The following is a 48,650-nucleotide window of genomic DNA, read 5'->3' as shown; positions in this document are numbered from 1 at the left end:
ATCGAAGCCGCCCTGTCTTTAGGGTCTATTATTCTTAAGTATGTCCTGGGGCTTTTTTCAGAGTAGATTTTCATGCCGCTACCAAAGCCGCACCATCAGATGATGAAAAATACCTAACACGCGTAAGATTCCGCGAAACCTAACCTGAGCACTCTCAAAGTTCTGCTTCCACTCGCAACAAACTGGCTGAAGGAGCGCTTGTCTGCAAAGCGGCTGCGTCAGTGGAGCCGCGCTAAGGCGAGGGCCGACGGTTCGCGTCTCCGTAGCGCGCCGCAGGTTCACATGCAGAAAAGCCCGGAGGTTCGGACGCGCTCGCGAACCGTCCAGCGAGCCAGGGGCGGAACTCGCAGACGCATGCAGATCGAAGACACCGTCTTCGCACGGGTTAACACAGCTAAAAAGCGCTCCGCCCCAGAGCCAGACAGAAGAACCGTCTTTCTGTCTACAGCTTCAACAACCATTTAATGAAACCTCACTTCATTTTCATAATCATCTAAAAGCTCATCACTGGGATCAATGCTTCTCTGGGATAATTCACTGACTCCTCGTGTCTCTACTTGGTTTTTACTGGCATTTGGAAAAACTGCCTTATCTGTTAGAAAAACCATTGTTGCCGCAGAGGAAAAGCCATATACCAGGTTGTCGATTAATGTAGTCAGATGGGTTCTCGTAGAATAGGCCTTTGTTCTGAAAACTCCGTATCTTAACCCAAAGGAATAAAGAAGTTCCCAGGTAAATGTACCATAAACTGCTCCCTTAAAAAGATAATTATCCTTTCCGGTTTTCTTCAGAACAGCAAATAGCGGAATGCCAACAATTGAGCCTGTAATCAGGTGGAGGATCTGTCCTAAAATTCGATTTTCCTTTAATAACAGTCTAAAGGGACTCATCAGAACGGATCCCGCATATTGAGCATATGTCTTTTCACTGACACCTGATTTCTTAAAGATTATGTTGCTTAGATCCATAGCAATAGTTCCCACCAGACCACTTAAGAAACCAATCGGGATAGAATCTCTCATATTTCTGCTGACATTCATATACCTTGCAACCCTATTAAGATTATCAAGTACTTTCATTTTACTAGCTCCTTTCAATACTTTCCGCTTAGTTTTTGCTGAATAGCTGAAAACTATTTGAAAGGAATTAGTTAATATATGCCAATTAACTTGATGTAATTAACACAGCTAAATTGAGATTTGAGTCACACTTTTCCTATCCAATTTCTGCTATTATCTCCTTAAAAGAGGAGTGGATGAAAATATCCAAAGATTTGAAGATTTTACTGGCGACTATTGAGGATCTGCGCAAAGAACTCTGCTACACTGTAAGGCAAGGTAAAAGCATCTCCGATCCCTCCGTCATTAAGTTAAGTCAGGATCTCGATGAAGAACTAAATAAATACTATAGAATCATTATGGGAGAGGCAAAAACCGGATAATCTCAAACAACAAATCGGCCGTTTTTTACGGCCGATTTGCATTATTTTTCGCTCTTTTCATAAAGTTGAAAGGTTAGGGAGTTTTCAGCAACGATACTGCGAATTAGAATAGGAACCTTTCTACTGTTTCTAAATTTGAAATCGAGGATTGGATAACTAACCGTTGCATCTTGACCGGAAGGAACATAATCCACGGGCAGAGAATGAGGGTGCCTTTCAATAATTTGCAAATTGGCTAGAGTAACAGCATTATAAAGTGTCGAGGAAACTTGACATACTCCGCCGCCAAGCCCTGGGACGAAAGCATCTCCCACGATAACCATAGCCTCTTTATAACCGGCTTGAACAGTTCGCTCACCAACACTTTCGTTAAAAGAAAAACCTTCTCCCGGCGCTAATAGTTTCCCATCGAGAGCCTTGGCAGCGAGGCGAAGGTTCTCTGTTCGATTTAGATGAGCAGCATTAAAATATGTAGTGTATTGGGCAATTGGGATTGGCACCGGTTCTTTGACCGTAAGATTAAGTTTAATATTTTTATTATAGCCATCAACAGTTCCCTCATAGATTAGCAATCCTATTTTGTCAGTATCCACGAACTTAGGATTCCACTGAACAGGCACCTCAATAATTTCACTGTTATATTGCCTTGCTTGAAGCGTAGTTGGCAAAGAATACTCTTCCTTTTGAGTAACAGCAGCAGAGATATCATCTATAGAATAGATACTCGTCTCTCTGGCTGCACCCCAAATCAAGTCTCTTGAACTTTTTAATATCTCATCCTTTACAACTCCGCTGCCACCAAAAGAGACCAACCTGGGGTTTTGGATATTTGCATAAAGTTTCGCAAAGTAACTCGCAGTTGATTTAGGCAATGTGGGGACTGAAGGGTCGATAAATATAATTGGATTTCCCGACTTGGCTGCCACGATACTCCCAGCTAGAGCATCGGCAAACCCGTACCCAGTTGCTAGGTAGATGGTTGATGGATTTGGTGCGAAGGTTTCTGCAATGGCCACATTTGTATCAAACCTGGTTTCTCCCATCAATCGTTGGATACTCGCTTGGGGCAGGAGACTTGCTATTTCCGATGTAACATTATCAGAGATCACCCCTACTCCCCCAGCTATGTATACTTGCAAAGGCTTTTTTTCTTGCAGGAAGGTCTTTATTCCTTGAGGCAGTTCACCATGGGGGGATAAAAGAATCGGCCATCCTTTATTTGCCGCAAAGCTAGATATACTTAAGGCATCGGCATACTGTTCGCCGGAGGTTAAAACTACTGTGGAAATTACCTTATTAAGGGAACAGGCAATCTGATAAGATGTATCATATCTATCCAGCCCAGCAATTCTGATCACGTTCGTAAATCCAAGTTCGCTAAGTTTAGCTTCGAATTCTTCCCCTATAATTCCAGTACCACCAATTATATAAACCGTGCCACTTTTATCAAGATGTTCTGTGCAGAACTCAAAGGCATCTTTTGAGTTTTCCACTGCAGAATCAACTAAGAGTATAGGAGCCTCCTTCTCGTGAGCTAAGACACTTGCAGATAAAGCATCTGCAAAATCATTGCCCGTTGCGAGTATTACATTCTTAGCTTTACCATTGCAATAATATTCAGAGATTATTTTAGCAGTCTCAAATTTTGTTAGCCCAGACAGCCTGTCCACTTCGGGTCTTTCTGATTCTTCAGCGCCTGAATCCTGCTCAATTGCAACTGCATATCCCGGTCTGCCAAACATAATACAGCTACATAAAATAAGGATTAAGGCAACTATCTTTTTGCTCATTCTATTCTACACTCCTTCTATTCTGATCTTGATAATTATCTCATGCTTAAGAAGTGAAGCATGTCGAAAGGAGCAGCGTACTATTAACTTTTAATTAATAACAGTGTCCAATCGGAAAGAATTTCCAAATATGCCGTCAAAACAATGGCTGGATGCCAGCAGCATGAAAAAGTACTAATAGATTTGCTGTAAGTTTAGGGGAATCATGAATCAGAGCAATACACGATGACGCTTATGCTGCTACAATTAGGTCGTAAAACAGAAGTGACGTGGGAGCAGTTCTCGCTAAACAACAGGGCTTTAGTGAGGTATATAGACTACCAGGTGGCATCACAACCTGGCAAGAAGCTAAATATGACGTTGCCAAGTAGATAAACAAATACCTCCCGTGGCTAAGGCTTCGGGAGGTATTTGTTTCTAGTATAAAAATTAAGTTGTTTTTTCGTTTAACGGCTGCAAGTTCTCCCACTCTTTAACGAGTATGGCAGTAGCACCCTCGGTCACTCGAATACAACCCTTTTTGCTGATTCGATCAAAAAACGATTGCTTTTTTCGCAATACCGCACAACAAGAAGACTTGTACTCTTGTTTAAAACTTGAGTGTAACCGCTTAGCCAGGTCTTCATCCTCGGGTAAGCCATATCTTTCTCGAATAACTCCGGAGGCCAGAACTATTCCCACAAGTGCCCCACAAGTACAGCCATTGCCCATTCCTTCTTTAAATAGTTTAGCTGCAAAAAACAGGTCCGAGCTTAGCTTAAGATTCCATACTTCATTAGCGGCGGTTAATACGGATTCACAACAGTTTAGACCCCGCTGCATGGCTTCTCTAGCTATATCCGGCCCGCTTAATCCTTGTACCCCAATTGTCGGAACGTTTATTTCTTTCATGTCCCTTCCCCCATCACTAAGTACTCTCTCTCCGGAGAAAATCCCCAAACATTTGTAGAATAATTGTTTTGTAGCGGGAGGTTCTATCCTGAAATTTTACGTTTAAGGACTATAGCACTTAAAATACTCCCTAATGTTAAGAGGCTAAAGATAAGATTAGCAACTTGCAAAGATATATCAGGCATTAAGAGCCCTTCCCGGATGGTGTACCCCGTTAGGATTTTGAGCGACGAAATTTGGGCATCGCCAATACCTAACAGCGAGATAAGCATAGCCAGCAGGGAGATACTCTCAACAGCTAAAGGGCGTTTAATCGTTCTAAGCAAGCCAATGCCTAAGCCGATCCCTACTCCCACCAGAATTGCCAGGCCAGTGTTAACCCTAAGCTCCAGCCAAGTCCATTGGGCGAGGAGAAGGGCAGCCACAAAGCCAAAATTAAATCCTAACAGTCCTGAGCCCAGGACATTTAACCATTTCCTTTGTTTAGTATTCATAGTGTATATCTCACCTATTTAAGCTTAAAGGTCACAACTACAGGGGTACCATCCGCTGGCAGAACCTCTTGGTTTCCTTTAAATTCAGCTATTTTGTTGTCAAAATCTTTCGTTGGATGAGCAGCATTACTGGTAATACCCACGGGACAACTATCTAAGCAGAGAATACAGCCCGTGTTTTTAGCTTTAGCATTTTCTTGGTTGCCACCAAAACGGAAATCAAAGCCTTTTTTCGTTGAATCAAGAATGCCATCTCCAAAAGGAATTTCTTTTCCGGCTCCTGCCCAGGTGATAGAGACATCCAGGGGATCACCTTCGACGGCCACTCCAACGGAATCAAGCTTTAAGTTGTTCCCCGGTTTGGCACCGATATCGACTAAACCGTTATAGAAGTCGTTTTGATTTCCCCAAGCTTTTAGCACAGATTTTGAACCGTTTGAACCATCTTTAAATACGACACCGTGACGGGTTGGTTCAACAAAGTACTTGCCATTCACTTCTGTGTAGACCTTGACTGTTTTAGCCTCTTTATCAATAACAATCGGATTCGTTTGGCTCACTATTAAGTTGGAACCAGCGGAATCCGCCGGGGGGGTAGCAGAATTTTTGGCTGATTCATTTGAACCACAGCCACTAAGGGAGGCGATAATACCTACTGAAAGAACCGCTGATAATAAAACCTTACTCATTTTTAGTGTTTTGTTTGACATGAATTTCATCTTGCAAATCTCTCCTCATTAATTAGATTAGTTTAAATTGTTGTTGATTCTGAATTAAAGATTTGCTTCTTTTCTCTGGCGGTAAACCAGAGCCAACCGCCCCAAAGGCTGCAAGCGCTGACTAAGAAAGCAAACAAAACCGAAGTGCTAAAAGCTCCCGCCTTGGGCACTCCAAAAGGAGTTAACAGCATAACATAGGCACCCTCTCTCAGACCATAGCCATTAATACCTAAAGGCAGCATAGATGCTACTGAGGTTGCCGGTATGACATAAACTGACTGTAAGACATCCACCATGCTCAGGGAAAGGCTCTGAAACAAGGCGTAATTTGTACCAACAATGCAGACTTGAAAAACAAAAGACCAGGCTAAGGCATTGACCAGGGAGAGAGGATTTTTTTTGACTCTCACACCATGCTTGGTCATTCCGATAAGAAATACAGAAATCTTATTTTGGCTGGCCATAATAAACTTCGGGGCCCTCCCGCCAATTACTAAAGCTAATAATCCGGCAGTCAGGACAATAAGAAAACAAAATAAGCAAATCAATTTCTGATTGGGATTGTCAACAAACATACACCCCAGTAATCCTAAAAGAGCCAGCCCTGTCGTGGCTAAAATCCGTTCGATGACAACAGAAGATGTGGCACCGGGAGAATCTCCGCTTAGTTTTGCTGCCCAAAGTATCCGCAGCCCGTCGCCGCCAATACTGGAAGGCAAAAAGTTGTTAAAAAATATTCCCACCCAATAGGCCCGCCACAACTCTCGATAACTGAGTTTAAGCCCTAGGGCTGCAGTAATGACATGCCACTTAACTGTACTGACAACCATAGCCAAAAGTATCCACCCTACTGCGACAGCCAGCCAGCTAAGTTTCACCCCGGCAAGCATTCCGACAATCTGAGCCCAATCAAAGGCTTTAATAAACCAACCGATGAGAGCCAAGGAGAACAGCACTTTGAGCAACAGCTTCAAGTTTTTATTAAGCATGTTTATCTCCTGTGAGCTTTTGATCAAACCGTTTCTTAATGGCTAGACTGACAATTAAGAGTATCATGAAACCACAAAGAGCCCAGAGTGAGTATTTGGCCGTGGGAGACATATTCTCTCCCAGCCAAGAGTAAACGATGGTCGCCGGCAATTGACCCAAGCCTGTAGCCCAGAAAAACTCCCAAAACCCCATGGTCGTCAAACCCGCAGCATAAGAGATAATATCAAAGGGAACAATCGGTAATAAGCGGGCAATCATCACGGAATGTTTACCATACTTTTCAAAAAACCTATCCGTTGTCTCCAAACTCTTTTTGCCAACCATTCTCTCGATGACAGGTCGACCAAAAGCTTTGGCAATGACGTAACAAAGGGAGGCCCCGATCATCGCTCCCGTCCAAGAGTAAAGGGCACCCATAACCCAACCGAAAATCCAAGCATTAGCGAAAGTGATTACAAATGCCGGCAAGGGAGCCGCAAGGGCTTGAAACACCATGAGAGCCATGGAAACAATCGGCGCCCAAATACCAAAACCCCTTAAATAGTCTCTCATACCATTAATGTCGGCACGGGAAAGAAGACTTACTGACTTATTCAGTTGTTCTGACAGGGAAGGGATTAATAAATACAATCCAATGAAGATTAAGGATAAGACCGCAATCAGGAGAGCTGTAATTTTTTTCTTATTTATTGACAATTCTTCACCTCCTTAAATCCCCGAATAACCACAACAGTGATTATTATATAACTTAACTATGATCTATTCAAATAATTTTTTTATTATGATTGTGAAAATATGTTATCCCATTCAGTTATAATATTCTCTTTGCCTCCCACAGTCTTTGCAAGGCAGTGAAAGTTACCGCAAGAATGAATAGGCTTGTAAAGATGTTGATCCAGCCGGGAAATAAGGTCATCAGAGAAAGAAAGATAAACCCCTCTGTCCGCTCTGCCAGTCCTGCCTGATAGTAAAAAGATTTAATTCCTTTTTTCTCCACCAAGGCACCAACGGTTAAAAATACCGTCATGGAAAAAATGATTCCCGCGGTTAACAGCAGCAGCAAAAACCGAACTCCGGGATAACACCAAGCCAGTCCTAAGATTACCGAAAGCTCGACAAGTCTATCAAAGGTAATATCCATCAAGGTTCCCCAAGGACTGGCTGCGTTATGTTTCCGGGCAATCGAACCATCAACGGCATCTAAAAAGCCGGAAAACCAGAGTAAGGAAACTGCTAAAACCGGTTGCTCAAACAGTATTGTAACTCCTGAAAAAACCCCCATCACAAAAGCTGCTATAGTCACCTGATTGGCTGTAATCGTTAAACGATCAAGAAAATCTGCAGTCAAGTCAATAATCGGCTGTATATATCTTCTGGCATGTGTATCAAGCATAATGATCTCCTTTTAGGTCAGTATTCCGGGATAAAAACTAATGCCTGTGGGTCGTAGGTTAACTCAAGAACTTCTCCTAAACCTGGCTTTGAACTCTGATCTGCAGGGAAGCTAAGGATTACTGATTGTGAATCCATCTGAACTGTCACATGATAAGACCCTTGAGAAAAAACAGATTTTTCGACGCTGCCCCTCAGAATTAAATCCCTATTTATCTGACTGAATTTAGTACTTGCCGGGACAGGGCATAGTTTCAAATTCTCGGAACGAAGCACGATCCAACCCGGCTGTTGGTTGAATTCCTCTTTTCCCGGAACTGCTAACTTAAATGAACCTGATTGGAATACCCCTTGGGATAGTTGCCCATAGATGACATTTTTAGCCCCTAAAAACATAGCGATCTCTGGGCTATTGGGGTTTTCATAGAGTATCTGAGGTTGATCAATTTGCATTATTCGCCCCTGCTTCATAATACCGATCTTATCAGCCAGAACGAAAGCTTCGTTGACATCATGGGTTACCAACAAGGTGGTTAGCTTATAATCTTGTTGTAATCCTTTGAGCAAATCCCGCATCTCCTCCCGCAGTTCCGGATCAAGGGAACTAAAGGGTTCATCCAGTAAAAGCACCTGGGGGCAGGTCACCAGTGCTCTGGCCAAAGATACACGCTGTTGCTGCCCTCCGCTTAGCTCGGCAGGAAAGCGATCTCCAAAACCGGAAAGTCCGACTGCTTTAAGCATCGACTTAGCCTTTTCCAGACGAACCCCTTTAGAGATGCCTTGCATTTTTAAGCCAAAAGCAACGTTAGCTTCAACCGTCATATGGGGGAAAAGCAATGCTTGTTGAAAAACCATGCCCAAGCCCCTTTTTTCTGTCGGGATCTTACTGATAGTTTGATCACCAAGCCAGACTTCCCCCCTATCCGGTTCCAGCAAGCCGGCCACCACCTTGAGCAGAGTTGTCTTCCCGCAGCCGGAAGGGCCCAGCAAGGCGAAAAGCTCTCCCTCTTGAATGGTCAATTGGGGTATATTCAACTCAAAAGAATCTGAGTCGGAATGGTAATAACCTTTTTCGATTCCCTTTAAATAAAGATGATTCATGTCTTGCTCCTTAAGCTATCTATAGAGCCTGCTCAGTGGATGGGGTTCTCTCCCTTTGCCAAGCATTTGCAGTTGTTCAGTTTTCTGTTTTATTGGGGACTCTTTCTGTAAATTCTATTTAGATATGAAAATCCAGTCTTTTTCCGTAATAATGTTTTAGCACCCAACTCATAGCATAAAGGGCCAGACCAGCCATCCCTGAAAAAAGGACGGCGTATGCACTTCCGATAGCCAAGTCCCCCCCATTAATAAAAGGAAACATGAGTAAGGGCAAGGTTACCACCTGGCCACCTCCAATCAAGAAGGTGATCAAATATTGGCTTAGTGAGATAAGAATACTTAAGCTTGCTCCGGCAACTATGCCGGGAACAAGATGAGGTAAGCTGATCTGCCAAAAACACTGCCACCAACCGGCTCCTAAGGTTCTGGCCTGATCTTCCAGGGAAGGGTTCAGGGTTTGAAAGCTTATAATTAAGGCTCTGACCATATAGGGTAGGGTCGGCGCTAAATGAGCTAAGATAACTCCTAAAACAGATTCGGTTAACCCCAGCCTGAGAAAGGTCATCTGAATCCCCATGGTCGAAGCAAAGGCGGGAACGATAATTGGCGCATAGACGATTCCCTCCACCAACAGCTTTCCTCTGAAGTTATAGCGGGCCAGGGCATAGGCACCCGGCATTCCCAAAACAAGGTTTATGATTGTTACAACCAAAGCAATTTCCAAGCTAAGTCCTACGGAGGCATAAGTTCCCGAAGTCGTTGACAGAACATAACTCCAAGCCCTATTGGTTAAAGCTTGGGGAAATAGATCCGGCCAGCGCCAGCCAAAGGAAAGACTATTGACCAGTAAGGCGATAATCGGAAGCGCCATGGTAAAAGTCAGGAGTAGTCCCATCGGAAAACCCAGGTAATGTCTAAGACCTTTCATAGTTAACTTCTCCATCAACTCTTCCCTCCCGGCATTCCCCACCGGCGGCTGAGTTTGTAAGCCATGATCCCTAATAACGCCGTGATAAGGGTCAAAACTACGTTGATCGCCATAGCTTCGGGCATTCGTTCCCACCCACCATTGGTATAGAGGGTATAGGATAATACCGGCAGCATCTGGGGGTAGGTAATCCCCAGCAAATAGGGCACTTCAAAGGCCGAAAAGGTAAAATCAAACACTATGAAACAACTTGAAGTCCAAGCCGGCAAAAGGAGGGGAACCACTACTTCTATAAAAAACTGCCAAGGTTTGGCACCATAGACTTTGGCTACTTCCAGCCAGTTAGAATAAATGTTCTTTAATACCGGATAGATCATCAAGGCAATAAAAGGGGCTTCCTTCCAGGTATAGGCTAAGATAATCCCCCACCCTCTTGGATCATTGGTTAACACAGGAAAAGCTTCAAACTGCTGAATTAAACCGAAGCCATAAAGTATGCGCGCCAGATAACCACTTTGCATGAACATAAGCACAATAATATAGGCTCCCACAAAATGCGGAATGACTAAAGGGAGATTCATCAAGCCCTGGAGCCAGAGGCCAATGCGGGATTTTCTCTGCTGATTTCTCAAAAAGAAAAGGGAGATTCCCATACCAAGAATCCCCGAGAAAAGCGTGGCTAAGAAGGAAATCCTTAAGGTGAGCCAAAGGGACAGCCAAAAATCCTTCGAGCTTAATAATTTATGATAGGCCCGAGTAGAAAAATCTAATTGACCCGCAGCCGGAAAATATCCCAAGCTGTGGGCCAACCCTTCTACAAGACCGCCAAAAAACAAGATCACAATCACGCTCACCGTAGGAAGAACCAGCCAATAGGGCTTACTATTTTGCCACATATTCCAGCCAACCATTGTCAAGAACATCTACATAGGCGCTGGGTAACTCAGGGAGGCGATGACTGGCCAATTCTCCTGCAGGTAAAGTAGCAATCCCTCGGTCTATCTCAGAAACTAGTTTTTGGTCTTCCGGAGATAGTTTCTGGAGGTCCAAGGACATATCCTCCCCCCAATTAAGCGGGTCGAATTTGGCAATTTGGGCTTCAGGAGAAAGCATAAAATTGATGGCCACCATGGCCCCCGCTTGATGGGTGGAGTTAAAAGGGATGGATAGATAATGGGTATTGGCCAGGGTACCTGCTTCAAGCACAAAGGTACGGGTGGACGCCGGGAAGGTTCCCTTCTTAATCTCATTAGATGCCCTGGCCGGATCATATCCCATGGTCATCCAGACCTCGCCATTGGCATAAAGCTGATCCAGTTTGGCTAAGCTTTCCGGATAAGTCTTTCCTTCTCTCCATAAAGAAGTCTCCATGGAGTTCAGGTAATTCCAGAGAGGGGAGAGTTTTGGAGTAAGGCTATCCGAGTCCAGGGGTTTCATATATTGTTGATAACCACCTGTCGTTTCATATAAGGCCTGCCTTATAAAAGCGCTCCCCGTAAAATCGGGAGGAGCAGGATAAGTAAACTTGCCTGGATTTTGCTTAACCCAATCAGCGAGCTGAGCCATGGAAGTTGGAGGAGTCTTTATTTTATTAGAATCATAAATAAAGACAAACTGGGCTTTACCCCAGGGTGCTTCTAAGCCTTCCGTAGGTAAGCCGAAATCATCTTTTATATCCGGGGCATTAGCATCAATATATTGATTGAAATTAGGCAGCTGCTTATCGAAAGAACCCCAGAGCAGATCCTGTTCCTTAGCATTCTTAAAATTCTCACCGTTGATCCAGATCAGATCCACACTGCCCTCTTTTTTGTTGACCTGCTTTTCGGCAAGCAGCTTATTGATAGTGTCGTTAATATCATTGACCGGTACACGCTGCAAGGTAACTTCGTAATCCTCTTTTAACCGGGGGGCAACCCATTCATCCATGTAACGGTTGATTGATTCACTTCCACCCCACATGTACATGTTAACGGTTTGCCCTTTAGCCTGGCTTGCCACCTCATCCCAATTGGCCTTTAAGAGATCTGTTGAAGTCGCTGTGGCAGCAGGATCACTTTTATTCTGAGCCTGAGAACAGCCGGCCAAGAATAAACAAATGGCTATGACTATGATTGTTATTACAGGAGTGGTTACTTTTCGCACGGTTTCAACCTGCCCTTCATTTATCTGTGTCCCTTACGAGAATTAGTTAGAAGCTCAATTCATCACTAATATGTTATCTTTAGTAATTAACACTAACTTATTATAATCGAAGGTTCTCTTAGGCTCAATATTTTTTTTGCTTAGTCTTCGTCAACAAGTTGGCTATGTACGGGTAGCCCCCATGCCGCTGCGACGGTGCCATTAGATGATGCAAACGGGTTGCTGGGGTCAGGCGACTTCGCCCACATCCGTGCAAGACAAGCTAATTCGTGCGAAGACAGTGTCTTCGTACCCAGCATTCCGAGGCTCGCCCACTTGCTGGCGCAGGGCTCCGCCAAACCTCTGGGTAATACCTGATGTGAACCCGTGGCTCCGCTTCCCCGCACCAGCTTTGTGGGCCTTACCGCCTCACTATGCAATGGGTTCACTCCTGTGGATCGAAGCCGCCTGTCTTTCTGATCTATCATTCTTAAGTATGTTTTGAGGTTTTTTCAGGGTAGATAAATGACAGGTTAAAATGATTATATCCAATTTTGTCGATACTCTCAGCTCCAGTGCAATAAAACTAGGCGTCCCGGTCTTTTGACAGGGACGCCCTTATGACACTCCGACTACTGCCAGTTCTTACCCTAAAGCCACATCCAAAATCATCATAATTAAGAAGCCAAATAAGACCCCAAATGTGCCAATATTGGAATGCTCCCCGAGATGAGCCTCCGGAATCAGTTCCTCAACCACCACATACATCATTGCTCCGGCGGCAAAAGCAAGCAGCCAGGGCATATAGGGAGAGATTAGGGCGGCAATTAATACTGTCAAAATGCCGAAGATCGGTTCAACGATTCCTGACATACTGCCAAAGAAAAACGCTTTTCCCAGACCCATGCCCTCTTGACGCAAGGGCAGGGAAATTGCAGCACCCTCAGGGAAGTTCTGGATGCCGATCCCAATAGCCAGGGCCATGGCTGAGGCGTAGGCCGCAGAGTCACCACCGTGTTGGGCAGCCAATGCAAAGGATAAGCCAACGGCCATTCCTTCGGGGATATTGTGCAAAGTAACTGCCAGCACGAGCAAGGAAGTACGTTTCATGGAAGAGGACATACCTTCCGTTTGGTTAATGCCCGGATGAAGATGGGGAATCAGTCTATCCAGGACATATAAGAAAACAATACCCAAAACAAATCCACCTGCTGCAGGGATCCAGCCGATCTGTCCCTGGGCTTCAGCTTCTTCAATGGAGGGTATCAGCAGACTCCACACTGAAGCTGCAATCATAACCCCGGCGGCAAAGCCAAGAAATACCTTTTGAACCTGACCTCCCATAGTTTTATGAAACAGAAATACCATGGCCGCGCCTAGGGTGGTCATCAGGAAAGTAAATCCTGTCCCTCCGGCGGCCCATAATAAAGCTTCTGTCATAGTTTCACCTCACTTCAGGCTGCGAACTCGTGGTACACTTATCTACCAAGTAAACAATGGATTGATAGCTAAGGCCGCTATGCAGTGATAAGCCAATCTCACAGGTTCGACTGTTGGAATATCCTGAATGGCAGCTCGCCGGCAGAGCATCTTTTAGAGGAGCTAAGGCCGAGGTATTTAATTCCGGAACAGTGAATCCACGGTCCCCGGCAAAACCACAACAGTGAACATCATTGGGCATAATGACATTTTCTGCGCAGGCCTGGGCTACATTGTAAAACTTGTCTTTCAAGTTCATTTTTACGGAGCTGCAAGTTACATGAATTGCAACTGTTTCCGGCAATTGTTGAAAGGTGAGGTGTTGCAGCAGAAAGTCGTGAATGAATTCTACCGGTTCATAAAGCTTTACGGAGTGCATAACCCGCTTCATTCTATATAGACAGGGACTGGTGTCACAAAGGACGGGATATTTGCCGCCTTCACTGACCGTAAACAAAACTTGCTCCAGCTCAGCACTCTTTTTATCCGCGGTTTCGAAAAAGCCCTTACTTTCCCAAGGCATACCGCAACAGAGGCCGTCAATTTTGGACGGTATGATCACTTCATACCCGGCTTTCTTTAACACAGACAGGGTCGCTTCACTTAAACTCCTTTGATCCAAATCGTTTTTCGCTGCCCCCATAGAGCGGCTGATACAGCTGGGGAAATAAACAACTTTCAAAGCAGATGTTGTCTTAGTGGCCCTCGAAGGTGCCGGAACTTTCCCCCCTTTGGGCATCCAGGGATTCCACAGAGGGATAGTATCTCCGGAGATTTTCCGGGCTCCCTGAGTCAAGTTCTTCATCACTTTGGTACCCAGAAGACCATGTACTCCATTCACTGCCCCCAAGCCCAAACGCATAACCCCGGTAACTCCGCCCATATGATTTGCTAAGCTGTCCGCAAACCAGCGTTTGGCAGGGGTAACGGATTGAGAACGCAGGAATTTAACATAATCTCCTGTGTTTATCCCTAAAGGACAGGTGGTTGCACATAACCCATCCACGGCACAGGTAACATTCCCCGGATATTGAAAATCTTTTTCCAACCGGGACAGCCGCTCCGGATCATCCCCGGTTCGTTTCAATTCTTGAATTTCCCGCTGAATGACAATCCTTTGCCGGGGGGTTAAGGTTAGATTTTTCGAGGTACAAATATTTTGACAGAAACCACAGTTGGTACAGGTATCCACTATTTGATGAGCTTGAGGCATGTTCTTTAAGTTTTCCAAGTAGGCTTGGGGATTGTCATTAATGATCACTCCCGGATTAAGCAAGCTTTCCGGATCAAAGATTGCCTTGAGACGTTTCATTAAGACATAGGCCTTTTTACCCCATTCAAATTCCACAAAAGGGGCCATATTGCGGCCTGTTCCATGCTCAGCTTTCAGAGAGCCGCCAAAACGTGCTACAACCAGCTCGCTTACATCCTGCATTAAACCCTCATAGCGGGGCAAATCCTCGGCTCGGCCAAAATCTTGGGTAAAAACAAAATGAAGATTGCCATCTAAAGCATGACCGTAGATAATTCCATCTCCATAGGAGTATTTGTCCATAATCTCTCTGAGGGCTAAAGTTGCTTCAGCCAAATTTTCTTTAGGAAAGGCCACATCTTCGATGATAACCCCCGTTCCCAAAGCTCTGATCGCTCCAACTGCCGGGAAAATCCCTTTGCGAATATTCCAGAGGTTCTCATACTCCGATTTTACCGCAGTAAAACTCAGGGGCAGCACCGTGGGTATTTCCCGGAGGAGTTCTTCAACTTGAGCAATTTTTTCCTGGAGAGTTTCGGCATTCACACCACGAACTTCTACCAGCAGGGCTGTGGCTGTTGCCGAAAGAGTTTTCAGGTAAGGGGGCATTCCGGGCTTCTCTTCCATGGTTTGTAAGGAAATTCTGTCCATCAATTCAGCAGCCGCTACAGTTTCCCGATCTAATTTTTGCACTGCCAAGCAAGCTTGTTCCATATCCGGATAGATGATCAGGGCTGAAGCCTTATGGCTATGTTCAATGACTGTATGATAAGTGATTTCAGAGATAAAGCCCAAGGTTCCCTCTGAACCGATCATCAGATGTTTAATTATCTCCAGGGGGTCTTCAAAATCCACAAAGGCATTGAGGCTATAGCCTGTGGTATTCTTGATTTTATATTTGCGCCGGATTGATTCTGTCAACTGAGGGTCAGAGATGATTTCAGCCCGGATCTTCAGGATTTCTTGGATAAGCTCTCCGTGAGAAGCGGCAAAATCAGAACATGAGGAGGAATCCCCGGTATCCAACAAGGTTCCGTCACCCAAAATGATTTTCATGTCGGCAACGGTTTGATAGCTGTTGTCGGCGGTGCCACAACACATTCCGCTGGCATTGTTGGCTGCTATTCCCCCGATCATGGCGTGATCAATGGAGGCCGGATCCGGTCCGATCTTACGGGCATAGTCTTTTAAAAAGCGATTAGCCTCGGCACCGATAATTCCCGGTTCCAGGACGATCTTTTCTCCCCGCTCCAGGATAGAGTGGCCTCTCCAAGCTCCTTGCAAGACTACCAGAACCGAGTCGGTGACAGCCTGACCGGAAAGGCTGGTTCCGGCTGTTCGAAAAGTTAGAGGGACTTTAAATTGGCGGGAGATCTTGATAATCTTGGTAATCTCTTCGGGAGAGCGAACTTTAAGCACAATTTTAGGGATCAAACGATAAAAACTGGCATCAATACCATATGCCAAAGTATGTAACGGATCACAAAATCGCCGATTAGCCGGGATAAAGCGGGCTGCTTCTTCCCAGAAATCTTGATAGGATTTCGGTAATTTTTCCAGGTCTTTCTGAAGTTCTTGGCTCATCATTCTCTCCCCTTCCTCCGGAAAATAGGTTAGCGCCCCTTAATCAACAGGTTCAAAGTCCTCTTTCCCCACACCGCAGGTTGGACAAACCCAGTCTTCCGGAATATCTTCAAAAGAAGTACCCGGTGCAATCCCTGAATCCGGATCACCCAGAACAGGATCATAGACATAACCACAAATTGAACATTGATATTTTTTCATTATTTTTTCCTCCCACTCTTTTTAAAGAATATTAATTTAGATTCATTTTATAATTAATATAATTATAAATCAAGAGTATTTTTTCTTTTATTCAATTATTTTCAACTCTATTTTTGAATCTATCAAACGTAACCAACTTCCTCCTTCAACTCTCCCTCTAAAGGCAACCATGTTTTATGCGGACATAAAAACAACCTGATCACGACTCTGGATCGTGATCAGGTTTTGATAAGGTTCCTTAATCAAGTTTTGCCTTGAAATTAATTATGAATTAAAAACATGACACAAATCTAATTTATCGGAATCTCAAGCACTTTGTCATAGCTTGTTGTATAAGTCATTCTTTGGACATCAAGTTTTAACTCATCCCCAGTACCTAAGAAACGCATGGTTCTGGTATGAATGATGGTGCCATCCGGCAACTTGTCATAATCGTCCATGATGGCTTGTTCGAGAGAAACCTTCTGTCCGTCAATCCATAAATAAACTCGACTTAAGATAAGTCCTTCTTTACTGCTAAATGTAATTTGCGTCTCCCCTTGTACTTTTTCGATTTTATTGATCTCCACCTTTTGTCCTTGAATGTTTAAGCTCTGCTTCTCACCATCATTTATTAACTTGAACTGTTGGTTTATATCATGGTCTGCGCCAAAGCTCAACATTTCTAGTTGTAGCTGCTCTAAATCTGTGGGTAATGGATCATAATCACAATGAAAAGTCATCCCTTTCATATCCGTACTCATGCCGCTCCCTTGTCTTGCCACCTCTTTTCCATTGGCAATGAGCTTTAGTGTAAGGTCAGTTGCTCGTAGTCTCTCTCCATTTAGCTGATCTTTAGCCAATTCGAAAATATTTTGAATTGAACCCTCGATGACAGTTTTTGTGGGGGATGCCAGAATTGAATGGATCTTTATTTTGCTTTTATCAACTTCAATCGTTTCATTGAGAGCCTTTTTCAAAGTATGTCCCATAGCAGTATTCCTATTTAAAGTAAAACTTATCTCGGCAGGATCTTCTCTTCCCTTGAGAATCCGAGAGAACTTTAATGTTAAGTTTTTTTCAAAAAGTTTGGGTGGCTCAAAACTGGCAATATTTTTAATTTCTGTATTTTCTTCATTAATGATCCCTTGGGAATTCTGATGATTGTACTCTCCCCAGAAAGCCTTTAAGGACATAAAAGCCGTAATATCGTTTTTATCCACGTGCCCTGAGGGATCTTTTATGGTATAGAACAATAAAAGTTGATTCTCATCTAACATTACGTAATCCACGGTCAAAGAGACTTCATTGTCAAATGTAAAACTCTTACCTATAGGTTGTCCTTTGCCGAGTTCACTCAATTGCTTTAAGGATGCATTCATAACTTGATCGTACCCCAGGAGTTGTTTACTATAGAAAGCAACCACATCATAGTTTAAAGATAATAGTAAAATGAAAACCATGGCCATGGCTGCTGCATAAACTCTGAATCTATTTCCGAATCTAAATTGTTTTTGCTTGTTTAAGGCGTTGCGAAGTCGCCCCTCTAACTCTTCGGGAACTTCCATTTCACTGACCTGTAACTTCTTGGCTTTAAGAATTTCTTCAATTTGGTTCATTCTTCACTCACTCCCATGCTTTCTTTTAATTTTATAAGCCCGGTGTGAATTCTTGATTTGACTGTTCCTAAAGGGATTTTTAAGATTGCAGCTATAGCTTCATATTCCAGATCAAGGTAATACCTTAGTTTCAGAATTTCCCGGAACTTGTAATTAATTTTCCCCAGGTGTTGCTCAATATCCAGTTGTTCATCTTTCATCTGAAAGACGTCTGCATAAGCACCTTCGGGAATACTCCCGCTTAAAATTACTCTGTTCTTTCTTCTTAGGTTATTTTTGCAGCAATTTACTAAAATTGTCTTGCTCCAACTATAAAAAGCAGCATTATCTTTCAGCCTCTTTATATTTTCATAGACTTTAAGAATCATATCTTCCATAGCATCTAAGGCCTCGTCTGGGTTCTTCATATAGATATAGGCCAGGCGATAATAATCCTGTTTTTGCCTCATAATGAGTTGAATAAGTACCTCTTTATCCCCCTTTTTTGCCCGTTCTATCATCTGGATAAACTCATTCTCCAAAGCTTTTCCCCTCACTTCTATACCTATGAGTTCTATCTTACCTAATTAGTTCATTTTCCGGTAAACTATTTTTAAATATTCACTGGTATGTTACTGCAATTGCAAATCATTAAATCGAAAAAGAGCACCCTTAATTGAGCGCTCTTCGGTCTAAACTGTCATGGATTGGTGTCATCTTAAATTCTTTATCTCCTCTTCGGACATACCTGTAAGATCGGAGATTGACTTAAAATCCATACCCTTCTTAAGAAGTTTTTTTGTTACTTTATAACCATTCTTCAAAATGGGTCTTCTTTGGTGCGCCAAGAACACGCTTGCCATTTATCACATCCGTCATTTGCTCCAGGGGCAGGGAATTGTTTTTCAATCGCCAACGAGGAATGAATCGTCCGTATTTGATTGTCTCTGTGCAAATACGTCATTATCCCGTATAAGTTTTGTTGATACAAACGTTTTAATATAATTCTCGGACGCCGACTAATGAATACCCTTAGACAGGGGTAACCCCTTCCGGAGCATCTTTCTGTGAGTCACACCTGCATTTGGATAAACGATGTACACATATCTCACTAGTTTGTTTTTGCTGCCCCTAACTTTCCCCTTGCTCCCGCTCCTGTAACTCCAGCTTCATAAATTTGTCCATGCTGTAATCAATGATTTTTGCATTTCGCTCTGAAATCATCACCGTGTAAAATTCCTTTTGTACTGGAATCAGCGTTGGTGTTTCATCAATGAGAGTGCGTATTTTCTCCATATCAATCCGTGCGGAGACTCTTTTCAAGGCTGCCGTGCAGTCTGGATTTTTCAGAGAAGAGATAAATTCAAAATAGGATATCTTCTTTCCGTTTTCCTCAATAGATGAGGCGGGAAAAACATAGACACGTTTGTTAATCCCATCCTCACTGCTCAGAACGGCTTCCATATCGCCAGCCGCAAGTTGCGGATAAAGACAGGAGCCACAATCATAAACGGGGGCAATTTCAGCCGTCTTGGACTGCTCATCTACAAGAATACCCCAATTACCATTGTGCCTGTCAAAATTGCTGAGCAATGCATCGGCAATAAACATATCCCAAAAGAAATCCCGAAGCTGATCCTTTGGAAGAAGCGTCTGCTCCTCGATTGCCTGCAGGATGGAGGAAAGTTCCTTCCCATAACCGCTCTGTTCGCTGTTGATACATGTATTCTTCAAATGGGCAAACTCAATGAGCCTTTTGCCGCCTTCGGTAAAATCTCCACAGGCTACTACCACCTTTTCCTTCCCTCGCGGATCAGTATAGGTTCCCAGCAGAGTTTCCTGGGTCTTAAACCCGAGAGATGCAAAGATATGGCAGGCGAGGTATTCGCTGATACATCCGTTGGTATAGCTCATTGCTTTATTGCGGCTTGAGACGGGAGGAAACTTCAGCATGTAGCTGCTGCCCTCATAAAGAATATTGATTTTATTTCCATTCGCACCGCCATATGCTCTGAACCTATTTATTTCACATGATGTAAAGTCAATCATGAATACTTTCCTCCTTTCCGCCTAAACCAAGATATTTTTCGCGCAGGTAGCCTGCCTGTTCCTCCGTAATTAAGCCCGACCAAAGGTCGGCATTAATGGCTCCATATAACTCATCCCACAAGCAGTCAAGATGCAGCACCTGCTCCTTTTCTCCTTGCAAGTATTCTTTGATTGCTTTTTGAATACTCCCCGACAGTTCAGTTTCCAAGTACATTTTTCTGTTCGGTTTCCCATCGGCCGTCCTTTTCTCCGGCTCTGTCTTCAGCACCAACAGTTCCTCAATAGATAGACCGAGTGCTTTGGACAGCTTGAAAAGCGTCCCTGCTCCGCATCGGTCCAGATGTGTTTTCCCGGAATAAATATCTGCGAGAGTTGCCCATGGAATCCCGCTGATTTTTGATAACCGATAACGGGACATCTGCATGTCCTGCATAAGCTGTTGTATTGTCATTTTCATCACCTATGACCATAGTATCGGCGTTCCGATATAATGTCAAGATATGCCAAACCTATCTCATCTTGAAACTATGCCAGGTGAAGTTGCTGTTACTTTCAATTTTTTGCAGGAAGCGGGCTTAGTTGCTTATAGTTTAAAAAATATGTTACGTTTTATAGGTGAATCTTTTTTGACAAAACTGGCGGAGGTTATTGGAAAATATAATGCTATTATTGACGTGAAGGAAACAGATCCCAGCCTGCGGATCGAATTTGAAGCGAGGTAGGGCCTAAGCAGCACGCCGAAAAGTCAAGAGCGCCCTTTTCTCACCATAAAAGCGAGATAAGGGCGCTTCTCTTTAACCAAATGATCATGCACTTACATTATTCTTACTCCCCCTCTGGATATTGTTCCAAGAGTTCTCCCTTCCCTGCGATCACTTTAGCTACCGCCACTTCTTCTGCGCTCTTCTCAAAAGTGACGGTAAATCTCCACTCCTCTCCGAAATCAAATAGATAAAGGAATTTTTGCTTCGGCATCAGGTTAAGCCGGAGTAACTTTACTTTATCAGCAAAGGGCCCCCTATCATTGACGGGGGACCAATAGGTCTCTCCATTACGAGACCATGCTTTATTTTCCATGAAAAAAGCATAGAGATGATCATCATTCAGTCCAAAGCCACGCTGAATGACTTGATGGAATTTGTGCAAGGTTGCGTCGGCAGGAATCTGAATTCGCCGCCACTGGCCCCTCCCTAAACTGACTTTCAAGATGTAAGACTCTGCCATTTCTAATACCCTTCCTCCTTCATCATCATGATTACAATTATAACATATGATCGCCCAGTTTCATTTCAGGGTCCGTTTAACAGAGTTGAACCAGATAGTAATAGGTCAGGGATATATACAGTAGAGTCAAATCGAGTGGTAATACTTTAGTAATATAGAGTGAGTATTCGGTGCCCTCCCCCATGACCCAATGTATCTCTAATTCCCATCTATAAAAGAGACATACTCTCGTTTGTTTTCACTTTTACGCTCTTTGCCAAGACTATTCAACTATTTTGAATTTTGTTAATTACTTAACATTCTTCTTTTTTATTCCATGTTAAGATTACATAAGACGAGTTAACTTGTTTGATCTAGTGACTAGAGGATAACGTAGCTCAGAGAAGAGGTGATATTAATATGGAGGTGCGTATAGTTGCCTGCGGCATATTCCAACTGGAGCTTGAGCGAGTTCTAGAGGAAATAAGAACTGAATGTAAATCTGATGCTGAGTTTAAAGTTATCTACACAGCACCAGCTCTGCATGTAGACTATGATAAACTGAAAGATGCCATCACCGAGGCTTTAAATAATAATGCAACGGAAGAACAAGCAGTCCTCTTTTTCGGCTCTATGTGCCATCCTGAGATGAGCGAGTTCATAGAAGAATACAATGTTATTAAGTTGGAACCTAGGAATTGTATTGAATTAATTTTAGGTAAGGAGAGACAGAATGAGCTAGAAAAATCGGATAAGATATTTTACATTACTCAAGGTTGGTTGCAGAACTGGCGGGAAATTTTCAGTAAGGGACAAGGCTGGGACGAAATTGATGCTAGGCAGAATTTTGGTTTCTACGATAAAATCTTGCTCCTAGACACTGGTGTATCCGAGTTCAATGATGAGGATATCTTGGATTTTTTCGAATATACACAGGTACCAATCGAAATTGAAAATGTTGATTTGGCAGTTTTTAAAAAGAGTGTGGTTGAAACGTTAGAGAAAGCATTAGTCAAGTAAATTCTTACTAACATCGGTTAAATACATAAAAAAAGTTTAAGGAGTGAGTTTAATGGTTATAACTCAAGAAATTAAAGATGTAATATCAAAGGCTCCGTTTATTCCCATCACTACTGCTTCTGTCCATGGAGAACCGCACATGATCGTAGTAGGAAAAGTAGCAGAAATAAGAGATGCTGATATACTAGGGTTTGGTATCTACAAGATGGAGGTCACTCAACAAAACATCAAAGATAACGGAATGATGCAGGTTGTAATAGCAACGATGGAAGGTGGCCCCAAAGGCTACAGGCTCACTGGCAAAGCATGCATAGAAGAGAAACTGGTTTTATTTAAGGCAGAAAAGGCAGAGGTGCTTCTGTAGAATCTCCTGAATGCACAATAATCCCGCTTATGACAGGCGGGATTATTGTGCATTTCAGGTTTTAGTATTGTTGGACATTTTTCTGATACACTCTATTTTAGCAACCCTTATTATGCATGAGGAGGAAAAGCATGAGGCATTGCATTATCTGTCTTCAGCAATTGGACCTATTTCAGGGACTAGAACGAGATCAATTTACTAACTTGTGTCAATGTACAAATAGAAAAAGATTGTCCAGAGGACACTACCTTTTTCGTCAAGGAGAGGCAACAAGTACCATATACCTAATAAAATCGGGTAAGCTGAAACTCGTACAAACTGCCGAGGATGGCCATGAAACAATACTGGATGTATGCGGTCCCGGTGAAGTCTTAGGTGAATTGTCCTTCTATCAAGAACAAAATGAGCACTCAAGCGCCATAGCTATGGAAGAGGTTTGCATATGCTGTTTCAGTAAACTTCAATTTGAAGGGTTAATCAAACAAGATCCTTCGTTTGCCCTGAGGATTATTGGCTACTTAGGGCAAAAACGTTATGAAACCATGTTGAAATCAGGAAAGGAATCCGGATTACCCGTTAAAGAGAGATTGTTGCAACTTTTTTATCGTTTAGCTGAACAATATGGACAAGAAAGGCCGACCTCGACTTTGATAGATCTAAAAATCACCCAGCAAGAATTAGCTGATATGATCGGCTCTTCGCGTGTTATGGTCATTCAGGCACTTAAAGAGTTTCAAGCTGCTAATATAATTGACCGGGAAAAAAGATATTTTGTCTTGAAAAACGACCCTTGCACCAGTATTCATACCTTCGAATAATGTAACTACGCTTTGACTCAAAATAAAATGCGTTGGCGTGAGAATTTCTATCTTCTCAACCAACACATTAAATATTTCATCGTCAAACACTTTAAGCAGATAATCTCTGCTGTTTATCGTCTCTAAGAGTTTACCATAGCGCATGCATATACATCCCACTTATATAAAGTGGTACGAGCCAGGCTGGCATTATCCACGCCTCACGGACACGACATGATCCGCACCAGGAAAAATTCGAAACAAACACCCTAGAAATCGTCGTTAACTAAACAGCGCAACCAACCGATTGAAAAAATTTCAAGCGGAGCATAACGCTTACACAAAGAGGCCGTTTAAGCCTGGTGGGGCCTTGACGGCAGGGTATGATTCAAAAAGTATTATGATTGTTAATTATCACTGTTTCATGTCCGGAACTGCTTGGCTGAAATCCGGAAAAAAATACGCGACCATCTTCTCATATTGATCCTGGGCAGACAGGCAGGTATCCATTAAGTACCCTTTTTCTGTTTTGTATTCTTTCAAACCACGATAATAAAAAAGCTTATATTCATAGTCAATGATAAAAGGCAGGATATCATTCTTCAGGCACTCTTTAAACATGATGATACGGCCCACCCGTCCATTACCATCCTGAAAAGGATGTATGCGTTCAAATTTGTAGTGGAAATCTACTATATTCTCTATTATAATGTCCTTTTTTTGATGATAATCAGTAAGCAGTTTTTGAATTTCCTTGCTGACTTTTGAGGGTGCCGTTGTTTTCATGTCGCCGACCACGTTTGGTCTGGTCTTGTAGTCCCCGACACGAAACCATTCCTTGCGTTCATCGGATGTGTTCCGTTTCAGGAGCCAGTGAAATTGCTTAATCATTACCTCCGTCAGTTCCTCATCCGCATGAGCAAGCATATAGTCAAAACAGGAAAAGTGATTAACCGTTTCAATGATATCATCAACACTTGCAGCTTCATCCTGTTCTATATTGACAGTATTCGTTTCGTAAATGTACCGGGTCTGATCTTCAGAAAGACGGCTACCTTCAATCCTGTTAGAATTATATGCAAGCTTGATCTGTGTCTGATGGTACAGACCGCCTTTGAGCTTCATTTCCTTTTCTTCCAGCAATTGTCCCAATAGGCGTTGCTTCATGAACGTAACCTCTTTCTGCATAATCTCCATATTAATTATACCATATTTTTACTCCGTTACATCGCCTTTTGGTGTCAGCGTAATATGGTTAAATATTCGCAGTATATTACTGCAATTGCGAATCATTAAATCGAAAAAGAGCACCCTTATTTGAGCGCTCTTCGGTCTAAACTGTCATGGATTGGTGTCATCTTAAATTCTCTATCTCCTCTTCAGACATACCTGTAATGTCGGAGATTGACTTGAAATCCATACCCTTCTTAAGAAGTTTTTTTGTTTCTGTCCAATTTCTTTAAGTATGTAAGGCAATCTTTTTCATCTTAATATTGTATCTCATCTTTGTTTATCCCCAATTCTTTTAGAAGTTCATCTTGATCAATAAATTGACCTTTTGCTTTTACTTCTTCAAGATAGGACTGTTCTTCAGCAGTAACAAATTCATGTTCGGACTCATTAATTTCATCCCATTTGTTTTGGCTATCTCTAACCTTTAAATATTTTTCACATTTGCTTGAAAGTAAAATGCTAAGAATTTCTGTTGTATTATCCGTTTGCTTATAATAGGGGCATTTATCTCCTCGGCATTCATGAGGGTGTCGCGCGCTATAGGTACAAACGATCTGATCGGGAGCAGCCAGAGAGACATTAAAGAGCATTTGAGCCGAGGCAACGGCTTCAGTGAGGGCAGCCCTGACAAAAGCCTTACAGCAGCACGGACCAGTGAGATTGGCAATGGCATGAACGATGTTGCCAACAACATTCATGGTCTTCGCTGTTTCCTGATCTTTGGGACACCCTGCTCCTAGAATAACACTAAAGCAGGCTCCAAGGGCTGGGGCGATGCCACAGATACCCGTTAAACCGCAATATCCGCCGATGGCTTGTCTTTTCGTTCGATGCAAAGCTTCGCTAATCTGATCGTCGGTTATTGTGAGCGTCCCTTCGTTTTTTAGTGCTGCGAGAAAAGCGCCGCCAGCGATCCAGGCGTTCTCACATCCTAACATCGGTACCTTTTCATGGCTCATGAGGTGCTCAGCAATCGCAAAGGGATTTTGTTCCTGTGTTGTTTGTATGTCCTTCAAAAGGAACTCAAAAAGATGTTTTCCGTGACAATCGTCACAAACATAATGCCCATTAGGACAGCCAATGTTGCCAATCTCAGTCTTTCCGCATTGGTGACAGGTCATTTCCTTGCCGACACTGAAATAGTCCAGTGGTTGGCCGCACATTTGACAATTCTCTGTGTTGGTCTCCAGTTGATGCTGACCAGCATCGATTTTCGGGGCTCAGCAACTTGCTGACGGTTGAGTAGGGTTTAATGTTTCAGTCATAGTATCCCCCCTAATTCATATTCTTTTAGTTCATTATAGTAGGCAACAATAATGACTTAAACCCCTATTTTCACCGATTGCCAAAAGCCTAAAAAATGTTTGCTCTGCCGTTTTTAACGAGTTCTAAAACGTCTGTCAGATGTCAAAATAAATTTGCGTACCGGTGAGGCCCAGAGAGTTCCAGTTTCAAGTGGCTGCTCATATATGCCTTTCAGTGCCTCGGGATAGGGAGGTTTGGCAATTCGGGCTGTTCCGCCTTTCAGTAAGCTAGCTTAATCCCCGTCAAAAAGGGCCATTTCGCAAAACCTCGCCACCCACTTCCGCAACGACCTCCCGCCAGAGCTGCACAGGCTGCCGGGCCAATTCTGCCGGCACTATCTCCGTTAAACGGATTTGCCGGTCACTGAGGCTTTGTTTAACCTCCCGGAAGGCTGCCGCTGCCTGAGCCTCATGGTACGTAGGCGCACATGCTCCTTTGACATTAGGGGTTAGGAGATTCACCCTATTTTAATCGCCCGCTCATGGCAGTTAATCTGACATTTTCCACACTGGGTGCAGGCGGATGCCTTAATGACATAAGCTCTTGATTTACCCTTGAATTTGATTTTCAATCTCCCAAACATACCAAGCCGGTCATAGTCCTCCTGCTTGATTTCTTTTAAGGCCAGTACCTTAGCCGGACATTTGCTGACACAGACACCGCAGCCATCGCAGCGATTCAAATTAACGTTTACACTCATAAATCAACACTCCTCTGACTACTTTGCACTTTTTCTTTTAATGCTCATTAGATGCACGATTGATAACTGAACTTATAAGTCTTCAGGAATTAAAGCGGTAACCGGTTCCCCAGAGGGTCTCTATATATTCCGGATTGGCCGGATCTTTTTCAATCTTCTTCCTGATCTTTTGGATATGAACGGCCACAGTTGCCAGATCACCATAGTATTCCGCACTCCAAAGCTTATCGAAAAGGTGCTCCTTACTGAACACTAGGTTGGGATTGGAGGCGAAAAAGAGCAAGAGTTCGTATTCCTTGGCCGTGAGCTGCACTTCTTTGCCGTTGACATAGACTTTATGGGCGGCTGTATTGATTTCCAACCCGCGGTAATTGATGATCTCCAGAGCTGAATTCTTACCAGTCAAGCGTTCATAGCGGTTTAAATGGGATTTGATGCGGGCCATCAGCTCCGCTGGACTGAAAGGCTTGGTCAGATAATCATCGGCCCCATAATCCAGTCCCCTGATTTTATCAATATCCTCACTCCTGGCCGACAGAACGATAATCGGAATCTCCAGCTTCAGCCGGACTTCTTTGATAATCGTAAAACCATCTTTTTGCGGCAGCATCAAATCCACAATCAGAATGTCATAGACCCCGGTGAGAGCTTTCTGCAGCCCTGCCTCCCCATCCATAACGATGTCCACCTTATAGCCATTTAGCTGCAGGTAATCCCGCTCCATCTCCGCAATATTTAAATCATCCTCAACGATCAGGACACTTTTCATGATCTCCCACCCACTTTCATGACCTCTATTTCTGAACAGGCAGCTTGATTGTAAAACGGGACCCTTCCCCGCTGATACTGACAACCGTTATTTTTCCTCCCTGGGCCTCAATCAGCTCTTTGGCAATCGCCAGCCCCAGCCCTGTACTCACAAAATCCTTGGAACGTTCAAGGTCAATCCGGTAAAATCGGTCAAAGATGTGCGGGAGCCGGTCGGCCGGAATTCCCGGACCATTGTCTGCGATATTGATGCAAACATACTCCTCCTGCTCAGATAACTCCATGACCACTTTTAAATCCTGCTCCGGACCATATTTCACAGCATTGTCCACGATATTCCTGATTGCCTGATAGACCCGTTTCCCGTCAATCCTGACCGGATAATCCTGGTCTGTCTGATCTCGGTAGGAAAACTCAAGTTGCTTTTCTTCAAATTCAAACTTCAGTTCAATTGCCAAATCTTCCAGGTAGGCTTGGATGTTCAGGATTTCATAATTCATATTTAATTTGTCCATATCCAGTTTAGAGAATAAAAACAGGTCATCAATCAGCTTGTTCATATACACGGTATTACTGTAAATGGTCTTCAGGTACGGATTCAGTTGCTCCGGCTGGGTAACATATCCCTCCATGATCATTTCCAGGTAGCCCTGAATCGACGTGATGGGCGTTTTTAAATCATGAGAAATGTTCGCGACCAAATTCTTTCTGTTTTCCTCATACTCCTGATTGATTCGTTCGCTTTCCTGGAGTTTAAGGGCCATCTCATTAAATGAATGAATTAACTGCGCAAACTCATTTTGAACCTCTGGCTGAATCGACACATTATAATTGCCTTGGCCGATTTCGGTGAATCCATTCTTCAGCTGTTCGATCGGCTTAAAGACCTTCTTTTCCAAGCGCTGGTAAAAGATAAAGTGGACCATTTCCTTGGTAATAAGGATAAGTGCAAAAATTACACCGATGGCCTTCAGTCCCATCCAATAGTACAGCAGGAATAAAAGAAACAGAGTTAAAAGGAAACCGATGGGGCGGAAAAACTTCATGGATCTGCGCATGCTGCGGAATTCCTCGTAATTCCAGTCCGGGAATTCCCCGTGCTTCAAATGACGATATTTCTCATGACGCAACTTTTCTTGATGAAGCCGATGATAAAACTTACGAAAATTATGGTTTGATCTCAACTTTGTTCACCTTCTTCCTAGATAATTTTTAACATTGTTTTTCCCTTTATCATAAACCGCTCTTGTTGTTCTCATGTGTTTATTTTAATTCATAGTTTTAAATATACTATAAAGCAATTTTAAAAACTTTATAAAAAATTAATGGTGGATAGGAATTTTATTTTCTACACATATACGATTTAATCTATTTGATGGTCTATATCAAGGTATTTTTGAGGAAAATTGAGCTGTTGGTTAAATTCCTCCATATCAAATATCCCAGTTCTCATAGGGTGTCTGCTGTTAAAAATCATCTTCATAAGGCTTCTGCATCCTTCCCATATTGGAATCAACTATTACTTGAACAGAATCAGTATTCGGCGAAACATGCTTGAGGGCAATCATATATTGTCGTTTCGCATAGGTACCTGCGCGGAACTTCGGAGGGATGTTACTGCAATTGCGAATCATTTAATCGAAAAAGAGCACCCTTAATTGAGCGCTCTTCGGTATAAACTGTTATGGATTGGTGTCATCTTAAATTCTTTATCTCCTCTTCGGACATACCTGTAATGTCGGAGATTGACTTGAAATCCATACCCTTCTCAAGTAGTCTTTTTGTTACTTTCTTTTTTACCTCTTCTCTGCCTTCTTTTTTTCCTTCTTTTTTTCCTTCTTCTCTACCATCTTTTTCACTTTGCCTTATTGCCTCTCATAACCTCAGTTCAGCTTCTCTAACCGCAGCCATTTCATCTAGGATCGCCTTGCGTCTATCATAATATTCTTCGCGTATCTTTGGATCATCGCTTGACTTTTCCCATTCGTCCATCGCTTGATTCAACACTGGGTCTTGCATTGCAATCTCCTCCAATATCTTTGAATTTCCTTATTCAGAATCACTGCCTTCATCTTTAATGGCAATGACTTTGAGCCCAGGAGACGGCTCCTCATCCATAAATTCCCCTTCTCCCTCCTGCTGTGCTTTTAAAAGGATATCCAGGGCATCTGCGACTCTAGCCGCAAGCTGAAAATACATGGTTTTAAAATCAGGCATCCTAATTTATCCCCCCTATTTCAAGCAGCGGCAAAGCTCCAGGTCATGACCCGATCCTGCCGTCTTGCTTTTATAGGGGAAATTAAAAAGCGCATGCGAGGTTTTTTTCACCCTACACATGCGCTAAGCTTCGTTATTTGCTGAATCCTAAACACCCAACCCCCATCAACCGGAAGCAAACCGACTGTGAACAGAAAAGCAGTCCGCATAACCGATACGCGAACAAATCCTTGCTGCCTGGGTAAGGAATAGGCTGAATCTCCTGCTGCGTGAAGCCGCACAGTCTGCTCCCTGCCGACGTCCCATTACACTCGCTTCACCTGCAGCACAAGCACCTTGCTTGTGCATAAACGGGCAGCATTGTATAATAAAAATGTCGTCGTGGACAGTCTGTTACGTGTAGGTGCTCATACCACCTGCTCGTGCCTGGAAGTGCTGGTAACACTTTCAGGTCACGGCGACTTTTCAATTTCCACCTATTTCTAATTATAGCTTTTTTGACGGGGATTGCAAGGTATGGGAGAAGGGTAGCGGGAAAAAACCGTGGTATCCGCTTCGGATCTTTATGAAAAAACAAACAAAATTAGCAAGAAAAAATATTGTACCAAGAACATATGTTTAATACTATATGGTTAACAAATTGACATCCCCAGCCTTTGTGAAAATTAAATCACTTTGGTTGGTTATGATAATTATTTTACTTCAAATGAACGGAGGTAGACGTTGTGCACTCAGGGAAAAAAGATCATAAAGTCAGTTTGGCGTCTGCTCCATGGACAATGCATGAGTTTTTTGCAGGAAGCGGCTTAGTTGCTTATGGTTTAAAAGATATGTTCCGCCCTGTTTGGGCAAATGATATTTGCTCTAAGAAAGCTGCCGTCTAGAAGGAAAATTTCACAAGCAAGCACTTTGTACTGAATAACATAAAAACATATCCGGGACTGGTTTGCCTTACGCTCATTTGTCTTGGGCAAGTTTTCCTTGTCAGGATTTGTCCTTGGCAGGCTCCCTGGGTGGGATTAAAACTTCATTATACCTTATTGCGATTGGGCTATAAGAGCGGTGCCATCTTGATTAACGCAGCGCTTTTCGTTCCGCAGTCCAGACCGAGGGTTTTTGTGATTGCGATCAGGCAGGACATCCCCATTCCCTAACCTCCTTTGGCCGGAACATTGCTAGCATAAGTATCTCAAGGAATTATTTTACATCATACCGCCTATCGATGTTATCAAAAATGACGAGAGAGCAAAATCACGCTCCTCGTTTTTGATTAGGGCAGTGTACGATCAATTCATGAGCGGGACCCTTAAACAAATAATCAAAAAAAAGCTGACCTAGTCAAGTTAGACCAGATCAGCTTTAAAGTGATCATCAAAAAACTTACACTTTTTGTAACGTTACCCACGTATCATAGAAGGATGCACTTCCTCCAATAGGTTCACTCAACGGTGTACCGCGCAGATTATCATCTAGGCGGAAGATTGGATTCACATGAATGCCTGTGGCTCGTCTCGAATCACCTTTAATGACCACGCCGTCGACTACAACATCACTTGATCCAAAAGCCCAGTGTCCATACCCCGTAGACACAGCAACGACTCCCGGGCGAATTCCTTCCATTGTCTTGACTTTTCCTTCAACAAATCGTTGTTGACCATTGCCCAAATCTTGTACCCCTTCTGGGTTACTCTGTGATTTAACCCGTACCATGTCTCCATTTTTAAGGCCAAGTCTCTGGGCATCTTGTCTACTGATCTGAACATAGTTTTCAGGTTGTAAACTGATTTCAGACCAATAGTTACTAATCGTTCTGGATTGAGTGACAAAGACTTCCTTATGAGTGATAAGCTTAAGGTCTCCTTCCACTTCAACCTTTTTCCCCATGGAATCTTGAATTTCCTGATAGATCCCATAGCCTGAGAAATAGTTTCCACTCATCGAATGCCGGCTGGTCGCCACTTCTTCAATATAGAAACGTTTTATACCCCCTAAAATATAGCGTTGTTGTGACCCTACATAGGCCTTATCGACACTTTCAAAACGTCCACCCCGGTTTAAGACGGTAACGACCTTTCGCCAGTCTTCTGGTTTTACAGCTTTTTGCCAAGCCTGTTGATTAAATACGGCAGGAGACAGATGCCTGCGGCTTTCCGTAAACAAATTCAGTTCTTGGTCATTAGCCTCAGGAACCACATCGCCCTCTTTATCTCCGTAAGCTACATTGGCCATCAGTTTAAGATAAAAATCTTCGGGACGTTTCAGGGGTACTCCAGAGCCAAAAGCATTGGAACCGAAGCCGGAAAGATTCAGTTTCTTAGAAATTGCCATCATTAACGTTTCTAAGGACATAGGCAGCTGTTCCCCGTCAAGTTCTACAGTCTCAGTTAAAGCCGGAATAACGGGCTGGCGTACCGCCGTCGACTTGACGCGAACATGGTGTGGACCTTGACCGACAGACCAGCGCTCCAGATAGGTTATATCCGGGAAAATATAATCGGCATACATACTGGTTTCTCCGATTACAATGTCGCAGGCAATCAGAAGCGGAACTTTTTGAGGATCGAGCAGAGTCCGCAACTGGTGCGTACCCCCGGGAACGGAATACATAGGCGTATGACTGGAAAGCAGAACGGCTTTGATGGGATAGGGGTAACCATCCGCAATCGAAGGCCAGGTTTCCTGAGCGACATTTCCACTGAAAGGATACCAAGGTCTCTTAGCCGGATAGCCGGAAAAGAGGGTGGACTCTTCATACTGCCAAGTTTCCTTGGTAATCGGCACACCAAAAGCGCTTAATTTGCCAGGATGTAATTTGCTCATGTCATAGGGCTTATTTGGTTTAGAACCGATATAATCCCATCCGCCCGCCGGTTTAACAAGGCCGCCCTTCCAATCCGGGTTGCCAATAAGATAATTTAAGGCAATCAGGGCTTGGGCGTTATACCAGCCATTGGTATGCTTGACTGATCCGCGATAAAATTCAACCGCTGCTTTTTTGCCATGGGAGGTAAACTCCCTAGCCACATCGATGATATCCTGAACTTTAAGTCCGGTTATTTCCGCATACTGATCTAATGTTTGTTTAAAGGCCTCTTCTCTCACGAGTTGTAACGAGGTTTTGAGCGGGATCTCCTTAAACACGGTATCAACAAGAATATCCCCTTCAATAGGCTTTTCCGTATCATTAGGATCGACCGCAAAAAAATTCCCACTGCGGTACACAACGAACTGCTCCTTATTCCCAAGCCCCACTTCATCCGCACGCAGGTATTTACCTGGTCGACCATCCTTCACCTTGACCAGATAACTGGCATCACTCCAAGAAGGTTCACTGTCTGCTTTTGCGGCAGCAGAGTTCGCGTTTTCTAAATACTTTTGATCATAGCGATTATTCTCTAAAATCCAGCGGATCATCCCCAGGCCCAAGGCTGCATCTGTACCAGGTTTCAAAGGCAACCATTTCCAAGCTTTGCTGGCGACCTTGGTCAAGCGCGGATCGGCTACCGCAAGTTTCAAGCGGCCACTGGCCAATCCTTCTGTAATGGGTTCGCTTTCCTGCACAGGTCCGTAGTTCGCTTCAAATACAATCGTACCGAGTACTAACGCAAACTCGATGTTAGCCCAATCCGGACGTGGTGCTTTGACCCCACCACTCCACTTTCCATCCGTATAATTCATTGTCGAGCGAACCCAGGCCTTATTACTGGTCTGTCCACAAAGTGAGGTTTTTTCAATCCAGTTCACACTACCCAGAGCATTATTGACAAAACGTTTCGTAAATTCGATACGACCATTATGAATACGGCCCACTTGGAAGAGAAACTGATTATTCTTAGGCCCTAAATCAGGATGGTTCGGATCAATGAGCACATCCAGGTGATCTTTGTACTTTTCCTGGAATTGTGCCACTGTAATTTTCTTTTTCCGTAGGTCGGCAATGTCGGCAGCCATATCTTTCGCTAATTTGGCATCCCGTAAAACTGCAATATCCTTGAGTCCGGGAACCTGACGATCTTCCCCAATCTCATTAAACAATTGCCCACCGTTAACGATTTCATCGACGGCCTGTTCAAAAGGAATCACGTTCCATTTTCCTGATCCCCGGGCACCTGCTCGCTTAAGCACTTTACGCAAGCGATAGGGATCGTAAACATGCTGAATCCCAGCTTGTCCTTTAGGGCAAAGTTTTCCATCCACTCTAACAGCATCTTCCAGAGGCAAGTTATAGGGGAGGTTCGGAACCATGTTGGCTGGGCTATAGGGATTTCCGTCAATCTTAGACAACACCCCATCATATACTTTCGTTTTGATCGAACAGGCAACTGTACACTGCAAACAGCACGTATAAAGAACATTTTCAGGTTTTGCTAATTCATAAGCGTCACCGTTTGTCTCGGTTGCAGCATTGGCTTTACCGATCTTGCCGAAAATTCCCGCTTGAGTCGCTAAAAGTCCCGTTCCTCCAAGAAATGCGGTACTCTTCAAAAAATCACGCCGAGTGAGTTGTCCCTTTGGTGTCGATTCCATAATTTTCAATCCTCCTTCCAGAAGTTTTGGGATCATTGTTGCTAACAATCGGGAGCAATTCCCAGGCAATGCTAAACAGTAATACCACAAAGGCAATGATTCCGAGTGTGCTTAGTATTTCAATGGAACTCGGGAAGTAATCATAAACAAGACGAGAATCCACATAGGCATTTTCTAAACCAGGAATTTGGGGTGAAACGTAGGCCGGGAGGACGAGATTGATGCGCACAGCAATAATTCCAATCACGGTAGACAAACCGGCCAATCCCTTCATAACCTCTGAACCATTTTTACGAGATAAACGAATCAAGAGGATCGGCAAGATAGCAGCCATACCGATTTGACCGAGCCAGAAAATGAGTCCGTATTGTCCGGCGACCACAGCTTTTAGAGAATGCATATCTTCCGGAATCCCGCTATAGAGTCCAACGAGGAATTCCGCTAAAACTAAAATTAGGTCAACTCCAATAAAGAGAATGAGTAGGTTCGTCAAGGACGCAAGAACGTTGGGTTTATCCGAGTCTTTCTTGCCAAAGAAGGCATAGAGAAATGTCACAAGAGCAGATCCGGAAACCAAAGCCGAGACGATAAAAATGATCGGTACAATACTATTGTTCCAAAAGGGTTTCGCAATCTGTACTGCAAAAATGGAGCCTGTTCCCCCGTGAACGCCTAAGGCCATGGGAACTCCAATCATGCCCAAGATTCTCACCCAACGCTCGGCAGTATGGATTTGTTGGTTCCGCTCTTCCGATGTTGTCGAGGTTCTATATCCTAAGGAAAGGACTTTCCCAAGGATTCTGCGAATCCCTATTTGATTCAGCGCCATGGCTGAGAGATCATCCCGCATTACCAACCACAGTTCACCTAGAACAAGTAAGATATAAAGCAGGTAAAAGTGAATTTCCCATTCTAAGACAGAACTCATATTACGATAAACCAAAGTATGCCAAAACCTCTCCGGGTGACCCAGATCGATAAGAACAAACATAAGTCCGGCGACCAGAGAAATTAGAGCGCTTAAGAGGGAGATACGCCCGACCTTTTCCAAGGCATGCATCTTAAACACATAAATCATCGTCGATAACAGAAACGAACCGGCAGACAATCCAATAAAGAAAATATAGAAGACGACCCATAATCCCCAACTAAAATAGCTCGTTAAATTCGTGACATTCATTCCGTCCATGAAACGGACACCTAAAGCCCAGAAACCTACTCCTGTCAATAGGAGCAGCAAACTATAGTAAAAACGCTTCAGCATGTTAACCCTCCTTCTTTATTGGGGACATTCCTCCGAGCGACATATAATTGTTCTTAATAAGGAGGTGTGTCCCCTTTCCTCTAAAGCAAGTAATAAACGTTTGGCTCTGTACCAAGCTCTTCCTTAAGCCGCAGCACACGTGAACTTCCGATCAGTTCAGACACCAAACTTTCTGGGTTACTTTTATCTCCGAAATACGTAGCACGCCCGATACAGGTGGTAACACACATTGGAAGCATTCCAGCATTTAAACGATGTAAGCAAAAGTGGCACTTTCTAGTGTTATTAATGGGAGATTCGTTTTTTGTTCGTGCTCTTTTTTCCCCGTACTCAAAAGCTGGTTCCAATTCATATTTTTGGAGCTCAGGAGTTCCCTCCGTATAGTAATCTCCCCAGTCAAAGGTTCTAGCTCCATAAGGACAAGCTGAAATACAGTAACGACAACCAATACATTTATCGTAATCAATACTGACAATTCCATCCTCCCGTTTGTAGGTAGCTCCTACAGGGCAAACCTTGGTACATGGAGAATTAGTACAGTGCATACAGGGACGCGGCAAAAAGCGGCGAGCAACATTGGGAAATGTTCCGTACTCTTCCTCTATTACAGGTCGATAAATGACTCCGGGTGGCAATTTGTTTTCCGCCTTGCACCCTACGGTACATGATGAGCAACCGACACACTTGCGCTGATCAATAACCATAGCCCACTGTCTTTGGTCAACTGGCTTTTGCATTGCTGTATAAAGTTCCCGTTGCATCCGTAAAACCATCTGATCCTGAGGGATTTGCTTGGAAAGCGACTGAGGCAGTTGCTCCTGCGGTGCACCAGAAGGTTCTGCTTGAACTTTGGTTGCTGATACGACAGCAACTCCCGCTGCTAGCCCAAATGTCGCTTTAGCGAGATCGGATATAATTTGACGCCGTGATACTTTCTGGGTTCCTTCCTCCTTGGTAATTTCGGACATGCCGTGTCCCTCCTATATTTCTGCTAATTATGACAATCATATTTTAATTATATTCTTCACAAACTTTTGACGCATGAAGATTTCTCTTCAAATTTTAAGGCTTGATATAGGGGATTTCCCCTATATCAAGCCTTGTTCCATGGCATAACGCACCAGCTTCGATCGGCTGGTTATTTCTAATTTATCTTTAATTCTGGTCTTGTGATTTTCAACTGTTTTAACACTAATGATCAGTTTTTCCGCAATTTCTTGATTTGAATATCCCAAAGCAACATGCTGCAAAATTTCTTTTTCTCTTGGAGTTAGATCAACAGATCCTCGGCTTTTCCCTTGTCCTTCGGGCTTCATAGCCCGAGTTATAAGATAGCGTTGAAAGCTGGTATCAACATACACTTCTCCTCGATTAACAGCTTTAATGGCTGTTATGAGTTCTACATCTGCCACACGTTTTAAGACAAAGCCATTTCCTCCAGCAGATAACACCTTCTCTAAAAATACAGAATCCTCATGCATTGTTAAAGCAAGGACACGCTGCTCGGGCTTAAGCTCTTTGATCTTCTTAATAGCCTCGATCCCATTTAGTCCTGGTAAACTAAGATCCATGATTACTACATCCATTGAAATCCGGTCCATTAAATCAATCGCCTCTTCGCCGGTGGATGCTTCAGCGATCACTTCAATGTCTCCCTTGTCCTCCAGCACCAAACGTAATCCTTTCCTCATGACCTGATGATCATCAACGAGCATGACCGTTATTTTCTCCATACATTCGCACTCCCCGGGACTTTAACGTAAATGGTCGTTCCTTGACCTGGTGAGGACTCAATCTGTGACGTTCCGCCAAAAGCTATTACTCTCTCCTGGATGCCAAACAAACCAAATTTTCGATTCTTTACTCTATTTGCCATCACTTCCGGTACATTAAATCCAATTCCATTATCCTCTATCGTAAGATTAATATCTCCCAGATGAGAATTTAACATTAGAACAATACTTACTTGACTAGCTTGGGCGTGACGGGCTACATTAGTGAGAACCTCCTGTACAATCCGGTAAAGGGAGCTAGCCACATCCTTAGAGAGTCCGTTGGGAATGTCGGCTATTGTGATGTCCACTTCAATTTCAAACCGTTTTTTGTATTCTTGAGCATATCGTTTGATTGCCTGACCAAGTTCTCCTTCTTCAAGAACACAGGGTCGAAGTTCAGTCACAAGTCGGCGTATCCCACTAAATGTCTCGTCTAGGAACTTCCTAACCTCAGTTAATCGATTTTTAACCTCTTCAAGATTGTGTGCTTCTTCCGCATATTTTAAACCGAGACGAAGAGAAGCTAACGACTGGCTCGTCTCATCGTGCAGTTCTCGCGCCAAGTGAATTCGTTCCTCTTCTTGTAAACCCATAACCTTCTGGGCCAAACCTCGGCGCATGATGCTGAGCTCTTTGATCTTGTGATCTGAAATTTCCATAGTTTCAATCATCCCATTAAACGCTTGAGTTAGCTGCCCGCCTTCGTCCTGAATGCCCGACTCGGGCAAGCGATAGCTCAAATCACCCTCTGCAATGATTTTGGTGGCTTCCATCATTCTCCGATAGGGCTTTGCCAGAATATGCGAGAGCAGGTAAGCAAAATAGATACCCACCAGTAATACAGATAACGTCACAATAATTATGCCCGTTAATAGATTGGATCTGGCTTTAGTTATTCCCTTCACGGACATTCCAATGCGAACGGTTCCTAACTTTCCTCCGGATATGGGTAGAGCGATATCGCGAATTAACCCTTCTTCAGTGTCGATCACACTGACATGATCCATTTCACTAGCTCCGACTTGGTTGGCTTTTAACAACCCACTTGGTAAACCATTCCCAAATGTATTCACTAGCACCTTATCTTCGGGGTCGACAATAAAAATATAGCGAATGTTTTCATTGCTGTTTCGAGCATCACGCACCAAGGCATAAAGTTTAAATAAATCCCAGCGATAAATATATTCCGGGCTGCGATCAGCAATATACTTGCCTGTTGAAATCCCCTGAATATCCAACTGCTGATTCAAGAAAGGATTGATACTGCGTTCGGTTTGGAATATGGCAGCCGCTGCTAAAATCAGGAGCAGGCTTATGACAAGCCCCATAATTTTAGATCTCAATGTAACGCCTAACAAACGGCTTAACGCTTTTTGCAGGACTAAGCTCATAGCCTCACTCCTTAATCAGCTCAAGCAGGTGCCTTACTGAACCATAAAAGTTATCTTCCAACAAATCAAACCGCTCATATCCAGCCATTTTCAAGGCATCCTGCCCTGAAGAATCCTGATCCATATTAATTAGAGCAGCCTGAACGGCTAAATAAGTTTGTTCATCCAGTCTGGGGCTCGCCACAACAGGATTATTGGCATATTCAGGTGAATTATCAATAATTCGGATCGTATTAGTCAACTGTGGTGAACTTGCTAAAGCAGAGGCTAACGTATAATTATCCACTGCTGCTGCGTCTACCAGATGATCGCGAACCGCCGCGATGGAATTGCCGTGACCATAGGTGTAGATATAACTTTTGAAATAATTCAGACCACCGCGTTCTTTCACTTGACTCATGGCATATAAGGCTCCTGATGTGGACTGAGGATCGACAAAAGCAAAGCTGCGGCCTTGCAGTTGTGACCAATTCCGTATATCTGTATTAGCATTTGCGATGATCACCGATTGATAATACGGTGATCCATTCGTAATCGGTACAGCTATCAGACGCTCGCCGAATTTCTCATGACCAATTACATAAGATGATGAGCAGACAAAAGCAATATCTACGTTTCCTTCTTCGATCAAGTCATCGACTTCTTTATAGGTTTTCTTTTGAACCAATTCGACGGGTCGATTTAACTTTTCTGATAGATAATTGGTAAGAGTCTGATATTTGGCTATACTCTGCGTGGGAGATAAACCAACGGCTAATGCAACTCGGAGAGTCTCTTTGGACCCTTGTTCCGGAGACGAAACCGGTTCTAAATTAGAAAGCGTCACATATTTAACCGGCTCAGTTTTACTACATCCGATTAATGATAAAGCAATACCGATAATAGTGAATAAAGTTAAGACCCATCGAATTGTTCTGCTCATCTAATCCACCTCAACGATAATAATATATTTATAACAACATTCTTGGGTCCATTTTTATGGTCACAATGTTGTTTTATTATAATTGAGTTATATTGATACTATCAAATGTCAGTTTTTGGACTGCGTCCAGAGGTTCATCTGAACAATTATCCTAACCTTTTTTTAAATCCTTGGTACTTTCAACATTCTCTAAATCAGTAGTCGCTGATCTAAACTCCTTAATCCCCCGGCCTAAGGACTTACCTAAATCCGGTAATTTTCCGGGTCCAAAGATAATGACCGCAACAACTAGCAATACCACGGCAGTCGTTGGTGTGAGAATTCCAAACGTTGTTAACATACTCATCGCTTCCTTTCATATTGAACGTAAGAAGATACTTGTATCAAACGCTCCTTCTCTAGGCCTTCCCTAATGGGCAAACCGGATATCTGCACTCTGAACATTGGAGATGGTATGATCATTATTGTCTTAAACTTCAAGTTTGTAAATAAGGGAAAACCCCTATCATAAAGGGAACCCCCTCATAATTAACTAAGTAGTGAGATAATAAAAGGGAATAAGCTCGCCCCCCTACCAGGTGTTAGCCGATTCCCATACTTGATCAAATATAGCCGTTTTCCATAGCAAATTTAATTAAGCCCCTTTAAAAATGATCTTCTGGATTGATTCATCCCGTACACCTCCTTAATTGTTCGACAAATTAATTTTCAAGGCATATGCCGATTCACACCCTGAGGAATAAACATCGAGATACTTTATCACTGCACCATCCACAATTCCGTCGGGTTCAAGACCTACATACCTTTGAAAGTCTTTCAGAACTCCCAAAAGTTTTTCGTCAAAGATGCCGTTATAGTTTCCGTTATAGTTTCCGTTATAGTTTCCGTTATAGTTTCCGTTACAAAATCCTGCCTTATTTAAGGCCTTTTGCTGTAAGGTAACATTTTCTTTGGTCATTTTTAAAACGACACGATTACCCGTTGCTAAAGGCTGAGGAACCTGAATGGCTGTGCTTGTAGATCTTTGGATGTCCTTCTGAAAATCTTGCGGCGACTGACCTACTACCCAAACCTCGGAACCATTAAACGATTCGGGAATCGTAGCAGCTTGGAACTTACTAATTAATTCTTGTTCCCTTTCCTCGATCTCTCGCGACTGTTTCCTTTCCTCCACCACCTTCATGCTGTTCTCATCCAGATTTAACCCAGCTAATAACCTAAACAATGACAGTGGGATTAGTAGCAGCACCAGAATCAACAGGGCTTTCTTCATTAACTCAACTCCTTTAAGCCCGTTAAAAGAAACATTAAATTTATTAATAGAACGTCTTTATTTTATCTATATTGATAAACTTCTCACAATGGGGAAAACCACTACAAATAAACAAAGAGTAGGGTTTTCCCTACTCTAATGAAAAAGTTACTATGTTGGATTACATTAATACAAATTTCTCTTCTAAGTTTTTATCATCCAAGTTACTGTCAGGGTGGTATTTTTTAGCCAATTCCCGGTAGATGCCTGATCATGTTTATATCAGCTTCATCGGGCACTCCGAGAATATTTCTGGCTTTTTCCTTGAGTTCAACTGTCATCTACAGCCCCCCTCTCATTCCATCCAGTTACCCCCTTATATGCTAATTCCTGATCTCATTTTCAAAAAATTGAGGATAAGCAAAGGCATCAGATATCCTTTTTTGCATTTCGCCACTTGACTAAACACGAAACGAGTGTTACATTTTGAATAAAATAGGTGTTTTATTAACAGTCTAATAATCATTTACTTTGAGTTGCAACCTTATCTACAACTAATACTTTCTCAAGTTCGGACAATGAAAGAGGTAAGACAATGGAACTAACCAATAAATGGCTTGTTTTATTCTATAAAATTCCATCGAACTCAAGTACCAGCAGAGTATATATCTGGCGGCAGATTAAAAAATTAGGTGCACTCTATATGCAGGACGGTGGGGTCATTCTTCCCTACTCCAAAGAAAACATGGTAAGTTTCAAGAATTTAAATGATAAGATTAAGGAATTAAACGGAGATCCTACCATTTTAATCTCTTCGTTTTTTGACAGTGAAAAGGAGAACGTTATCATTGAAGAATTTAAGCATACAAGAAACCTTGAATACAAAGAAATCTTGGAACAATGCGGCAAATTTTTTGCAGAAATAAAAAAAGAAACTGAAAAACACAATTTTACTTCGGAAGAACTGGAAGAAATAGAAGAAGAACTTGATAAGTTGAAAAACTGGTATGAAAAAGTAAAGAAAAGAGATTTCTTTCAAGCTTCCATGTCAGATAAGGTAAACGAAACCTTAGAGGAATGTCATAAAAGGCTTGAAGAGTTTTCCGACAAGGTTTATGAAGCCATCGTTATGAACAGGAATTTGTAATTATTCTTACGGAGTGAGTTGGGAGACTCGAATTATTTATCATACAAAGAATTGAGAAGACATAAGAGAAAACCTTACGCCAATGGGAGGTGTTTTATTGTTCAGTTTAAATAATGTTCGATTTAACAATATTTTAGATATAAAACATCTGAAAATTCCCAGTAATAAAGTCACGTGTATCGTTGGAGAAAGTGGCAGCGGTAAATCTACTCTTTTGCGGCTATTAAATAATCTAATAAGTTGTGACAGCGGTGAAATCTCTTTCAATGACCGCCCTTTGTCCACTATTAACTCAGTCGAGTTGAGGCGGACCATCGTTATGCTTCCCCAACAACCGGTAATCTTCCCCGGAACCGTTAAGGATAACCTTCTAATAGGGTTGAAATTCGCCGAAAAGCCCTTGGTTGATGAGGAAAAACTTCGGCAAATCTTAAGAATGGTAAGTTTAAGCAAGGAACTTTACGAAGACAGCGATAAACTGTCCGGTGGTGAAAAACAACGGCTGGCTTTAGCTCGAGTGATCTTACTTGACCCGGAAGTATTTTTACTAGATGAGCCTTCTTCTGCCCTGGATGAAGAGACAGAGCGAATTATCGTTGAAATGTTAGTTGCTTATACAAAGGATACTAATAAAACGTTGATCATGGTTACTCATTCCAAAAAAGTCGCCAAAGATTATTCCGATAACATCATCGAAATTAATCAAGGTAAAGTTGTTAACTATACGGAGGATCAAGTATGATCAGTGTCATCGACCTGCAATTATGGCAGATGATTGCAGCCTATGTCTTTGTGTTAGTATTAATGCTAATCACCAAATTGAAGGGAATTCCCAGAGAAAAGGAAATTCTAATAGCTTCCGTAAGAATGACAATACAGCTTATTCTTACCGGGTATATCTTGGTCTACCTTTTCGACGCTCCTTCCCCACTGTACACTATCCTTATCTTAATGATCATGGAGATTTTTTCTGTCTACAACATTATCAAGAGAACGAAAACCGCAATTTCACCAAAACTTAAGCAAATCATAGCCTTTTCCATGATTATTGGCACAGTGTCCTGCCTGCTGTTTTTTTTGCTTGTAGTAATCCAGATATCCCCTTGGTATGACCCGCAATACTTCATCCCTATTGCCGGAATGCTTATAGGCAACTCTATGACAGGTATTTCCTTAGGAGTTAATCGCTTGGTTGATGGAATGCAGAAACAAAAATATTTAGTGGAAGGTGCCTTAATGCTTGGGGCTACGCCAAGAACGGCTGCGAAACAAATCGTTGATGATGCTTTTGACTCGGCAATCCTGCCTACCATTAATTCCATGGTGGGTATGGGAATTGTCTTCTTACCAGGTATGATGACCGGTCAAATATTATCCGGCATTTCACCCATAACAGCGATAGAATATCAAATTGCGGTTATGCTTGGTATACTCGGAAGTGTGACACTAACAGTCATTCTTTTTGTACAATTAGGTTATAAAACCTTCTTCAACGAACAACAACAGCTCAAAATATGACAATAATTGAATATCTTTCATATGCTTAAACCAAGAGCCAGCAGAACTTTATCTCAAAAGTCTGCTGGCTCGATTTTTCTTTTACTGACTGTCCATCTCCGTAACATAGAACCTGCTAATTCTGTAACTAGCTTGCAGAACACTTTCTAGAATTTGATCATAGGATATTTTTTGGGAGTCATAACGAACAAAAGCTTCCCGATGCTTTAGCTTATAAAACAAAATCCCTTCTAACTCTCCTAGGACTTGTTGCAAAGCAATATTGTCCGATTCTTCCAAAACCAGAGTTATTTCAGCGGTAGCCATTCCTATCACGCCTTCTTGACTCTATTCGCTCGATAAAACTTAGCAAATACGATGAAATAAATTATTGAAGCTAACAGGATACTTAAATAATTCACAATGGAAAGCATAGAACTCGGATAATAATTTCCGAAGGTGTAAACCCCCAAAACTTGGGAGCCAACTAACGCTCAAACCATAGCCCACTGAGTCGGGAAATAGTCACTTTTAAGAAAATAATTTTTGAAGTAATCAGTCATTAAATATACTGTAACTATAACCCAACCAATTGCTATGAGGTAAGAAAATGTGACAAAGAAGAAGGATGCTAATTGAATATCAAAGGAAAACCAGGTCTGCAAGTAGAGCATGATTTTATAATAACTTATCGCATACAAACAAGTAATGGGTACGATCAAAAAAAACGCGGGTTGTATTTGATTATCCGGCAAATTGGCGGATTTTAGTTGTTGGTAAATCAAATAAACAAGTTTAATAACAAGTAAGAAAGAACCCATACTCAAAGCAAACAGAGTTGCAACAGCTGCGATGGAAGCAATCACTCTGTTACCGGCCATGGAGGCTATTCCTGCCCCGGTTAAATTGACTAACCCAAAGGCAAAAACGTCAAGCAGCCAGACGAAATTTAACTTTGTCACATCCAACGGCTGGCTTAACCAGCTTTTAAGCATTGTAAATTCCAGTTTGAGCAGCATTAACAACAGAAATCCAAACATGATCAAGCCAGGCAACATCATTCCTTGGATATTGGCATGTAGTTGCGGAATAAAAAATGCTAAGGGAGCTAAAATCACATTCATAGTCATAGACAGGGAGGCGATGGGGACACAAATGCCTGTATTTCTTGAAGGGGGGCCACTCATAAACTCTTTGTAACCTTCCTTAGCCGCAAGCCATTGAATAAGGTCTTTGGAAAAAACAACAATTGAAAGTAAGTTGATAATGGTAAAAATCAGCATAATCCCGATTAAAGAAACATACAAGCGGGTTTGCAGTGTTGTCAAACTTGCCCAGGGGATATCCGATAACTTAATTGATCCTGCTCCATGAGGCACTGCAAACTGCAGATAACTGAAGGCCATGAGTGTGATACCCCCGGCACCTAAAGGCACCTGGAAATTAAATGGTGAGAACTTCAAAATACTTCCTCCCTAAGCTCATTCAATTAGTGTGTCCAAGTAATTAAGGGTACTTCCGGACCGACTTTTTTTTCGACAGCACTTTTGATGCTTTCAAAATGGGGACATGGGAAACCGATTGGGTTACCTTTGCTCATACAAGAAGCAAAGGTAATAATTTCCGCACCTCTCTCAATCATTAGTTTAGCTCTGGCAACGGCTTTCTTGCCAGGGCATCCGCCACAAGATACAAAACCGATGACTTCAACAGGGCCTGTTTCGGCGAATGCCAGTTTACCTTCACTGGCAACTTTAAAATCTGTGTTTCCCGGACATAAATCCTCAGTCTGCTGACAACGGATGATTCCGACTTTTGGCATAAACTTCCCTCCAGTTTTGTGTTATTTGTTTGTTTTACATTTTTACTTTGTTTAATTGTCGGTGTCTATGTTGTTTATGCTATGTTACCACAGGCGATGCTATAATGGTTATGCATTGTTATCATAGATATTATGCATTTTCGACATATCTAGATGAATAATACAAATTAAAGAATTATAAAACAAAAAGACTCACAGACATTTTGCAGTGAGCCTTTTGTTCTCTGCCGGTTTTACCCGGGCATCATGTATTGATTAATTTATGAATAACTCCAATAAATAAAAGGGCCGGATTAGGTAAGCGAAAATCTTTAGGATATGTTAAAATGACTGGGTAAGTGCAATGTAGAGGGACCCCTGACAAAGCCCCCAGCTCAAGTTCTTCCTTGATTAAGCTTTCCGGTAAAATACTGCTGCCAAAACCGTTAAGCAGGAAGGTTTTAATTCCTTCTAAAGAGTCAACGGTTACGGCTGCATCGGCAGGAGATTGCTCCTCAGGAAGAAACTCTTTATACTTAGAAAACAAGTCAGCTAAGGGAGGAAAAAGAAAGGGAGAATATTCAGCCATAACTTCGGCAATTCTGGCGTTATCGGGAAAACCATTCCTTGCCGGGTTCTCCTGTGAATTCCACGCTGTCGTGAGATTGGCCAGGCCTGTGGTTTTCAAGGCGGCTCTGGAGCCGGGTTTCGCCGGAGTGACCAAGAAAAGTCTTTCTTGGTACAGCGGTTCAAGGGTAAGGGGTAAATTATCTGCCGGTTCTGCCCCGCAGAAGAAGGCGAGGTCGATCTCTCCTCCGGCCAGAAGATTATATAAATCGCCATGAGGATGAGAACGAATCTGAAGCTGCAGGCTCGGATAGCGACGGTGAAATTCCCCCGCAAAACGAGGTAAGAAGTAGTTGCTCAAATATCGGTCCGCGGCTACTGTAACCGTTCCCTGACGCAAATCCCGCAGGTCTTGAATGGTCCGGTTGGCCTGCTCTAAGGTTCTGATAATCTCTTCGGCATAGGCTAAGAGCTTCCGCCCAGGTTCGGTAAGGGAGACATGATTCGCCATCCGGACAAACAGCGGTAAGCCGATTTCTGTTTCCAAGGACGATATCTGCCGGGAAACCGCAGGTTGGCTTAAATATAAGGCTGCGGCAGCTTTAGAAAAACTTTTCCAGCGCGCAACTTCATAAAAGGCTCTTAAATGCTGAATGTCCACGCTATACTCCTCCCGCATAGGCTTTCTGATTTCGCTGCATTTCAAGCATACATAAAATTATGATACGCTAAAATAGATAAGGAGGCAAGGCAATTGACAGATCTTAATCGTTCAATCCGGCTAACCAATTATTCTCCCGGATCTGGCTGAGCTTGTAAAATAGGTCCGGAGGACCTAAGCATTCTTTTATCTTATTTGCCCAAACAGAACGTTCCAGGTTTGCTGTCCGGTCTGGATGATGATGCGGCTACCTATAGTGTCAATGATAATTTAGCCATCGTACAAACTCTGGACTTCATTACCCCGGTGGTTGATGATCCGTATTCTTTCGGAGCAATAGCGGCTGCCAATGCCATCAGTGATATTTACGCCATGGGGGCCCGGCCGATATTTGCTCTGAATATCGTCAGCTTTCCCATTAGGACCATGCCGATGGAAACCTTAGGTGCCATTTTGGCCGGTGGTGCTGCGAAGGCCGGGGAAGCCGGATTCACCATTGTCGGCGGCCATTCTGTGGATGATGCTTCTCCAAAATATGGTCTTTCCGTAACAGGACTGGTTGATCCGCATAAATTAATCCGCAAAAACGGTGCCCTTGCCGGGGATGCCTTAATCTTGACCAAACCTCTGGGCACCGGAATTCTTGCCTCAGGGATTGATGCCGGGATCGTGGGGGATGAGGTAGAAGCAGCTCTTACTTCCGTTATGCTGGAACTTAACCTCAAAGCCGCCCAAGTTATGCAGGCCTTTCCTGTTCATGCCTGCACGGACGTTTCAGGATTTGGTTTACTGGGCCATCTCAGAGAAATGTTAAATCCGGATTTATCTGCACACCTTGACTATGACAAGCTGCCGATTTTACCCCAGGTTTGGGATGTACTTAAATATGGCGGAATTTCCGGGGGGACTCATTCTAATGCTCGCTTTTTAGGGGATCAAGTTCAATGGGAAGAAAAAATAACGTTTTTTGAACAAATGGTTCTATTTGATGCCCAAACCTCCGGAGGCTTACTCATGGCCGTTCCGGCAGAGGCGGCTGATTCAATGATCTCTGAGCTAACCCGTGCAAAAACTCTTGCCGCAAATATCATTGGCTATATTGATAAACGAAAAGATTTTCCAATTAAGGTTCAAAGGGGTTTGGGAAGTGAAAACCCCTTTTAGCTATCCAATACAAGTACAAGATTAGAGTGAAGAAGACGCGGATGTTTATCCGCGTCTTCTTCCTATTTATCCCACTAGTAAGCATTAATTAACTTTCCCCTCAATTCTTATTTCAGTCCAGCCCTCTCCATATCATATTTCTTTCTGGAATAAGGCTTCTTGTGTCAATGACTCAGCGACAATTTTTCTACGGCATTCGCTTTATCCTGCTCAGACGGCTGAGTGTATATATTTGTAGTATTTAAACTCTTGTGTCCCAAGACTTCTGCTACCATTTCCAGCCCTTCATCAGCTTTAATGAGGTTCTGAGCAAACGTATCCGCAGGGTGTGAGGATGTAAATCTGGCAGTTTGCCTAGATATGCGTACCTGGTCTATGACCTGCCGAATTCCGCTGGAGGTTAAACGACCAGTTCCCTTCCCCCGTTGACTCAAAAATATTGGTCCATTTGTACGACCGTTCAAATAAGCGCAAAGAGCCTTCCTAGTATCACTGTTGAGGGGTACAGTGCGGAATTTACCCCCTTTCCCCATTCTTACCTTGAGACTTCCAGAACGATCCCCTATGGTGAGATCTTCGATATCTAAAGCAGCTACTTCGCTAATTCGAAGGCCCGTGTTAAGCATAAGGGTTATCAGCGCAATATCTCTTGGTAGACTTTGACTTTGAATTTCCCTATTTAGAATCACGGCTTTCATCTTTAATAGCAATGACTTTGAGCCCCGGAGACGGCTCTTCATCCATAAATTCCCCTTCTCCATCCCGCTGTGCTTTTAAAAGGATATCCAGGGCATCTGCGACTCTAGCCGCAAGCTGAAAATACATGGTTTTAAAATCAGGCATCCTAATTTATCCCCCCCTATTTCAAGCAGCGGCAAGGCTCCAGGTCATGACCCGATCCTGCTGTTGATTGTCAATGAAAATTGACCCCTTTTTCATAAAAGTTTCACTCAAAACTGACCCTGGTACTATTGGATAAAAGGGGTCAGTTTTTCATCCAATTTTGACCCCCTAATTCAATTGATTGTTAAAGTGTAACCATCTCGCTGAAGACGTTCAGAGT

The 48,650-nt window shown here is 42.9% G+C and carries 53 protein-coding genes; 10 read left to right on the top strand and 43 right to left on the bottom strand.

Translation table 11 applies throughout. From position 1 onward, the window contains the following. Positions 1 to 461 precede the first annotated feature (461 nt). Positions 462 to 1,079, bottom strand: coding sequence for a DUF6789 family protein (locus tag DP73_RS01470; protein ID WP_052090331.1), 618 nt, complete (start codon positions 1,077 to 1,079; stop codon positions 462 to 464). 176 nt (positions 1,080 to 1,255) lie between these two features. On the opposite strand from DP73_RS01470, the gene DP73_RS01465 reads away from it, so the two are divergent. Beyond that, a complete protein-coding gene (locus DP73_RS01465; RefSeq protein WP_034596924.1) occupies positions 1,256 to 1,441 on the top strand; it encodes an aspartyl-phosphate phosphatase Spo0E family protein in 186 nt (61 codons plus the stop codon). A gap of 41 nt (positions 1,442 to 1,482) precedes the next feature. Here the strand turns inward: DP73_RS01465 and DP73_RS01460 are convergent, their stop codons facing one another. The 18 genes from DP73_RS01460 to DP73_RS01370 all read right to left on the bottom strand — a co-directional run bounded on the left by DP73_RS01460 (position 1,483) and on the right by DP73_RS01370 (position 20,463). After that, complete coding sequence (locus DP73_RS01460) at positions 1,483 to 3,231, bottom strand: cell wall-binding repeat-containing protein (protein ID WP_034596922.1); 1,749 nt, start codon at positions 3,229 to 3,231, stop codon at positions 1,483 to 1,485. Between the two features lie 429 nt (positions 3,232 to 3,660). Then, complete coding sequence (locus DP73_RS01455; protein ID WP_034596921.1) at positions 3,661 to 4,122, bottom strand: C-GCAxxG-C-C family protein; 462 nt, start codon at positions 4,120 to 4,122, stop codon at positions 3,661 to 3,663. An 83-nt stretch (positions 4,123 to 4,205) separates the two neighbouring features. Further along, positions 4,206 to 4,616: a hypothetical protein gene (locus DP73_RS01450; protein ID WP_034596920.1), complete on the bottom strand. Its 411-nt coding sequence runs from the start codon at positions 4,614 to 4,616 to the stop codon at positions 4,206 to 4,208. A 14-nt stretch (positions 4,617 to 4,630) separates the two neighbouring features. Next, a complete protein-coding gene (locus tag DP73_RS01445; protein WP_052090330.1) occupies positions 4,631 to 5,335 on the bottom strand; it encodes a YdjY domain-containing protein in 705 nt (234 codons plus the stop codon). Between the two features lie 32 nt (positions 5,336 to 5,367). Next, a complete protein-coding gene (locus tag DP73_RS01440; RefSeq protein ID WP_034596919.1) occupies positions 5,368 to 6,324 on the bottom strand; it encodes a lysylphosphatidylglycerol synthase transmembrane domain-containing protein in 957 nt (318 codons plus the stop codon). Further along, positions 6,317 to 7,021, bottom strand: coding sequence for a TVP38/TMEM64 family protein (locus tag DP73_RS01435; protein WP_128751360.1), 705 nt, complete (start codon positions 7,019 to 7,021; stop codon positions 6,317 to 6,319). The genes DP73_RS01440 and DP73_RS01435 overlap by 8 nt, the downstream gene beginning before the upstream one ends. Positions 7,022 to 7,136: 115 nt before the next feature. After that, on the bottom strand, positions 7,137 to 7,718 hold the full coding sequence (locus DP73_RS01430; protein ID WP_034596918.1) for a CDP-alcohol phosphatidyltransferase family protein: 582 nt from the start codon (positions 7,716 to 7,718) through the stop codon (positions 7,137 to 7,139). A 17-nt stretch (positions 7,719 to 7,735) separates the two neighbouring features. After that, positions 7,736 to 8,818: an ABC transporter ATP-binding protein gene (locus DP73_RS01425; protein ID WP_034596917.1), complete on the bottom strand. Its 1,083-nt coding sequence runs from the start codon at positions 8,816 to 8,818 to the stop codon at positions 7,736 to 7,738. A 118-nt stretch (positions 8,819 to 8,936) separates the two neighbouring features. Next, positions 8,937 to 9,761, bottom strand: coding sequence for an ABC transporter permease (locus DP73_RS01420; protein ID WP_081962905.1), 825 nt, complete (start codon positions 9,759 to 9,761; stop codon positions 8,937 to 8,939). Beyond that, positions 9,761 to 10,642 (bottom strand): ABC transporter permease subunit, encoded by an 882-nt coding sequence (locus DP73_RS01415; RefSeq protein ID WP_034596916.1) that lies wholly within the window; start codon positions 10,640 to 10,642, stop codon positions 9,761 to 9,763. Before DP73_RS01415 ends, DP73_RS01420 begins: the two co-directional genes overlap by 1 nt. Further along, the gene (locus DP73_RS01410; protein WP_081962904.1) at positions 10,629 to 11,891 is read right to left on the bottom strand and encodes an ABC transporter substrate-binding protein; all 1,263 of its coding nucleotides are present in this window, start codon (positions 11,889 to 11,891) and stop codon (positions 10,629 to 10,631) included. The genes DP73_RS01415 and DP73_RS01410 overlap by 14 nt, the downstream gene beginning before the upstream one ends. 624 nt (positions 11,892 to 12,515) lie before the next feature. Beyond that, positions 12,516 to 13,310, bottom strand: coding sequence for a ZIP family metal transporter (locus DP73_RS01400; RefSeq protein ID WP_034596913.1), 795 nt, complete (start codon positions 13,308 to 13,310; stop codon positions 12,516 to 12,518). A 4-nt stretch (positions 13,311 to 13,314) separates the two neighbouring features. After that, positions 13,315 to 16,188 (bottom strand): FAD-binding and (Fe-S)-binding domain-containing protein, encoded by a 2,874-nt coding sequence (locus tag DP73_RS01395; protein WP_034596912.1) that lies wholly within the window; start codon positions 16,186 to 16,188, stop codon positions 13,315 to 13,317. 36 nt (positions 16,189 to 16,224) lie between these two features. Then, positions 16,225 to 16,386, bottom strand: coding sequence for a rubredoxin (rd, locus tag DP73_RS01390; RefSeq protein WP_034596910.1), 162 nt, complete (start codon positions 16,384 to 16,386; stop codon positions 16,225 to 16,227). 290 nt (positions 16,387 to 16,676) lie between these two features. Continuing rightward, positions 16,677 to 17,984, bottom strand: coding sequence for a DUF4179 domain-containing protein (locus DP73_RS01385; RefSeq protein ID WP_034596908.1), 1,308 nt, complete (start codon positions 17,982 to 17,984; stop codon positions 16,677 to 16,679). Next, positions 17,981 to 18,505: an RNA polymerase sigma factor gene (locus tag DP73_RS01380; protein ID WP_034596906.1), complete on the bottom strand. Its 525-nt coding sequence runs from the start codon at positions 18,503 to 18,505 to the stop codon at positions 17,981 to 17,983. The genes DP73_RS01385 and DP73_RS01380 overlap by 4 nt, the downstream gene beginning before the upstream one ends. A gap of 589 nt (positions 18,506 to 19,094) precedes the next feature. Continuing rightward, complete coding sequence (locus DP73_RS01375; RefSeq protein WP_034596904.1) at positions 19,095 to 20,012, bottom strand: HipA domain-containing protein; 918 nt, start codon at positions 20,010 to 20,012, stop codon at positions 19,095 to 19,097. Further along, a complete protein-coding gene (locus DP73_RS01370) occupies positions 20,005 to 20,463 on the bottom strand; it encodes a helix-turn-helix transcriptional regulator (RefSeq protein ID WP_034596903.1) in 459 nt (152 codons plus the stop codon). Before DP73_RS01370 ends, DP73_RS01375 begins: the two co-directional genes overlap by 8 nt. Positions 20,464 to 20,512: 49 nt before the next feature. Here DP73_RS01370 and DP73_RS01365 point away from each other — a divergent pair, with 49 nt between their 5' ends. Then, a complete protein-coding gene (locus tag DP73_RS01365; protein WP_034596902.1) occupies positions 20,513 to 20,734 on the top strand; it encodes a hypothetical protein in 222 nt (73 codons plus the stop codon). A 103-nt stretch (positions 20,735 to 20,837) separates the two neighbouring features. Here the strand turns inward: DP73_RS01365 and DP73_RS01360 are convergent, their stop codons facing one another. Beyond that, entirely contained in the window at positions 20,838 to 21,236 is a 399-nt protein-coding gene (locus tag DP73_RS01360) for a plasmid pRiA4b ORF-3 family protein (RefSeq protein ID WP_034596901.1), read from the bottom strand. 399 nt (positions 21,237 to 21,635) lie between these two features. Here DP73_RS01360 and DP73_RS01355 point away from each other — a divergent pair, with 399 nt between their 5' ends. The 3 genes from DP73_RS01355 (at position 21,636) to DP73_RS01345 (ending at position 23,417) form a co-directional block, all read left to right on the top strand. Further along, positions 21,636 to 22,235, top strand: a complete 600-nt coding sequence (locus DP73_RS01355; protein ID WP_034596900.1) for a DUF1638 domain-containing protein — start codon at positions 21,636 to 21,638, stop codon at positions 22,233 to 22,235. A gap of 52 nt (positions 22,236 to 22,287) precedes the next feature. After that, positions 22,288 to 22,599 (top strand): pyridoxamine 5'-phosphate oxidase family protein, encoded by a 312-nt coding sequence (locus DP73_RS01350; RefSeq protein ID WP_034596899.1) that lies wholly within the window; start codon positions 22,288 to 22,290, stop codon positions 22,597 to 22,599. Between the two features lie 131 nt (positions 22,600 to 22,730). Then, a complete protein-coding gene (locus DP73_RS01345; protein WP_034596898.1) occupies positions 22,731 to 23,417 on the top strand; it encodes a Crp/Fnr family transcriptional regulator in 687 nt (228 codons plus the stop codon). Positions 23,418 to 23,810: 393 nt separating this feature from the next. Here DP73_RS01345 and DP73_RS01340 read toward each other — a convergent pair whose 3' ends face one another. The 9 genes from DP73_RS01340 to DP73_RS23760 all read right to left on the bottom strand — a co-directional run bounded on the left by DP73_RS01340 (position 23,811) and on the right by DP73_RS23760 (position 29,967). Continuing rightward, a complete protein-coding gene (locus DP73_RS01340; protein WP_034596897.1) occupies positions 23,811 to 24,563 on the bottom strand; it encodes a Fic family protein in 753 nt (250 codons plus the stop codon). Between the two features lie 320 nt (positions 24,564 to 24,883). Then, positions 24,884 to 25,819: a metal-binding double selenoprotein MbdU gene (gene mbdU / locus DP73_RS01335; RefSeq protein WP_348982366.1), complete on the bottom strand. Its 936-nt coding sequence runs from the start codon at positions 25,817 to 25,819 to the stop codon at positions 24,884 to 24,886. Positions 25,820 to 26,176: 357 nt separating this feature from the next. Continuing rightward, a complete protein-coding gene (locus DP73_RS01330) occupies positions 26,177 to 26,395 on the bottom strand; it encodes a hypothetical protein (protein WP_034596896.1) in 219 nt (72 codons plus the stop codon). After that, positions 26,392 to 26,634: a 4Fe-4S dicluster domain-containing protein gene (locus DP73_RS01325; protein ID WP_034596895.1), complete on the bottom strand. Its 243-nt coding sequence runs from the start codon at positions 26,632 to 26,634 to the stop codon at positions 26,392 to 26,394. Before DP73_RS01325 ends, DP73_RS01330 begins: the two co-directional genes overlap by 4 nt. An 82-nt stretch (positions 26,635 to 26,716) precedes the next feature. Continuing rightward, positions 26,717 to 27,403 (bottom strand): response regulator transcription factor, encoded by a 687-nt coding sequence (locus tag DP73_RS01320; RefSeq protein ID WP_034596894.1) that lies wholly within the window; start codon positions 27,401 to 27,403, stop codon positions 26,717 to 26,719. 25 nt (positions 27,404 to 27,428) lie between these two features. Beyond that, positions 27,429 to 28,586 carry a HAMP domain-containing sensor histidine kinase gene (locus DP73_RS01315; protein ID WP_034596893.1) on the bottom strand — a complete coding sequence of 386 codons (1,158 nt, stop codon included), beginning with the start codon at positions 28,584 to 28,586 and terminating at the stop codon, positions 27,429 to 27,431. 691 nt (positions 28,587 to 29,277) lie between these two features. After that, the gene (locus DP73_RS23660) at positions 29,278 to 29,421 is read right to left on the bottom strand and encodes a hypothetical protein (protein WP_205623346.1); all 144 of its coding nucleotides are present in this window, start codon (positions 29,419 to 29,421) and stop codon (positions 29,278 to 29,280) included. 30 nt (positions 29,422 to 29,451) lie between these two features. Beyond that, positions 29,452 to 29,619, bottom strand: coding sequence for a hypothetical protein (locus DP73_RS23265; RefSeq protein ID WP_165574365.1), 168 nt, complete (start codon positions 29,617 to 29,619; stop codon positions 29,452 to 29,454). Positions 29,620 to 29,784: 165 nt separating this feature from the next. Beyond that, positions 29,785 to 29,967 (bottom strand): hypothetical protein, encoded by a 183-nt coding sequence (locus DP73_RS23760; RefSeq protein ID WP_242865662.1) that lies wholly within the window; start codon positions 29,965 to 29,967, stop codon positions 29,785 to 29,787. 377 nt (positions 29,968 to 30,344) lie between these two features. On the opposite strand from DP73_RS23760, the gene DP73_RS23655 reads away from it, so the two are divergent. Further along, positions 30,345 to 30,503 (top strand): hypothetical protein, encoded by a 159-nt coding sequence (locus DP73_RS23655; RefSeq protein ID WP_205623345.1) that lies wholly within the window; start codon positions 30,345 to 30,347, stop codon positions 30,501 to 30,503. 496 nt (positions 30,504 to 30,999) lie between these two features. Here DP73_RS23655 and DP73_RS01305 read toward each other — a convergent pair whose 3' ends face one another. The 8 genes from DP73_RS01305 to DP73_RS01270 form a co-directional block, all read right to left on the bottom strand. Then, positions 31,000 to 34,146: a molybdopterin dinucleotide binding domain-containing protein gene (locus DP73_RS01305; RefSeq protein WP_034596892.1), complete on the bottom strand. Its 3,147-nt coding sequence runs from the start codon at positions 34,144 to 34,146 to the stop codon at positions 31,000 to 31,002. After that, complete coding sequence (gene nrfD, locus DP73_RS01300) at positions 34,109 to 35,410, bottom strand: NrfD/PsrC family molybdoenzyme membrane anchor subunit (protein WP_052090329.1); 1,302 nt, start codon at positions 35,408 to 35,410, stop codon at positions 34,109 to 34,111. The genes DP73_RS01305 and nrfD overlap by 38 nt, the downstream gene beginning before the upstream one ends. Positions 35,411 to 35,490: 80 nt before the next feature. Further along, positions 35,491 to 36,378, bottom strand: a complete 888-nt coding sequence (locus DP73_RS01295) for a 4Fe-4S dicluster domain-containing protein (RefSeq protein ID WP_034596890.1) — start codon at positions 36,376 to 36,378, stop codon at positions 35,491 to 35,493. Positions 36,379 to 36,498: 120 nt separating this feature from the next. Next, on the bottom strand, positions 36,499 to 37,143 hold the full coding sequence (locus DP73_RS01290; protein WP_034596888.1) for a response regulator transcription factor: 645 nt from the start codon (positions 37,141 to 37,143) through the stop codon (positions 36,499 to 36,501). After that, positions 37,131 to 38,576 (bottom strand): ATP-binding protein, encoded by a 1,446-nt coding sequence (locus DP73_RS01285; RefSeq protein ID WP_034596886.1) that lies wholly within the window; start codon positions 38,574 to 38,576, stop codon positions 37,131 to 37,133. Before DP73_RS01285 ends, DP73_RS01290 begins: the two co-directional genes overlap by 13 nt. 4 nt (positions 38,577 to 38,580) lie before the next feature. Continuing rightward, positions 38,581 to 39,498, bottom strand: coding sequence for a phosphate/phosphite/phosphonate ABC transporter substrate-binding protein (gene phnD / locus DP73_RS01280; protein ID WP_034596885.1), 918 nt, complete (start codon positions 39,496 to 39,498; stop codon positions 38,581 to 38,583). A 151-nt stretch (positions 39,499 to 39,649) separates the two neighbouring features. Then, on the bottom strand, positions 39,650 to 39,838 hold the full coding sequence (gene tatA / locus DP73_RS01275; protein ID WP_034596884.1) for a twin-arginine translocase TatA/TatE family subunit: 189 nt from the start codon (positions 39,836 to 39,838) through the stop codon (positions 39,650 to 39,652). A gap of 345 nt (positions 39,839 to 40,183) precedes the next feature. Continuing rightward, positions 40,184 to 40,771, bottom strand: a complete 588-nt coding sequence (locus tag DP73_RS01270; RefSeq protein WP_034596883.1) for a peptidoglycan-binding domain-containing protein — start codon at positions 40,769 to 40,771, stop codon at positions 40,184 to 40,186. Positions 40,772 to 41,345: 574 nt separating this feature from the next. Here DP73_RS01270 and DP73_RS01265 point away from each other — a divergent pair. The 3 genes from DP73_RS01265 (at position 41,346) to fetB (ending at position 43,415) form a co-directional block, all read left to right on the top strand. Continuing rightward, on the top strand, positions 41,346 to 41,897 hold the full coding sequence (locus DP73_RS01265; RefSeq protein ID WP_034596881.1) for a Chromate resistance protein ChrB: 552 nt from the start codon (positions 41,346 to 41,348) through the stop codon (positions 41,895 to 41,897). A gap of 97 nt (positions 41,898 to 41,994) precedes the next feature. After that, entirely contained in the window at positions 41,995 to 42,639 is a 645-nt protein-coding gene (locus tag DP73_RS01260; protein ID WP_034596879.1) for an ABC transporter ATP-binding protein, read from the top strand. Beyond that, a complete protein-coding gene (fetB, locus tag DP73_RS01255) occupies positions 42,636 to 43,415 on the top strand; it encodes an iron export ABC transporter permease subunit FetB (RefSeq protein ID WP_034596877.1) in 780 nt (259 codons plus the stop codon). Before DP73_RS01260 ends, fetB begins: the two co-directional genes overlap by 4 nt. Positions 43,416 to 43,496: 81 nt before the next feature. On the opposite strand, the gene DP73_RS01250 is transcribed toward fetB, so the two are convergent. The 4 genes from DP73_RS01250 to DP73_RS21895 all read right to left on the bottom strand — a co-directional run bounded on the left by DP73_RS01250 (position 43,497) and on the right by DP73_RS21895 (position 46,423). Further along, complete coding sequence (locus tag DP73_RS01250) at positions 43,497 to 43,721, bottom strand: hypothetical protein (RefSeq protein ID WP_034596875.1); 225 nt, start codon at positions 43,719 to 43,721, stop codon at positions 43,497 to 43,499. A 167-nt stretch (positions 43,722 to 43,888) separates the two neighbouring features. After that, positions 43,889 to 44,857, bottom strand: a complete 969-nt coding sequence (locus DP73_RS01245) for a hypothetical protein (RefSeq protein ID WP_034596874.1) — start codon at positions 44,855 to 44,857, stop codon at positions 43,889 to 43,891. 26 nt (positions 44,858 to 44,883) lie between these two features. Next, the gene (locus DP73_RS01240; RefSeq protein WP_034596872.1) at positions 44,884 to 45,216 is read right to left on the bottom strand and encodes a CGGC domain-containing protein; all 333 of its coding nucleotides are present in this window, start codon (positions 45,214 to 45,216) and stop codon (positions 44,884 to 44,886) included. 244 nt (positions 45,217 to 45,460) lie between these two features. Beyond that, positions 45,461 to 46,423, bottom strand: coding sequence for a LysR family transcriptional regulator (locus DP73_RS21895; protein WP_052090328.1), 963 nt, complete (start codon positions 46,421 to 46,423; stop codon positions 45,461 to 45,463). Between the two features lie 159 nt (positions 46,424 to 46,582). On the opposite strand from DP73_RS21895, the gene selD reads away from it, so the two are divergent. Further along, positions 46,583 to 47,587 (top strand): selenide, water dikinase SelD, encoded by a 1,005-nt coding sequence (gene selD / locus DP73_RS01230; RefSeq protein WP_282432643.1) that lies wholly within the window; start codon positions 46,583 to 46,585, stop codon positions 47,585 to 47,587. Positions 47,588 to 47,751: 164 nt separating this feature from the next. Here the strand turns inward: selD and DP73_RS01225 are convergent, their stop codons facing one another. After that, entirely contained in the window at positions 47,752 to 48,327 is a 576-nt protein-coding gene (locus DP73_RS01225) for a tyrosine-type recombinase/integrase (RefSeq protein WP_165574364.1), read from the bottom strand. Beyond that, positions 48,263 to 48,430 (bottom strand): hypothetical protein, encoded by a 168-nt coding sequence (locus tag DP73_RS23260; protein ID WP_165574363.1) that lies wholly within the window; start codon positions 48,428 to 48,430, stop codon positions 48,263 to 48,265. The genes DP73_RS01225 and DP73_RS23260 overlap by 65 nt, the downstream gene beginning before the upstream one ends. Positions 48,431 to 48,650: the final 220 nt, after the last annotated feature.

The sequence above is a fragment of the Desulfosporosinus sp. HMP52 genome, from assembly GCF_000765145.1.
In the GTDB taxonomy this organism is placed as follows: Bacteria; Bacillota; Desulfitobacteriia; order Desulfitobacteriales; family Desulfitobacteriaceae; genus Desulfosporosinus.
This window is presented reverse-complemented; position numbering and strand designations above follow the sequence as displayed.

Bases quoted from the DNA above. Each gene is read 5' to 3' on its own strand.
- DP73_RS01385 (WP_034596908.1), bottom strand. From the start codon at position 17,984: ATGAACCAAATTGAAGAAATTCTTAAAGCCAAGAAGTTACAGGTCAGT.
- DP73_RS01355 (WP_034596900.1), top strand. From the start codon at position 21,636: ATGGAGGTGCGTATAGTTGCCTGCGGCATATTCCAACTGGAGCTTGAG.
- DP73_RS01430 (WP_034596918.1), bottom strand. From the start codon at position 7,718: ATGCTTGATACACATGCCAGAAGATATATACAGCCGATTATTGACTTG.
- fetB (WP_034596877.1), top strand. From the start codon at position 42,636: ATGATCAGTGTCATCGACCTGCAATTATGGCAGATGATTGCAGCCTAT.
- DP73_RS01440 (WP_034596919.1), bottom strand. From the start codon at position 6,324: ATGCTTAATAAAAACTTGAAGCTGTTGCTCAAAGTGCTGTTCTCCTTG.
- DP73_RS01265 (WP_034596881.1), top strand. From the start codon at position 41,346: ATGGAACTAACCAATAAATGGCTTGTTTTATTCTATAAAATTCCATCG.
- DP73_RS01365 (WP_034596902.1), top strand. From the start codon at position 20,513: ATGCCAAACCTATCTCATCTTGAAACTATGCCAGGTGAAGTTGCTGTT.
- DP73_RS01425 (WP_034596917.1), bottom strand. From the start codon at position 8,818: ATGAATCATCTTTATTTAAAGGGAATCGAAAAAGGTTATTACCATTCC.
- DP73_RS01360 (WP_034596901.1), bottom strand. From the start codon at position 21,236: ATGGCAGAGTCTTACATCTTGAAAGTCAGTTTAGGGAGGGGCCAGTGG.
- DP73_RS01270 (WP_034596883.1), bottom strand. From the start codon at position 40,771: ATGAAGAAAGCCCTGTTGATTCTGGTGCTGCTACTAATCCCACTGTCA.
- DP73_RS01420 (WP_081962905.1), bottom strand. From the start codon at position 9,761: ATGGAGAAGTTAACTATGAAAGGTCTTAGACATTACCTGGGTTTTCCG.
- DP73_RS01240 (WP_034596872.1), bottom strand. From the start codon at position 45,216: ATGCCAAAAGTCGGAATCATCCGTTGTCAGCAGACTGAGGATTTATGT.
- DP73_RS01285 (WP_034596886.1), bottom strand. From the start codon at position 38,576: ATGAGCTTAGTCCTGCAAAAAGCGTTAAGCCGTTTGTTAGGCGTTACA.
- DP73_RS01445 (WP_052090330.1), bottom strand. From the start codon at position 5,335: ATGAAATTCATGTCAAACAAAACACTAAAAATGAGTAAGGTTTTATTA.
- DP73_RS23260 (WP_165574363.1), bottom strand. From the start codon at position 48,430: ATGCCTGATTTTAAAACCATGTATTTTCAGCTTGCGGCTAGAGTCGCA.
- DP73_RS23265 (WP_165574365.1), bottom strand. From the start codon at position 29,619: ATGCCTGATTTTAAAACCATGTATTTTCAGCTTGCGGCTAGAGTCGCA.
- tatA (WP_034596884.1), bottom strand. From the start codon at position 39,838: ATGTTAACAACGTTTGGAATTCTCACACCAACGACTGCCGTGGTATTG.
- DP73_RS01250 (WP_034596875.1), bottom strand. From the start codon at position 43,721: ATGGCTACCGCTGAAATAACTCTGGTTTTGGAAGAATCGGACAATATT.
- DP73_RS01470 (WP_052090331.1), bottom strand. From the start codon at position 1,079: ATGAAAGTACTTGATAATCTTAATAGGGTTGCAAGGTATATGAATGTC.
- DP73_RS01395 (WP_034596912.1), bottom strand. From the start codon at position 16,188: ATGATGAGCCAAGAACTTCAGAAAGACCTGGAAAAATTACCGAAATCC.
- DP73_RS01320 (WP_034596894.1), bottom strand. From the start codon at position 27,403: ATGAAAAGTGTCCTGATCGTTGAGGATGATTTAAATATTGCGGAGATG.
- DP73_RS01340 (WP_034596897.1), bottom strand. From the start codon at position 24,563: ATGAAGCAACGCCTATTGGGACAATTGCTGGAAGAAAAGGAAATGAAG.
- DP73_RS01400 (WP_034596913.1), bottom strand. From the start codon at position 13,310: ATGACAGAAGCTTTATTATGGGCCGCCGGAGGGACAGGATTTACTTTC.
- DP73_RS01455 (WP_034596921.1), bottom strand. From the start codon at position 4,122: ATGAAAGAAATAAACGTTCCGACAATTGGGGTACAAGGATTAAGCGGG.
- DP73_RS23660 (WP_205623346.1), bottom strand. From the start codon at position 29,421: ATGCAAGACCCAGTGTTGAATCAAGCGATGGACGAATGGGAAAAGTCA.
- phnD (WP_034596885.1), bottom strand. From the start codon at position 39,498: ATGAGCAGAACAATTCGATGGGTCTTAACTTTATTCACTATTATCGGT.
- DP73_RS23760 (WP_242865662.1), bottom strand. From the start codon at position 29,967: ATGCACAAGCAAGGTGCTTGTGCTGCAGGTGAAGCGAGTGTAATGGGA.
- DP73_RS01345 (WP_034596898.1), top strand. From the start codon at position 22,731: ATGAGGCATTGCATTATCTGTCTTCAGCAATTGGACCTATTTCAGGGA.
- DP73_RS01295 (WP_034596890.1), bottom strand. From the start codon at position 36,378: ATGTCCGAAATTACCAAGGAGGAAGGAACCCAGAAAGTATCACGGCGT.
- DP73_RS01460 (WP_034596922.1), bottom strand. From the start codon at position 3,231: ATGAGCAAAAAGATAGTTGCCTTAATCCTTATTTTATGTAGCTGTATT.
- DP73_RS01305 (WP_034596892.1), bottom strand. From the start codon at position 34,146: ATGGAATCGACACCAAAGGGACAACTCACTCGGCGTGATTTTTTGAAG.
- DP73_RS01465 (WP_034596924.1), top strand. From the start codon at position 1,256: ATGAAAATATCCAAAGATTTGAAGATTTTACTGGCGACTATTGAGGAT.
- DP73_RS01370 (WP_034596903.1), bottom strand. From the start codon at position 20,463: ATGACAATACAACAGCTTATGCAGGACATGCAGATGTCCCGTTATCGG.
- DP73_RS01290 (WP_034596888.1), bottom strand. From the start codon at position 37,143: ATGGAGAAAATAACGGTCATGCTCGTTGATGATCATCAGGTCATGAGG.
- DP73_RS01415 (WP_034596916.1), bottom strand. From the start codon at position 10,642: ATGTGGCAAAATAGTAAGCCCTATTGGCTGGTTCTTCCTACGGTGAGC.
- DP73_RS01325 (WP_034596895.1), bottom strand. From the start codon at position 26,634: ATGAGTGTAAACGTTAATTTGAATCGCTGCGATGGCTGCGGTGTCTGT.
- nrfD (WP_052090329.1), bottom strand. From the start codon at position 35,410: ATGCTGAAGCGTTTTTACTATAGTTTGCTGCTCCTATTGACAGGAGTA.
- DP73_RS01375 (WP_034596904.1), bottom strand. From the start codon at position 20,012: ATGATTGACTTTACATCATGTGAAATAAATAGGTTCAGAGCATATGGC.
- rd (WP_034596910.1), bottom strand. From the start codon at position 16,386: ATGAAAAAATATCAATGTTCAATTTGTGGTTATGTCTATGATCCTGTT.
- DP73_RS01450 (WP_034596920.1), bottom strand. From the start codon at position 4,616: ATGAATACTAAACAAAGGAAATGGTTAAATGTCCTGGGCTCAGGACTG.
- DP73_RS01225 (WP_165574364.1), bottom strand. From the start codon at position 48,327: ATGAAGAGCCGTCTCCGGGGCTCAAAGTCATTGCTATTAAAGATGAAA.
- DP73_RS01350 (WP_034596899.1), top strand. From the start codon at position 22,288: ATGGTTATAACTCAAGAAATTAAAGATGTAATATCAAAGGCTCCGTTT.